Source organism: Dorea sp. Marseille-P4042 (genome assembly GCF_900290215.1).
Classification (GTDB): domain Bacteria; phylum Bacillota; class Clostridia; order Lachnospirales; family Lachnospiraceae; genus Dorea; species Dorea formicigenerans.
In genome coordinates this window covers 57,672-115,342 of the sequence record NZ_OLMI01000003.1, presented here as the reverse complement: position 1 = coordinate 115,342, position 57,671 = coordinate 57,672, and the positions used below count along the sequence as shown (strand labels likewise).

The following is a 57,671-nucleotide window of genomic DNA, read 5'->3' as shown; positions in this document are numbered from 1 at the left end:
CGGTCTATGCAAAATGGGAGAAGCAGAAAGTCAACTATACAGTCCGGCATTTGCTAGAAAAACTGCCAGATGCAGAAAAAGAAAAACCGGGTGGAGATAAAGAAGAGTATCCGGACACAGATAAACCGGTTGTGGAAGAAGATCCATATATCTTATATGAAGAGGAAGTCTTTGCGGCATATCCGGAAGATAAAGTGACGCCGGACGTGAAGCGTTACGAAGGCTTTACTTCACCGGAAACACAGACCGTGGCAGTAGATGGAAACGGCAACACAGTTATTGAATACAAGTATGCGAGAAATATCCATAAGCTGAAGCTGGTAGACCGCGGGGTCGATGAAAATAATATGGAAGGATTCGGAATGCCATTTGGTGCGGCAATTACAGAAGTAGCGATTCGGGATGGATATCGCTTTGAAGGCTGGTATACAGATAAAGATTTCAACAATCGATTCGATGGAACCATGCCGGACAAAGATCTGACGCTCTATGCAAAACAGACACCGATGATGAGCAGCTATACTGTCTATCATTATAAAGAATCTGTAGATGGATTTGATTTATTTGAGGAAGAAGTATTAAGCGGATTGACAGAATCAGAAGTGACTCCGCAGCCAAAACAGTATGAAGGCTTTACTTCACCGGAGGCTCAAACAGGACAGGTAAATGGCTGGGGCGGACCGGATATCCAGTATTACTATATGCGGAACAGCTACAATCTGACTTATGTCCTGAACAATGGAGAAGATAACAAGACTTCAAAAGTCCGCTATGAGGCAGATATTACAAATACTCCGTCGCAGACAGGCTATGCATTTGCAGGCTGGTACACGGACGAAGCACTGACACAGCCGTACGTACAGACAACCATGCCGGCGCATGACCTGACACTCTATGCAAAATGGGAAGCCGGAATGAAGACTTATCAGGTGAGACATTATCAACAGTCTATTGTCAATTCAGAGCAGTATGATCTGGCAGAGACTGAAACTGTCACAGCTAAAACAGGAGAACATCTGACATTGGCAGTAAAAGCGTATGAAGGATTTACAGCACCAAAGCCGGTTAGCTATGATGTGGTAGACGATGGAGAGGTTACATATGTAGATTACAAATATACGCGTGACCGCCATCAGGTGACGATCCATTACAATAACGGTAATGACAGCGAGACAAAAGAACTTGCATATGGTGAGAAATGGGAGGAAAAACCAGATTGTGCCGGTTATGCATTTGCAGGCTGGTATACAGACGCAGAGTTTAAAAAAGCATTTGACGGAGTGGTTCCGGCACGTGACATCACACTTTATGCAAAATGGGATGTGCAGAGTGTAAACTACACAGTCAAGCATTGTCTGCAAAATGCCAATGATGACGGATATTCGCTGGGAGCACAGGAGAACTTCAACGCTGATACGGATACGGTTGTCACACCAAAAGTAAAGAACTTTGATGGATTTACAGCACCGGAGAAACAGCAGGTGACAGTCGAAGGTGATGGAAGAACAACAGTCATTTACCGTTACACAAGAAATGTGCATACGCTGACGCTTAAGAACTACGATGGTAAGACAGATAAGACGGTAGAAGCAAGATATGAAATGTCCATACCGAAGCCGACAAGAGCCGGTTATGCATTTGCAGGCTGGTATACAGATGCAAAATGTACGAAAGAGTACAAAGCGAATATGCCGGATCAGGATCTGACACTCTATGCAAAATGGGAAGCAAACATCGTCAACTATGTAGTAGAACATTATCAGCAAAATGTACAAGGTGACGGTTATACGCTGAAAGAAAGCAGTCATGCACGGGCGGCTGTGGATAGCGAAGTGACACCAGAAGTCATGAAATATAAAGGCTTCGAGGAACCAAAGACAGAGAAAGTTACCATTTCCGGAGACGGACAGACGACAGTGAAGTACTACTATAAGAGAAAGGTACATACAGTCACATTTGACGCAGATTCCGGAACATTCGCTGCAGAAAAGGGCGAGGACGACAGTAAGATCGTCGTGACCGGACGCTATGGTGCGAATATTATAGTGCCGAAAGCGCCGGCAAGAACCGGACACCAGTTCCTTGGCTGGGACGAAGACGTTGAAATGACGATACCGGATAAAGACCTTACCTATAAGGCACAGTGGCTGAAGATGGAATACACACTTCAGTTCAAGACAGGCGGAGGAACAACGATTGAGCCAATCAAAGGAAATTATGGTGACAAGATAAATGCACCAGAAAATCCGACAAGAAAAGGATATATTTTCAAAAACTGGAGTGAGAATGGCAAGAAAGTCGATAACCTTCCGACGACTATGCCGGCAGAAAGTCATATTTACACAGCAATATGGGAGCGGAAGACATACCAGATTACTTATGACTTAAATGGCGGAAGCATGAAGTCCGGGGAGAAGAATCCGACGACTTACAACGTGGACACCACCGTATTTAAACTGAAAAATCCAGTCCGCGCCGGATATACATTTACAGGCTGGAGTGGAACCCAAATTACAGGAGTAAGTGACAATGTGTCTGTAAAACAGGGTTCTACAGATAACCGGACCTATAAGGCGAACTGGAGAGAGAATACCTATCAGATTACATTTATCTTAAGTGGTACAGAGGCGAAAGGCTCCATGGAAGCCAAGACGGTCAATTACACGGAAAATGTAACACTTCCAAAATGCGGATTTACATGCAAAGGCCATTCCTTTAAGCGATGGTACACCGTGGATAAGAAGGGCAAGAAGACATATTACTCTGACCGACAGAAGGTGTCGAAGCTGACCGATGTGAATGGAGGCGTTGTGACACTCTATCCGGAATGGGAGTCAAATGTGTACAATGTTACATTTGACTATGGTGACGGAAGAGCGAAGACAGTTAGAAAGATCAAATACGGTGATAAATACCAGTTTCCGTCAGATCCGACCCGTTATGGCTGGGAGTTCAAAGGCTGGAAAAAAGAAGGATCCAACACAGCATTTGACATGAGTACGAAAGAGCTGCAGCTTCAGGACGCAAAAAATATTACCTTATATGCAAGCTGGAAAGCAAACTATTATTATAATTATACACCATCAGATAGAAATCATACTTACCGGGTGACTGATGAACATGAACTTACAATATTTACATTTTATGTAGACGGAAATCAGACAAAAGTGCCGACGACCGGAGATACCGGACAGAATCCGGCAAGATATCATATGAATATGACGAATCTTTCCTATGACGCAGTACATCAGAATTATTCGCATATGACGGTAACGATTGTGTATCATACTAAAAAAGTCAAAGATGGTTATGGTGATCTGAGAATTTCTTACCACACAAGGTCTGATAATAAAGATCATACAAACTGGCAGGTTAGTACGATAGATCTGGACAAGAGAGATGATAAGGGGAACATAGTAGAATATACCCTCGATTCCGGAAGTAAAATTGATGTGGACAGTCTGACACTGGAATTTGATGCTCACGGAAAAAATGCAGATGAGTACGATCTTAGCAATCTAAATGTCAGGGTAAAATTTTGGTAGGGGGAAGAGCAGATGAGAGAAAAGGCAGGAAAAAATAAAATACTTATCATCATTATCATTTGTCTGTGTGCAGTCATCATTGCAGGATTAATTTATTTCCTGAAATGGAAAGGAGGTTCAGATTCGGCTTTTACGCCGGATCTGGATCCAAATGCGAAGACCCAGACGGCAGACGATACCGGGGAAAAGCCGACAGGAATCCGGATACCGGGCTATCCGTCCATTACGATCGAGGCAGACAAAAAAGACGTGCAGATGAACCTGATGAATCCGGAAGGAAATCCATGTTACTTTACATTTGAAATCGTGCTTAACGACACAGATGAGACGATTTACACATCGAAGATGGTGGAGCCGGGGAAAGCGATTACAGAGGTGACATTAGAGAAGGTACTTGCAGCGGGAGAATATCCGGCGACCATCAAGATTACGACAGCATCACTCGCCGATGGCTCGGCTATGAACGGGGCAAATGTAGAGACGACAATCATTGCACAGTAGGGAGGGAGAACGATGAAAAAGAGAAGTATAAGAACAGGAATTCTTTTTGCACTACTGACTCCGGTGCTGTTAATATGTGCAGAAAATCCAATCTATGCAGCCACCACCCAGACGGCGGGAAGCGCGACAGTCAGTTATCATGTGGACCCGGCTTACCAGGTGACGATTCCGGTAGATACAAGCATGCGGTTTAATGAGACAGAAACCTCTTACGGGAATATTGTAGTAGAGCAGGCGCAGATTGAGGATGGAAAATGTATCCAGGTGTCATTGCTATCTGATCTTAACTTAAAGAATTCCAACAATTCAAAGGCAGTGATTCCTTATCAGATTCTGGCGCAGGATGAGGCGGGAAGCCGGCCGTTTACATCAGCGCAGTATACAAAAGCCGGGGAAGAGACACCTCTTACTATCGCGATTAAAAAAGAAGACTGGAAGAAGGCGGCGGCCGGAGAGTACGCAGATACGGTGACATTTACGATATCATACGTGGACAAAAGTGAGTAAGGGGGCGTGTATATGAGGAAAAAGACAGAAAATTTGGATATCATTGTGGATAAAAAGACTGTCCGCATTACAACAGCAGTGTTTGTGACAGTGATGACTATGCTGGCTGCAATCGCAGCGATGTTTTTTACGACCATGTCCGTTCTGGCAGCAGATGCAGGAAGCTCATCGAATTCCCAGAGCATCATCCGTACAACCGTGCCGGACTCCCATAATATCCGTGTGGAAAAAAGTCACGCAGATGTAGTGATAGAAGGGGAAGAAGATCAGATAGAAGGCAACATAGATAACTTTGTTGTGGATCGTTTTGCCGAGCCGAAGATACGAATCACACCGGAAGAAGGATGGAAGGTTTCAAGGATTCTTCTGAACGGGGAAGACGTTACGGAACAGTTCCAGGACGGATATCTGACACTGGAAGAAGTCTGCGAGGATACGACACTGGTCATTGAGACAGCAGAAGATACCAGCGGCGGCGAAAGCAAAGACCCGGACAAAGATAAGGATAAAGGAACACCGGGCGGTGGAAACGGACAGGACTCGGGCAAGAAAACTCCGATGAATAAGCTGAAGAACCGGATGGCAGCAGTCACAGGAGATGAAGCAAGACCGATGCTTTATGTGCTGGCAGCAATTGCAGCGGTAGTTGTAATCAGTGTGACGGTTATAAGAAGAAAAAATAAATAACAAAAGGGCATATCGGTACAGATATCAAAAGATTTTATCCCCCCTCTCAGATGTCACGCATCTGGGAGGGGGAATTTTATAACCACATATGTATTAAATTAATTTCTATATCACCTGAAAAAATATGGAAAATAATATAGTTTTTTAGGTTTAACCTTAAAAACTGTTGAATACATAATGGAATTTAGGTAATATATAATATAGAAACATTAAACATGGAAAAAGGAGGCGTTCTATGATTTACAGACCAGATTATATGGATGCATTAAAAGCGTTTAAAGATAAACCTCTTGTAAAAATACTGACAGGTGTGCGGCGTTGTGGAAAATCTACAATTTTTCAAATGTTTAAAGAAGAACTTATAAGAGAGGGTGTCTCACAAGATTATATTATAGAGAAACGGTATACGGATATGGATATACCGGAGAGTATAACTGCAAAGCAGATGTATGAGGAATTGGCAGAAGATATAGGTGTGAAGGAACACTGTTATCTTCTGTTAGATGAAATACAAGAAGTACCAGGCTGGGAGAAGGCAATTAATAATTTATTAGAAGCCGGAAAGGCAGATATTTATATAACCGGTTCTAATTCCAAGTTAATGTCAAGTGAGATTTCGACCTATCTGACTGGACGTTATATACAAATTCCGGTTTTTACCTTATCTTATAAAGAGTATCTGGAATTTAAAAAAGAAAGTGATAAGTCAAAAACAGAGCTGCTGGAAGAGTATATTCGCTTTGGAGGATTTCCGATCATTGCACTTGGAGAATATGAATCGCAGCAGGCGTATCAGATAGTAAATGGAATTTATTACACGGTGGTTTCCCGCGATATTGTGAAACGCCATCGGATCAACAAACAGGATCTATTTGACAGAGTAGTAAAATATATTATTGAAAATGTAGGAAAAACATTTTCAGCAAACTCGATTTCCAATTTTTTGAAAAGTGAGCATCGGAAAATTTCTGTAGAAAGCGTTTACAATTATTTACGTTGGCTGGAACAGGCATTTATTATATATCCGTGTGCCCGTTATGACTTACAAGGGAAAAATATTTTAAAAACCCAGGAGAAGTATTATCTTTCCGATGTTTCTTTGAAGTATTCGCTTCTTGGTTACAATCGAAAAATGTTAGATGGGGTAATGGAAAATCTTGTTTTTCTTGAATTAAAACGACGCGGATATGAAGTATTTGTAGGAAAAAATGATACGAAAGAAATTGATTTTGTGGCGATCCGAAGAGAAGAAAAAATATATATTCAAGTGTGTGTGCAGATTCCACAGAATTCAGACAGAGAGGTGGGGAATTTGATGGCGATCCGAGATCATTATCCGAAATATGTGGTAACTTTAAATGAGATGGATAAGGGAATTGAAAATGGAATTAAGATTGTACATCTTTCCGAGTTTTTAGTGTCTGATTCTTTCTAATAAAAGCAGAACACATTTTCAAGCCGTTAGAAGCCATGAGATGGTGAAATCTTGTTTGAAAAGATTACGGAACATGTGGTAAAATAATAAAAACAGATAAGAATTACGAGAGGTAAAAGAGGGCGGAATTTTGGAATTTCGTCTTTTTATAAAAAACATGAACAAAAATTTTATCATTTATCTTTGTGTTATTAATATTATTACATTCCTGGCATTTGGCCAGGACAAATGGAAAGCGAAGAATGACGAGTGGCGAACTAGCGAGAAGACTCTTCTTGGGTTTGCCTGTATCGGTGGTTCTGTGGGAGCCTGGATCGGAATGCATGTATTCCACCATAAGACGAGGAAGAATGAATTCCGATACGGGATTCCGGCAATTTTTGCAGTGCAGGTGATTCTTACACTGATTCGATATTCAGGAATCTTGAGGTGATGAAATATACCATTACAAATGGAAAAAGTTATGGTATATTTTTTCGAAAAGATTCGCTTGTTATCAGGCGCTTACAGTGGTATGATAAGTCTAATATGTAAATATCATAGTAAATTTTATAAAAAAGAAGGGAACAAAAAACGTGACCTATAAAGAAGCAAGGGTATATTTGGACGAGATGTCGAAATACGGAAGTGTACTTGGCTTAGATACGATTCGAGGTCTGTTGCATGAGCTTGGTGATCCACAGGACGATCTTAAGTTCATACATATTGCAGGAACGAATGGCAAGGGCTCTGTGCTTGCGTACACTTCGACTATATTAAGTGAGGCTGGCTGCAGAACCGGGCGATATGTTTCTCCGACCGTTATGTCTTATCTGGAGAAGATCCAGGTGGACGGAACATGGATCTCGGAATCGGATTTTGCACAGAGTGTAGAGAAGATAAAGGAAGCGATTGCCAGTCTGAAAGCAAAGGGAGAACCACTCCCAACGCTATTTGAAGCAGAGACGGCAATGGCTTTTTTGTATTTTCGGAAAATGCATTGCGACATGGTCGTACTTGAGACCGGACTTGGCGGTGAGACGGACGCGACGAATATTGTGAAGAATACCATCTGTGCAGCATTTGCAACCATCAGCGTCGATCATCTTGGTGTGATTGGAGATACGCTGGAGGAGATCGCCCGGACGAAGTCGGGCATTATCAAACCTGGTTGTGCGGTAGTATCCGCGAGACAGACAGACGTTGTGAGAAATGTCCTGAAGAAAAAAGCAGAAGAGAAGAACTGCTCTTATGTAGAGGCGGAGCCAAAGAAAATGAAAATTCTGACGGACAGTTACGATGGAATCACATTTTCTTATAAAGAGTTTGAAAAGATGCATTCAAATCTTGCGGGGCAGTGCCAGAGAGAGAATCTTGCCACAGCGCTTGAGATTGTAAAGCAGTTAAGAACGCTTGGATATGAGATTCCGGACGAAGCAGTGCGGGACGGGCTTGCAAAAACCGTGTGGGAAGGCAGATTTACCTGCCTTAGAAAGAATCCGGTTTTTATCATAGACGGAGCGCATAATGAGGATGCTGCAATCAAACTGAGAACATCCATTGAGCGATACTTTAAAGGAAAGAAAATCCAGCTTATTATGGGAGTATTTCAGGATAAGGAGTATGAAAAGATTATAAGTATCCTGTGCCCGCTGGCAAAGAAGGTTTACACTGTAGAACTTCCGAACAAAGCCAGAAGCTTAAGTGCCGGGAAACTTGCGGACTGTGCCAGAAAATATTGCGAAGAAGCAGAAGCAAAAGACAGTATTCAGTCGGCGGTGGAATCAGCGACAGCAGCATGTGGTGCCGGAATGAATAATCAGGTAATCATCGCATGTGGTTCACTTTCTTATCTGGGAGAAGTGAAGCGGATTGTGGAAGAAAATAGAAAAATAGAAAAGAGCGAATAAAAATGATAGATCATGAAAAAGTAGAACAGGCAGTTCGGCTTTTATTAGAAGGAATAGGTGAAGATGTGAACCGGGAGGGGCTTATTGACACTCCGGACCGGATTGCAAGAATGTATGAAGAGATATACGGCGGCATGGAAGAAGATGCAGCAACACATTTGTCCAGGACATTTACAGTAGACAGCAGTGAGATGGTTGTGGAAAAAGATATTACATTTTACTCCACATGCGAACACCACCTGCTGCCATTTTACGGAAAAGTACATATCGGATATATCCCGGATGGAAAAGTCGTAGGACTGAGCAAGCTTGCAAGAACAGTAGAAGTATTTGCAAGAAGACTGCAGCTTCAGGAGCAGTTGACGGGACAGATTGCCGATGCGCTGATGGAGCATATGCAGGCAAAAGGCGCAATTGTGATGATCGAGGCGGAGCATATGTGCATGACTATGCGCGGAATCAAGAAGCCGGGAAGCCAGACAGTGACGCTGGCAAGACGTGGAGTCTTCGAGACAGACCCGGCACTGGAAGAACGATTTTTCCGCATGTTGGAGAGATAGCGATGCTGATGGAAAAGTATATAGAGATGCCGCGCCTCAATGCAGTCTGGAATCATCCACTTTATCAGAAGTATTACCGGGAAAATGAAAAAATGGAGCATGACCGTGAATTTTGTTGTCACCAGATCACACACCTTTTGGATGTAGCGCGGATTGCGTATATTAAGAATCTGGAAGCAGGTCTTGGCATTGATAAGGAGTTAATTTACACAGCAGCAATTTTACATGACATTGGAAAAGCTTTGCAGTACACGGACAAGATTCCTCACGAAATTGCAGGTGAGAAGATCGCAGGTGAGATTTTAGATACACTTTCGGAAAAGGATGCATTTTCAGAGACGGAACGGGCATGGATATTAGAAGCTGTGCGTGGACATCGCAGAAAATGTAACGGCATGTCGGAGGTTGCAAGACTATTTTATGAGTGTGACAAGCGTTCCAGAAATTGTTTTGTGTGTCCGGTAAAAGAGCAGTGTAATTGGAGCGAAGAAGAGAAGAATATGGAGATAAAGATATGATTATTGGCGGAAAGAAATTTGACGTAGAGCATGAAACTTATGTTATGGGAATCTTGAATGTAACACCGGATTCCTTTTCTGATGGTGGAAAATATAATGGCATGGATCAGGCAATGGAGCATGCAAGACAGATGGTCGAGGACGGCGCAGACATCATTGATGTAGGAGGCGAGTCTACAAGACCGGGACATATAATGATCACGGATGAGGAAGAAATTGCAAGAGTGACTCCGATCATTGAGAAACTGAAAAAAGAGTTTGATGTGCCAATCTCCATTGATACTTATAAAAGTAAGGTGGCAGAAGCAGCAGTTCAGGCAGGAGCAGATCTTGTGAATGATATCTGGGGATTGAAATACGACAAGAAGATTGCAGGTGTCATCGCAAAACATAACGTTGCCTGCTGCCTGATGCACAACCGTGACAATACAGAATATAGCAATTTCCTGGATGATTTTATGGAGGATATGCGGGAGTGTATACGTCTGGCAAAGGCAGCAGGGATTGCAGATGATAAGATTATTCTGGATCCGGGAGTTGGATTCGGAAAGACTTACGAGATGAATCTGGAGATTATTGACAAATTAGAAATCATGCAGAAGCTCAATTACCCAATCCTTCTTGGAACTTCCAGAAAATCTGTCATTGGTCTGACACTGGATCTGCCAGTCAATCAGCGGGAAGAAGGAACACTCGTGACGACGGTATACGGTGTTCAAAAAGGCAGTGCATTTGTGCGTGTCCATGATGTAAAGAAGAATAAGAGAGCCATTCAGATGACAAAAGCGCTTATGCGTGACCATGAGGTATAGAGGATGGAATTAGATCAGATTAAAATTGAAGGTCTGGAAATATTCGCAAATCACGGCGTATTTCCAGAAGAAAATGTACTGGGACAGAAGTTCATCGTGTCCGCAACACTTTATACAGACACAAGAAAAGCCGGAAAGACCGATGAGCTGACGGCATCGATCCATTACGGAGAAGTCAGTGCATTTATTACAGAATTTGTAAAATCACATACATACAAATTACTGGAGCGCGTGGCCGAAGAACTGGTAGAAGATATGCTTCAGAAGTTTGACGGGCTTGAAAAAGTAACACTGGAGATTCAGAAACCATGGGCACCGGTAGGACTTCCGCTTAAAACGGTCAGCGTTAGAATCACAAGAAGCTGGCACACGGCTTACATTGCCCTCGGATCTAACATGGGAGACAGCAGACAAATCCTGGACGATGCAGTGTCAGCAATTGACGCGCTTCCTGCAAGCAAAGTGGAAAAAGTCTCCGGATTTATTACAACCCCACCGTACGGTGTGACAGACCAGCCGGATTTTCTGAATGGCTGTCTGAGAATGAAAACTCTTTATTATCCGAAGGAACTCCTTAGAGAACTGAACCGGATTGAAAAGGAAGCCGGAAGAGAGCGGATCATTCACTGGGGACCAAGAACGCTGGATCTGGATATCATTTTCTATGACGATCTGATCAGTCAGGAGGATGACTTATGCATTCCCCATGTTGAAATGCATAAACGTTCTTTTGTACTGGAGCCTTTGGAGGAAATCGCACCATACAAACGGCACCCGGGAAATGGAAAGACCGTACGACAGATGTTGGAAGAGCTTACTATTTCATAAAAGTAAGAGAGAATACGGCCTATGAGAAAAGAAAGACCACGTGCAGACAGATAAAAACAGATAACCAGATAAGAAAAGAGGTGGCCTTATGAGTCTGACAGAGAACCATACAATAGCGGAATTATTGTATGAAAATGGAAAGTTAAGCGCAGAACTGGAAGCGGAACGATTTATGATCGAGCAGATTACAAGTCTTAGCAGTACAGAGCTGATCGACGATGGAATCAATACCGTGTTACGTGAAGTCGGTGAGTATACATGCGCAGACCGTGCCTATGTATTTGAAATTAATGAAGACTATACAACAACCAATACATATGAATGGTGCAAAGAAGGGGTGACACCACAGATTGATAATCTGAAAGGAATTCCTTTCGAGAGTATGCCAAACTGGATACATCTGTTCCTGCAGGGGGAAAATATCCTGATGGAGGAACTGGAGGATATCAAAGCGGAGATGCCCCAGGAATACGGACTTTTAAAGTTCCAGAATGTTCAGACGCTGATTGCCTTTCCCATTTCTATCCACGGAAAATTAATGGGTTTTGTGGGCGTGGATAATCCGGATATGAAGAAATCCAGACTGATCCGAAGGCTGCTTTCCCTGTTGGGCTATCATATCGGAGTAGTAGTTGATGCTTATAAGAAAGAATGTACAAAGCTTGAGATGGCATCTATCAAGTCCAGGCAGAAATACCGCAGGAATATAGAAGAAATCTTTTGCGGAGCACAGATTGGTATCTGGTCGATTATCAGGCAAGAGGGAAAAGAACCGGTGATGGAGGCCGATGCAAATATGCGTGAGCTTCTGGGGCTGACGAAAGGTACCACAAGTGAGGAATGTTACCGTATATGGAGAGACAATATTCCATCGGAATATACGGAAAAAGTGGACAACTGTGTGAAAGAAACTTTGGAAAAAGGATATGCTGACGTCATTTATCCGTGGCACCATCCGACTCGTGGAAAAATCTGGATCCGATGTGGAGGAGTGCGGCCGAAAGATTATGAGAGAATCGGAGTCTGCATACGTGGTTATCATCAGGATATTACTAAGAACATCGAGCGGGAAATGCGATTTCGAAGTCTAAAAGCTGCAACAAGTGAGATTTATTATGCAATCTATAATATAAATCTGAACACAGATTATATGGAGCAGATTTCTGAACCAAATAAAATGTACAAAATTGCAAATGACAGAGGAATTGCATCTGAAAAGCTGATGGAATTTTGTACATTTCAGATTCATGAAGATTATCAGGAAGAAATGCGAAAGTTCTTTGACTTGTCAACACTGGGGGAACGGTTAAAAGAGAAGAACTTTGTCAGCCGGGAATATCCGAATAAGCAGGGAATCTGGAGATGTGCATTATTTATCGCGCAGGAGAAAGTTCCGACAGAATCCGTAACAGAAGTGCTGTATGTGACGCAGATTATTGATGATTATAAGCAGAAAGAGCTGGCTTATCAGCAAGAGCTGGTTAAGGCATTGAAAGAGGCAAGAATTGCTAATGATGCCAAGGCAGAATTCCTTCGGAAAATGTCCCATGATATCCGGACTCCGATCAATGGCATCATGGGTATGCTGGATATTGAAGAGAAAAACTGGGATGCTCCAGAAAGATTGAAAGAATGCCATGAAAAAATGAAAGTGACAGCAGGTAATCTTTTGCAGCTTGTAAACGATGTGCTGGATATGAACAGATTGGAGACAAGCGGGCTGGAAGTAGAACATAAGCCATTTGATATCCGGGAAGTACTTAGAGGCTGTTGGACAGATCTGGAATCCCAGGCAGAGAAAATGGGACTGGAGCTGGAAAAGATCGGAGTGTCAGAAATTGAATGTCCACATGTAGTGGGAAGTCCGATGCATTTCCGTCAGATATTTGCAAATATCCTTAGTAATGCAGTAAAATATAATAAAATCCATGGTAAGATCACGCTTCGTGTAGATATGGTATCACGGACAGAAGATGATGTAGTGTATCGATTCTCTGTCTCAGATACTGGAATTGGCATGAGTGAAGAATTTCAGAAACATATTTTTGAAACATTTACACAGGAAGATACAGGAGCTCGTACCGTTTACCGAGGAACCGGTCTTGGTATGGCAATTTCAAAGAAGCTAGTGGATACTTTGGGTGGCACGATTAAGATAAAGAGTAAAAAGGATGTAGGAAGTACATTTATATTAGTTCTTCCATTTGCAATTGACAGGGGTTTTGAAAATGTAAGTGTACAGTCAGAGGCGGAGATGTCCAATGTGGAAGGTATGCACGTATTGCTTGTAGAAGACAATGAGCTGAATCTGGAAATTGCCCGGTATCTTCTGGAAGAATCAGGAGTACAGGTAACAGCTGCAAAAAATGGACAGGAGGCACTGGATATCTTTGAACAATCAGGGGAACAGGAGATTGACCTGATTCTGATGGATATTATGATGCCGGTCATGGACGGTCTTGAAGCGACCAGAAGAATCCGTACATGCACTCACCCACGGGGTGCAACTGTACCGATTATTGCAATTTCAGCAAATGCATTTGCTGACGATATTCAGAAAGCAAAAAATGCCGGTATGAATGAGCATCTGGCGAAGCCATTTGAAATGGAGAAGGTGCTTCGTGCGATTTCAAGGTATCACAAGGTGTAGAGTAAAAAAATATAATGGAAGGCTTTTGTACTCAACATCATCTTATGACATATAAAGAGGAGGAAAGAATGATGGATATCACATGTTTAGACGTAGAAGGAGTATTAGTACCGGAAATTTGGATTGCTTTTGCCAAGGCAAGTAATATTCCGGAACTTAAGAAGACAACAAGAGATGAGCCTGATTATGACAAACTTATGAAATGGCGTCTTGGTATTTTAAAGGAGCATGGTCTTGGATTGAAGGAAATTCAAGAGACAATCGCCAAGATCGATCCGCTTCCGGGAGCAAAAGAGTTTTTAGATGAGCTCCGTACATTTAGTCAGGTGATTCTTATCAGTGATACATTTACACAGTTTGCAACACCACTGATGGAGAAATTAGGATGGCCTACATTGTTCTGTAACACACTGGAGGTTGCGGAAGATGGAGAGATTACCGGATTCAAGATGCGTGTAGAACAGTCGAAACTCAGTACAGTCAAAGCACTGCAGTCTATCGGATTTGACACAATCGCAAGTGGAGATTCTTATAATGACCTTGGCATGATTCAGGCTAGTAAAGCTGGATTTTTATTTAGAAGTACCGATAAGATCAAAGCAGACTATCCACAGATCCCGGCATATGAAACATATGATGAACTGTTAAGTGCAATTAAAGAAGCAATGAAATAAATTTATAAAAAGACCAGCCGGGTATTCTTCATGATGAGCTTATTTTCTATAACTGCTGCGCCGCTTATTTCTGTGAGATTATACAAACTCACCGATAAATCGGTTCAAACAGTGTATAATCACACAGACTATGCTCGCAGCTATCACGAAAATAACTCAATTCATGAAGAATACCCGGTTGGTTTTATATATTATTTATCTTATTGCAATAAAAAAGATGCCAGGTTAATCTGCGTGATAAAAACACAGATTGCTGGCATCTTATAAAATCAATAAGTATAAATTAAATCCAGATTCTTAATGTATTGATTAATTTCTGTTTTTCCAGATCATTCATCTGAGCTACAAGATGCATAACTTCATTGTCCAGAGCGTTCTCTTTATAAGCAGGCTCCAGAGAACCAACAAGAGAATCCAGTGTTGTATTCATAAGCTTTGCATAGTAGATCAGGATACGAAGAGACATTGCTGTACGATTGTTCTCTACGTTGCTGATATATCCTGGTGTTACGTGCAGGGCATCTGCGACCTCTGCCTGTGTCAGATTCATCTCCTGGCGTAATTTCTTCACGCGGGAGCCAAGGTTTTCTTCAAAATTGCCGTCTTTTTGATTTTTATTCATAATGACCTCCATGATCAAATTTTTTCTTTTAAGTACAATAATAAGTATACTTAGAATTATACTATAAATAATCAAGAAGTGCAACGTTGGAGATTAGTTGTAATCTCATTTTTTGCACATTAAACCGAATGCCGAGGCATTCTTGAATAGGAAAATAAAACAAATTTCCGGGAAAAGAGGGAGTAATCACGCTTCATGGGTGCTTGCAGCAATCACGACACCGACCATAATCAGAAATGCCCCAATTGCTCCTTGCAGAGATAATTTCTCATGGAGAAAAATATAGGCAAAAATCATAGAAAATACTGGTTCCAGTGCGAAAAGCATGCTGGTATGTTCCGGAGATGTGTATTCTTGAGCAACTGGCTGAACGATAAATCCAAAAGCACTGCAGATGATCGCCAGACCAAGAATTGCGCCCCACTGCGCGCCACTGCCTGGAAGTGAGGGAGTCTCAAATAAAAATGTAAAGATCACACCATACAGACCGGTAAATCCAAGTTGCCAGATTCCAAGAAGAAAGCTGTCAGTTTCTTTTGTAAAATGATCCATCAGAATAATCTGGATGGTGTAGGAAAATGCACTGAGGATACATAAAATATCTCCAAGATTAATTGTAAAGGTGGAGAGAAATGTAAGCAGGCAGATTCCAAGTAAAGCCAAAAGGACTCCAAGAGTTGTACGTTTGGATGGCAGTTTGTGCTTTAAAAAACTGTGTACTACCGGTACGAATACAGACACAATACCAACCAGGAATCCAGCATTGGAAGCGGTCGTGTATTTCATTCCCGGAACAAGAAAAGCAAACACACCAAACAGAAGCAGTCCGAGAATACTTCCATATCCAAGAGTGCGAAGGTTCATCAGCTTCATTTTCGGCAAGAAAACCAGTGCAACGGTAATAAATGCAATGCAAAAACGCAGTGCTATAATGGAGAATGGTGGCATTCCTGTCAGCCCGATTTTCATCAGAAGATATGAACAGCCCCAGGTCATGGCTACGATGGCAATCAGAATATTGGCCTGTCCCTGTGATAGCCCTTTTTTCGTTGTTGTATTAGCAGTTGCAGATTTTGTTATAGTGTTTTTACGTTCCCCAGACATAATAGGCACTCCTTTAACAGTTGTATATCAGCCGGGAGATGACTCCCACCTCGCAGCAAGAATGCCGAGGCATTCTTGAATTGGTAAATCTCTCAATGAATGATAATACCGTTATTCTTATTGTACATGGTTTACGGAAATTTGAAAAGAGTAGATATGAAAGGAGTGTTCTAGACACAGCGAAGCCCCGCGGGTGCGTTCCCGGCGAGGCTTCGTGTGCTGTTATAGTTATATAAAGGAATGAGAGTAAGTGCTTTTCGCACTTCTATGAGGGGGTGATAGCTGATGTCTTTCTCAACTATCTGTCATTTAGTATAAGAGGAAAATGTGACGAAAGTATGTTGAAACTCTTAAACAAATCGAAAATTTATAAAAAACCACTTAAGAAATAATAAAGTTATGGTAGAATAGTACTTACGGAGGTGGAATATGAAAAAAAGAGTATTGTTACTGGGACTTGTAGTGCTTATGGTACTTACAGGCTGTGGGACAACAGAGAAAGAAACGAAGACAAAGGAAAAAGATCCAGACAAACTGGTATTAAATATAGAAGATAAAAAAGAAGACAATATACAAGAGGAACAGACAGATATGCAGGAACAGGCTTCACAGCCAGACGGACAATCACAGGCAGAAGAGGCGAATGAACAACAGCCGCAGAAAAATGGACATTTGATTGCGATTGATGCAGGACATCAGGCAAAGGGGAATAGCGAGAAAGAACCGGTCGGTCCAGGTTCTTCTGAAATGAAAGCAAAGGTGGCTTCCGGGACAAGTGGTAAGACATCAGGGCTTCAGGAATATGAACTGACATTGGCTGTTTCTATGAAGCTGAAAGAAGAATTGATGAACCGTGGGTATGATGTTTTGATGATACGAGAGACGAACGACGTAAATGTATCGAATGCAGAGCGTGCACAGATTGCAAACAATGCCAATGTCGATGCATTTATCCGTGTTCATGCCAATGGTTCAGATAGCAGCAGTGCCAATGGCATGATGACGATCTGTCAGACTGCTTCCAATCCATATAATGGAAATCTATATTCCCAAAGTCAGGCACTTTCTACAGATATTTTAGACCAGATGGTAGCAGCGACCGGAGCAAAAAGAGAGCGTGTCTGGGAGACAGATACCATGAGTGGAATCAACTGGGCACAGGTTCCGACGACCATTGTGGAGATGGGATATATGAGTAATCCGACGGAAGATCAGAAGATGGCGACAGACGAATATCAGTGGCAGATCGTAACCGGGATTGCCAATGGCGTGGATCAGTATTTTGGAATTGCGAGATAAAAACGGAAATACATCACAGTAATCCAGCTTTTTATCTCAGTCGAGAAGACTCCCACTTCAGGTGGTGAGTAGTAGCAAATTTGTCTCAGTGGGAGTCCAATCTCCGACTGAGATAAACGCTCCGCGAGGATGCGCAGTGATTCTGATAGGAATATGTCAGATTTGCTGACCAGAATCATGCGCCAAGTCTCATGGATGTTCGACTTGAACTAGATATAGAGGAGAGACAGAATGAATAACGCAGCATTATTTTTTGATGTGGATGGTACATTGATTGACGAACAGACGAAGATAGTGCCGGAAAGTACACTTCGTGCATTGAAGCAGGCGAGAGAAAACGGACATCTTGTGTTTATCAATACAGGTCGTACATCTTGTAATACATTGGATTCTATGAAGCACATACCGGTAGACGGATATGTGTGCGGTTGTGGAACGGAAATCATTTATCAGGGAAATGTGCTGATGCACAGTACACTGACCAAGGAGCAGTGCAGACGTTACATACAGGTGATTCAGGAGTGTCATATGGAAGGAGTTCTGGAAGCCAGTGATGATTTATATTTTCCCCAAAATAGTTCCCGTTTTCCGGAAATCGAAGATATTAGACAGCGCATGGGAAAAGCCTGGGGATTAGGCTGTAAGAAATATATTGAGGATGGCGGATTCATTTATGATAAAATGTTCTTACTCTCTGATCAGACAAGTGATGTAGTAAAATTCATAGAGGAAGTCCGTGACGATCTGGCAGTCATCGATCGGAGACATGGAAGTTATGAGTGTATTCAAAAGCAATATACAAAAGCGACCGGGATTGAGTATATGAGGAAATATCTTGGCTATGACATGGATCAGATATATGTATTTGGAGATAGCAGCAATGATCTGGCGATGTTCGAATACGCCACACATACAGTAGCGATGAAAGAGCATGATTCTGTATTGGATCCATATACAGAATATGTGACGGACAGTGTGATGAATGACGGAATTGAAAAAGCAATGAAACATTATCAATTAATATAGAAGGGACTGTATCATATGGGAGAACAACTGACAGAAAGTGATGTAAAGAAAATAAAGGAAGAAATTGAGTACCGAAAGATTGTTGTCCGTAAAAAAGAGCTGGAAGCAGTAAAAGAGGCAAGAGCACAGGGAGACTTGAGCGAGAACTTTGAGTATAAAGCAGCGAAGCAGGATAAGAACCGCAACGAAAGCCGTATCCGTTATCTAGAGAGAATGTTAAAAACTGCCAACATTGTGTCTGATGATTCAAAAGAAGACGAGATAGGAATTAATAATACCGTGGATCTTTATTTTGAAGATGATGAAGAAGTGGAGACATACCGGATTGTGACAAGTGTCCGAGGAAATTCCCTGGCAGGACTGATCAGCATCGAGTCACCGCTTGGAAAAGCAGTACTTGGACATAAAGTTGGTGACCGCGTGAAAATACCGGCAGGAGATGACGGATATTATGTGGTAGTAAAGAGGATTGATAAGACTACCGATGACAGTCATGATACGTTAAGAAAATATTAGTAAAAGTGAAAAAATATTTTTGAGAATATTGCAAAGGAAATATGTATATACTATAAGAGAAAAGTGTGCTATAATTAATAAACTTGTAAAATTTTGTCTATTATGTATAATATATATGAAATGAATAACGAACAACAGGGGGCTTGCGTATCAAGCAGGCTGAGATTGGGATGAATGCCCTGACCTGCAACCTGATTTGGATAATGCCAACGTAGGGAAAGAGATGCGTAAATGTTAGCAGGTATATCTTTTATTAGGTATATCTGCTATTTGTGTTAGCAATATAAAAATCAGCGAATGTTCACAACACAAAAAGGAGAGAGAATTATGCTAGGTACATGTTTACAGAACGTTAGAGAAAAAGGACCGCTTGTCCATAATATTACGAATTATGTTACGGTCAATGATGTAGCAAATGTGATTCTTGCGTGTGGTGCAAGCCCAATCATGTCAGATGAGCCGCAGGACGTGCAGGATATCACTGCAATTTGCGGAGGTCTGAACATCAATATTGGAACGCTGAATGTAAGAACGATTGAAGGAATGCTGGCGGCAGGGCATAAGGCAAATGAATTAAGTCATATGGTTCTGCTTGATCCGGTTGGTGCAGGAGCAAGTTCGCTTAGAACGAATACAGCTGTCAACTTGATGCAGGAAATAAAGTTTGACGTAATTCGTGGAAATATTTCCGAAATCAAGACATTAGCTGCAGGAAGCGGTACTACAAAGGGTGTTGACGCTGATGTAGCTGACGCAGTGACAGAAGAAAATCTGGACGAAGCAGTTGTATTTGCAAAAGCATTTTCTGAAAAATCCGGAAGTATAGTTGCAATTACAGGAGCAATTGATCTTGTCAGCGATGGCAGAAAATGTTACGTGATTCGTAATGGACGTCCGGAAATGGGAAGAATTACAGGAACAGGCTGCCAGTTATCCGGACTGATGACAGCATATCTTGTTGCAAATCCTGAGCAGAAGCTTGAGGCGGCAGCAGCGGCAGTTTGTACGATGGGACTTGCCGGTGAGATTGGATGGAGCTACATGCAGAAAGGTGACGGTAATTCTACCTACAGAAACAGAATTATTGATGCTATTTATAACATGACAAAAGAGCAGTTAGACGAAGGAGCAAAATATGAAGTGCGATAAAAAAGATTTGCTGCTATATGCAGTGACAGACAGAAGCTGGCTGAACGCAGAGACACTTTACAGTCAGGTTGAGAAGGCACTGGAAGGTGGAGCTACATTTGTACAGCTTCGTGAGAAACATCTCGATCACGATGCTTTTCTTCAGGAGGCAAAGGAAATCAAGGAATTGTGTGCAAAATATCAGGTACCGTTTGTGCTGGACGATGATGTGGAGCTTGCACTGGAAGTTGGCGCGGACGGAGTTCATGTAGGACAAAGTGATATGGAAGCAGGAGATGTCCGGGCAAAGCTTGGTGAAGATAAGATTGTCGGAGTTTCAGCACAGACAGTGGAGCAGGCACTTCTCGCTCAGGAGCGCGGAGCAGACTATCTTGGAGTCGGAGCCGTATTTCCGACCAGTTCCAAAGATGACGCAGTAGAAGTTGACCATGAGATGGTAAAAGCAATTTGTGAGGCTGTAGATATTCCAGTTATCGCAATTGGCGGCATCACAAAAGATAATGTGCAGGAGTTGTCAGGCTGTGGACTTTGTGGAATCGCAGTTATCAGCGCTATTTTCGCAAAACCGGATATTAAGAAAGCAACAGAAGAGCTGAAAGCAGCCACCGAGAAGATGGTGAAAGCATGTTAGAAAATAAATCTGACGTGGAGAAAAATGCATCAGAGCAGAAATGTTGTGGAAAAGTTCCTGTACAGAATATGGGTGGTGTTATCTTAGACATAGACGGGACAGTTCTGGATTCTATGTCCATCTGGCAGGACGCAGGAGTGAGATACCTTGCGAGTCAGCAGATTGAAGCGGAGCCTGGACTTGCCGAGAAGATTTATTATATGTCTATCCCGGAGGCTGCATTATATATGCGGACACGCTATGGGCTTGAACAATCTGTAGAAGAAATCAGTCAGGGAATCAAAGATGTAGTGAGAGATTTCTACTATTATGAGGCACCGTTAAAAGCCGGAGTAAAAGAATTTCTACAAAAAATGTCAGATAGAAAGATTCCGGTCGTGGCAGCGACAGCCAGTGATGAAGATCACCTGGAACATGCATTTACACGTCTTGGGGTAAGCCAGTATTTTAAACACACTTTTACATGCGCGCAGGCAGGAGCCGGAAAGCAGAGCCCGGCAGTCTATCATATGGCAGCTGGATTTTTAGGCAGGAATCCGGAAGAACTGTATGTTTTTGAAGATGCATTGTATGCAATCCAGACAGCAAAACTGGCAGGATATCATACGGTTGGCGTGTATGACGAAGAAAGTAAAGAAGATCAGGAAATGATTCGTGAAGAAGCAGACATTTATATGGAAAGCTTCAAAGAGGCAGATATATTTTTCAAATAGAGTAAAAAAGGAAAGGTAAAATAATGAAAACAGCAGTAACAATTGCCGGAAGTGATTCCAGTGGTGGAGCAGGGATTCAGGCAGACATTAAGACAATGATTGCAAATGGCGTTTATGCGATGAGTGCAATCACAGCGTTAACCGCACAGAATACGACAGGTGTGACGGGTATTATGGAAGTAACACCGGAATTTCTGGGTGAGGAATTAGATAACATTTTTACAGATATTTATCCGGACGCAGTGAAGATCGGAATGGTATCTTCCGGTGCGCTGATTGAGAAAATTGCAGATAAACTGAAAGAGTATCAAGCAAAAAATATCGTCGTTGACCCGGTTATGGTAGCGACAAGTGGAGCGAAGCTGATCAGTGAAGAGGCAATCGGAACTTTAAAGAAACGTCTTCTTCCAATTGCCAGTGTTCTGACACCGAATATTCCAGAAGCAGAAGTTCTGGCGGAAATGGAGATTCACTCAGCAGATGATATGATCGAGGCTGCAAAGAAAATTAGTGATACATACCACTGCGCAGTTCTCTGCAAGGGAGGACATAAGTTGAATGATGCAAATGACCTGCTTTATCGTGACGGTGATTATCGTTGGTTCAACGGAAAACGTATTGATAATCCGAATACACATGGAACCGGCTGCACACTTTCCAGTGCCATTGCATCGAACCTTGCAAAAGGATTTGATATGGACACATCCGTAGAGCGTGCAAAAGATTACATTTCCGGAGCACTGGCTGCGATGCTGGATCTCGGAAAAGGAAGCGGACCTATGGATCACGGATTTGCAATTACGGGAGAATATAAGAAAGAAGCATAAAGAGGGAAAGACATCATGGAAGAAAAAAGAACAGGTTTATTTGAAAATGGACTGATCTGGTTTGGAGCAGGCGTTTCTATTGCGGAGATTCTGACCGGAACTTATCTGGCACCACTTGGAATGGGGAAAGGACATCTTGCAATTATCGTAGGACATATCATCGGCTGCCTTATGTTATTCCTGGCAGGTGTAATCGGTGGTAAAGTCAGAAAAAGTGCAATGGAAACTGTAAAAATGAGTTTTGGACAGAAGGGAAGTATTCTGTTTGCAGTGTTAAATGTGCTGCAGCTTGTGGGCTGGACGGCGATTATGATTTATGATGGAGCACTGGCAGCAGATGGTGTCATGAATACCGGACGCTGGATCTGGTGCCTGGTCATCGGAGCGCTGATCATTCTGTGGATTGTTATTGGAATTACGAATCTTGGAAAAATAAACACGGTTGCTATGGCAGCATTATTTATCCTGACACTGATTCTTTGCAAAGTTATCTTCACAGGAAGCGGAGCTGGCGTACCATCGGATGACAGCATGACATTTGGCGCAGCAGTTGAACTTGCCGTTGCCATGCCATTATCCTGGCTTCCACTGATCAGTGATTATACAAGAGAAGCAAAAGAGCCGGTAAAAGCAACAGCAGTCAGCGCAATTACTTATGGTATTGTAAGCTGCTGGATGTATGTGATCGGAATGGGAGCAGCAATTATTACCGGAGAGTATGATATTGCACAGATCATGCTAAAAGCAGGTCTTGGAATCGCCGGACTTCTGATCATCGTATTTTCAACAGTTACAACAACATTTCTGGATGCATATTCCGCAGGAATTTCCAGTGAAACCGTTGTGAACAAATGGAATGGAAAACATGTGGCAATCGTGGTAACTGTGCTTGGAACGATTGCAGCAATTGTATACCCGATGGATAATATTACAGATTTTCTGTATCTCATCGGTTCCGTATTTGCACCGATGATTGCAATCCAGATTGCAGACTTCTTCCTGCTGAAACTGGATAAGAGTAATCAGGCAGTGCATGTACCGAATATGATTATCTGGGTGATAGGATTTATTGCGTATCGAATTCTGATGAATATCGATATGCCGGTAGGAAATACACTGCCTGATATGTTGATCACGATTATTCTGTGCCTCATTGTAGGGAAACTATTTTCGGTAAGCAAAAAGCGGTAAGCCGTTTTCTTCCGGTACCACCACTTTTCCTTGGATCAGTGGTCTTGCATACTGTATAAATGCTTCTGTGACATCACAGCCGTCTTCGGTGATCCAATCAGATGGTACGGCTTTTTCCATGTTACAGATTTCATTTACATCGGCAGTTTCGTAGGAGAGCTCGTAAGGAAGATCACCGTTTCGGATAAATGTGATCATCTTGCCTGTCTCTCCTTTTAATGCAGCCTGAACACCAACGATTCCGGCATTTTCAGATTCATTTAAATCTGTAGCTGACAGGTATTCGCTGGAGCAGCGCTGGCATACATTTAACTCAATGGAGCGGACTTTTACGCCGATTCGCTCTTTGACAAGATTTTCCAGATATTTTCCGGATCCGGTCAGCATTTTATGACCAAAGGTATCGGTTCCAATATCACCGGCAAGTTCGCAGACAAAGGTTCCATTTTTGTCATGAATTCCTTCAGAGATGCATACAACTAAGTTTGGGGTCGTTTCCAGCATTTCCTGTACTTTTTTAAGAAATGCTTCCTGGTCAAATGCAGTTTCCGGCAGATAAATAAGGCGTGGGTTATCACCATCATATTTGCGGGCAAGGGCACTGGCGGCAGTGAGCCAGCCGGAGTGACGCCCCATAATTTCTACAATAGTGACAGATTTTTTGTTGTCATAAACACTTGCATCAATAGCAACTTCGCGGACCATGGAAGCAACATATTTTGCAGCACTTCCAAATCCCGGAGTGTGATCTGTGTGGACCAGGTCATTATCTATGGTTTTCGGAACACCGATAAAGCGAATATCGCTGTTGATCTTTTTGGCATATCGGGATAATTTACTTACAGTATCCATGGAATCATTTCCCCCAATATAGAAGAAATAACCGATACCATGCGATGTAAACTTGTTGAATAACAATGGATAAACAGGATCATTTAAATCTTCGGGAAGCTTGTAACGGCATGATCCGAGGTAAGAGCCGGGTGTTGTGCGGAGTAAGGAGAGTTCGTTCGTTTCAATGAGCGAACGCATATCCATCATATGTCCGTTTAAAAATCCTTCAATTCCATTAATCATACCGTATATTTCGTCGATTTCCTCAGTGTGTCTCATGGCTTCAGTGACTACGCCATACAGACTTCCGTTAATGACCGCAGTCGGGCCGCCGGATTGTCCGACAATCAGATTCTTTTTCATATGTGTACCTTCCTTTTGTTGAAAAATTATCAATTTTATCTCTACTATATCGAATCATAGCATTTTTTACAAGAAGATTGCAAAAAGATATAAAAATTTTGGTTGGAAAAAGTGCACAGATGCTATATACTTAAAAAGATTCCTAAGGCTCTGCTTTGGGTAAGTAGTGACATAATAAGAAAGAAACTATAAATTCAAAAAGATGTGATATAAGGAGAAAGATGCATGAAATATATATCTTTTGCAATACCAAGTTACAATTCACAGGAATATATGTCTCACGCCATTGAGAGTATTCTTGTGGGCGGGGAAGATGTAGAGATTATAATTGTAAATGACGGATCTTCCGATGATACTTCTAAGATTGCACATGAGTATGAGGAAAAATATCCGACGATCATCAAGGCGGTGGATAAGGAGAATGGAGGTCACGGTGATGCTGTGAATTCAGGACTTACACATGCCACCGGAAAGTATTTTAAAGTTGTGGACAGTGATGACTGGGTAGATGCCGAGGCTCTTCGGAAGATTCTGGAATTTCTTAAGAAGCTGGAATCTGAAGATGAAGAGGTGGACATGCTCATTTCCAATTATGTTTATGAGAAAGTAGGGGCAACCCATAAGAAATGTATTCATTACCGTAATGTGCTTCCTCAGGATAAGATTTTCAAATGGGAAGAAATCGGACGGTTCCATCTGGATCAGTACATTCTGATGCATTCTGTTATTTATCGGACAGCGATGCTTAAGCTCAGCCAGTTAGAGCTTCCAAAACATACATTTTATGTAGATAATATTTATGTGTATTATCCGTTGCCATTTGTGCGAAAAGTGTATTACCTGGATGTGGATTTTTATCGTTATTATATTGGAAGAGAAGATCAGTCTGTCAATGAGAAAGTTATGATATCCAGACTGGATCAGCAGATTTTTGTTACAAAGGCAATGATTGATATGTACCAATTAAAAAATGTAAAATGCAAGAAACTGAGAAATTATATGATTAATTATCTCGCAATCATGATGACTGTTTCTTCCATTTTATGTATCCGATCTAAGAAAGCAGAAAACCTGGAGAAGAAAAAAGAACTGTGGATATATCTGAAACAGAAGGATTTCAAGACATTTATGAAGATCCGTTACGGAATACTTGGACAGACCATGAACATCCCGGGAAGACCCGGACGAAAGATATCCTCTCTTGCGTACAGTGTGGCAAGAAGAATTATAGGATTTAATTAGGAAAAAGTATGAGAATGACACAAAAACAAAACATATTAACAAAAACAGGTATTCTTGAAAGTGAACTGCAAAGAGAATAAGAGGGAATAATTGTACAGCCATGGAGCATACTACTTATAGAAGTAAGAAAGGAGTATGTACCATGGCTGTTGATTTTAGTAAAAGTAAGACAAGAGAAAATTTGATGCGGGCATTTGCAGGAGAGAGTCAGGCAAGGAATCGTTATACAATTGCGGCAAAGCAGGCGAGTCGTGATAATCTGTATTCCATTAGCCAGATTTTTTTATTCACTGCAGATCAGGAGCGGGCACACGCGGAAGTGTTTTATGAATTATTGAGAGGTCAGACAGAGCAGACGATTGAAATTTGTGGCGGGTATCCAGTAAATCTTGCAGAAAATGTGACAGATCTTCTGAAAAGTGCGGTGCATAATGAAATGCAGGAGTTTGAAGATGTTTATCCGGAATTTGCTAAAATTGCAAAAGAAGAAGGTTTTGATCAGGCATCAGGAGCATTTGACATGATCGCAAAGGTAGAAGCTGTGCATGGACGTCGCTTTGCATTGCTTGCAGAACTGCTTGGGAAAAATCAGTATTTTGAAAATCCAGATGGAGGGGAATGGATGTGTATGAATTGCGGACATATTCAAAAAGGGAAAATGGCACCGCCTGTATGTCCAAGTTGTCATTATGATCGAGGTTATTTTATTCCGGTAGAATTGGCACCATATTTGATGCCTGAGCTCATTTAAGGGAGTAGAAATGCAGAGTCAGAAATTAGAAAATCTCTTGAATCAGGCATTGAATGCCACGGAAAGTGAACGTGAACGATCTCAGGAATTGAATGTAGGATATAATCCTGTGGACCAGGTGTGGGAGTTGATTATCAAATATTCCGGTAATTTGGAGATAGTCCGACAGATTTCTGAGAGAGTTACAGAGCTGTTAAATGAATATGCTATTATTCATATACGTCAGTCACAGATACCGGATCTGGTGCAGATTGTAGAAGTAGAATATGTGGAAAAACCAAAACGATTATTTTTCCAGGTACGAAATGGGAAACGGGTGTCTTGTATCAATGAGGTACAGGACGCCCGTTTTTCGCTTACGGGACAGGGAGTGCTTGTGGCAGTCATAGATTCCGGGGTTGATTACACACTACCTGATTTTCGGAATGAAGACGGGACAACGAGAATCCGTTATCTGTGGGATCAGTCATTAAAGGCGGTGGAGGGGGAGCACGTGCCGAAAGGATATGGAATGGGAGTGGAGTATACAAAGGAAGAGATAGATGCTGCTTTTCCAGATTTTTATCATGTAATAACACCGAAAAATATAGTGACACAGGAAGCAATAACTATCCGTACGCGTGATATTTCAGGACACGGAACGGCGGTAGCCGCTATTGCGGCTGGAAATGGAAGAGGAAGCGGCGGTGTTTATGCAGGAGTTGCCCCTCAAAGCGAATTCATTGTAGTAAAACTTGGAAATCCTATGTCTGGGGGATTTCCAAGGACGACGGAGCTTATGCAGGGAATTGATTATGTTATACGCAAAGCACAAGAGCTGCGAATGCCGGTGGCTGTGAATATCAGCTTTGGCAATACATACGGAGCCAGAGACGGAACGTCATTATTAGAGCGATTTATTAATGACATTTCTAATATCTGGAAGAGTTGCATTTGTATCGGAACAGGAAATGAAGGGGCAACCGCAGGGCATACATCTGGGAGAGTATCAGAAAATGTCAGAGCAAATAGAGAACAGGAGATTGAGCTGGCAGTGCAGGAAAAACAGCCATCGTTAAATGTTCAGATTTGGAAAAGATATGTAGATCAGATAGATATTTCAATTGTATCGCCTACAGGTACACGTATCGGGCCAGTCAAGGAGCAGCTTGGAACACAGCGATTTACTGTCGATGCAACAGAAATACTTTTGTATTACGGGGAGCCAAGTCCATTTAGCACAAACCAGGAGATCTATCTGGATTTCCTCCCACGCGGGAGCTATATAAACAGCGGAGTGTGGACAATGGTTCTGACACCGAGAAAAATTGTGGATGGACATTATGAAATGTGGATCCCAGGCGAAGGAACATTGAATCCGGGAACCGGATTTCTCAGACCAGTAAGCAGCACGACACTTACAAATCCGGCAACTGCGATGCGGGCAATCACAGTAGGAGCATATGACAGCCTGACATTTTCCTATGCAGATTTTTCCGGGCGTGGACCACTGACCGGAGAAAGTGCAAGTGCAGTCAAACCAGATCTTGTGGCGCCGGGAGTAAATGTGAGCACGATATCTGTTGGAGGAAGCGTGATGCAATTCAGCGGAACGTCTTTTTCCACACCATTTGTGACGGGGAGTGCGGCACTTTTAATGGAGTGGGGAATTGTAAGAGGAAATGACAGCTATCTGTATGGGGAGAAGGTCAAGGCTTATCTGAGAAGAGGGGCGGAACCATTTCCGGGGATTGAAAAATATCCAAATGAAATGGTGGGATATGGGCGGCTCTGTCTTGCAGAGAGTATTCCGAAATGAAGATGATAGATGTTGTAATAAATGAAAAAATATGCTATAATACATACACAATGTGTAAATGGTGGGAGAAAAATGGAAATAAAAGAATTACGAGAAAGTACTGGAATGAACAGAAAGGAATTTTGTGAGTATTTCGGAATTCCTTACAGAACCGTAACAGAATGGGAAAGAGGAACAAGAAAAATGCCAGATTATGTTTTTAGATTATTAGCATATAGGATAAAAATGGGAAATTTTGCAGAAAAGGAAGAAGTGGATGAAGAATAGAATAATTAATGTACAAGATGTACCAATTTCAATTTCACAACAAGAACTGGATGATTATATTTGTATTACGGATATTGCAAAAGCTAAAACAGGAGAATCACGTAGCGCTGATGTTGTGAAAAACTGGCTACGAAATAGAAATACATTAGAATTTTTAGGAACGTGGGAAATGATTTATAGTCCTGATTTTAAAGTGGTCGAGTTCGACCACTTTAAATCTGAAGCGGGTTTACATACATTTGTATTAAGCGTTGCGGAATGGATTAATAAAACGAATGCTATAGGATTATATGTAAAGCGTGGAAAATATGGTGGCACATATGCACACAAAGATATTGCATTTGAATTTGCATCTGCAATCAGTCCGGTATTTAAACTATATCTGATAAAAGAATTTCAACGGTTAAAGGAAGAAGAAAACAATTCTGAACAAAAGGAATGGGATGCAAAACGGTTTTTAAGTAAAAATAATTATCTGATCCAGACGGATGCTGTAAAAAGATACTTGATTCCTCAAATGAATTACAGAGAAAACCTTCAATGGCTTGCATATGCGGAAGAAGCAGACATATTAAATGTAGCATTATTTGGATTTACGGCGAAAGCATGGAGAGAGGCAAATCCTGAACTTGCGAAGAAAAACAATGTCAGAGATTTTGCAACAATTAATGAATTAACAGTTCTATTCAATCTGGAATCACATAATGCACAGATGCTGCGTGAAGGAAAAGAAAAAGGAGAAAGATTCAAAATATTACAAGAGATTGCTGAATATCAGCTGAATGTCTTGAATGCAGCTGAAGAGATCAAAATGATGGAGAGTGATAAAGTAACTGCCAGAAGTATATAACATCCTCTATAGAGAAATATGCGGTTTTAAGCCATTTTCGTGGCAAAAAAGCCGCATATTTTTTTGCAGCAATGACTTGACATCCTCGGCGGCATTATGTACAGCACAAAGTATCCCTAAAATATGAAAAATGTGAAGTTTTTACAACTACTATCAGGGGGGAATGATATAATAAGTGTAGAGATTGTTAGTTGATGATATAGGAAGGAGGAATCAGGGATAAATTAGCGGATAATAGGATGATAAATAAAATCGAAAAATTACTTCAAGAGGCAAGAACACATGTTGCAGTTGAAGTGAATAATACTCTTCTAAGAACATACAAGGAAATTGGCAAATTGCTGGTTGAAGATATTGATTTGCATGAAAATGAAGAAAATTCAAGAATGCCTTGGCATTCTTGAATTCAATATACAAAAAGGATACAGCCTTTTCGTGTCTGTAGTTATGTTGAAAAATAAAGAATGTGAGGAAAAGAAAACTGGCAAACTTAAGATTAAAGAAACTGATATTGGAAGTTGTAGATAATCAGTTAAGAGAAAATGACCCGCCTGTGACGGGAGAATCTTACAACAGACTGATTGACGCAGGATATTCTGTGAGTGAAGCGAAAGAAAAAATAGGTGCGGTTGTAATAGAAGAAATTTATGATGTAATGAAAGAAAATCAGCCCTATGATGAAAAAAGATATGCGCAGGCGTTACGAAACATGGTGCAGCAGTGCATAGATTATGAAGATACACATGAAATTCTGACAGAATGGGACGAATGGGACAATTTAGTTCAGGAGGGCTATGAAGCTCAGTATGAACAGAATTATGAGAAAATGATTCCGTTATGGTGGAAAGCCTGGGGAATTTTTCAGAAATTCAATTGTAAAAGAGAAGAAAGTGTATCCAAACGATCTATGCCCTTGCGGAAGTGGGGAAAAACATAAAAAATGTTGTGGAAAAAACAGTAACGGAGATTTCAATATGCAAAGACAGTACATTTTTACAAAAAAACGGATTCTATCCGGAAAATACAGGAGAAGAAACAGAAGACGAGGAATCAGCAGAATTTTTATATGATATGGGAAATATAGAGAGTCCATCAAAACTTACAGTTTCAGGATATTTCCTTTATCTTGTATCTGATGCATTTTTCAAAGAATTGACCAGACTTCCGGAGCTGGAAATTGCAAGGGATAAGATAAAAGTAGCTCCGACACAGGAATGCATTGAACGGTTGCTTAATGCAACCCCATATGCAATCGGAACAGAATTTATTGATGAAAAGTGGATACGAAACAGATTTTCAGAATTGGAAACAATTTTTCAAGGTCAGATCAGAAACTATAAAGGTTCAGTGGCAATGTATCTGGCAGAGAGAAATCAAAGCCTGCATGTACCAGAGCGTATTTTCCTTCATCTTGTAGAAAGTAAAAATGATGATGCTCCATTTGCATTTATAGCAACCTATGCATCCAGGCAGTCAGATGGAAGCGTACAGCATATGCCGCTCCAATATGCGTTGACTGAATATAGAGACGACAGAGAAAAACTCCTTACTCTTTTATCGAGTTTAAATCGCGCGGCAGAAGTCTCTCCTTTGATCGCGGAATTAATGGAAAGTGGAGAAATGTTTCACACGCTGAAATTCACAGTGGATGATGCATATTCATTTTTAAAAGATATCGAGAAAATCGAAGAGACAGGAATTTTATGCAGAATACCTAATTGGTGGAGAAAGAAAAATTCCATGTTATCTGTCAATGTAAAACTGGGTGAAGAAAAACCATCCATGGTAGGCTTTGATGCACTTGTTTCTCTTCAGCCGTCATTAGAAGTAGATGGAGTCAGACTGACACAAAGTGAGATTGAGCAGTTGCTCAGACAGACGGAAGGACTGGCATTTTTAAAGGGAAAATGGATTGAAGTCAATCATGAAAAATTAAGAAAGCTTCTGGAAGAAATGGAGGATATTCCAGAGAGCTTATCTTTTAGAGATGCAGTTCAACTGGAAATGGGAAATGACAAAATCCTTCCAGATGTTGGAATTGTAGTTTCAAATGGAGCGTGGATGTCGAGAATGCTTCTTAATCTCAGGGAACCGAATCGAATTCGAAGTGTAGCTGTTCCGAAGACTTTGAAAGCAACACTCCGGCCATATCAAAAAAGCGGCTATAGCTGGTTGAACTATATGAATCGGCTAGGATTTGGAGCATGTCTCGCAGATGATATGGGACTTGGAAAGACAATTCAGGTTCTGACATATCTTGAAAAATTGAGAAAAACAGATAAAGAAGCAAAAGAGGAATTACCATTTTTAACAATTACAACATACGCAATGGCGGCAAAAATAGAACCATTGAAGGAAAAAGAATGGGATTGTCTGATTCTTGATGAGGCGCAGGCAATAAAAAATCCAACGACGAAGCAGACAAGAGAGATCAAAAAATGAAGAGTAAGATGCGGATTGCTATGACTGGTACACCGATTGAAAATGATCTTACGAACCTTTGGCCATTATTTGACTTCCTTAATCATGGTCTTTTAGGGGCTTCAAAAGAATTTCATGAGTTTTGCAAGGGATTAGAAGAGCATCCGGAAAAATATGCAAAATTGAAATCTATGATCAGTCCGTTTATGCTCAGACGAGTGAAGACTGACAAAAATATTATTTCTGATCTACCGGAAAAAGTGGAAATGTTAGATTATGCTGCCTTATCCAGAAAACAGACCGTATTGTATCGAAAAGCTGTATCGGATATGGAAAAACGTGTTCTTGAAGCAGAGGGGATTGAAAGAAGAGGAATTTATGAGAAACGTGAGCGAGTAATTGTGTTTACGCAGTTTAAGGAAATAACAGAATATCTTGCAGAATATCTGACGGGAATTTTTCATGCAAAAGGGTATGTGATCCATGGGGGTACACCTGTAAAACGCAGGACAGAAATAGTTGAAAAATTTCAAGGTGAAAGATATGTTCCGTTTATTGTGTTGTCTGTTAAGGCGGCAGGAACAGGACTGAATCTCACGAAAGCAAATCATGTGATACATTTTGACCGCTGGTGGAATCCGGCAGTTGAAAATCAGGCGACCGACCGTGCGTTCCGTATCGGACAGACAAAAGATGTAATGGTTCATAAGTTTGTAAGCAAAGGTACTATTGAAGAAAAAATAGATGCAATTATTAATTCAAAAAAGGAACTTGCTGAAAATGTTATAGGATCAGGTGGAGAAAAATGGATTACAGATCTTAATAATGAAGAGCTGTTCTCCTTGCTTCGGCTTGAAGAATAAAAAGAACAAAATATTGTATAAGCATATGAAACGAAAAAAGAGGGAAAATAAATGAAAAAATACTGGGATGAAAGTCAGCAGTTTGAACAGCCAAGTGGCGGACTGTTGAAAAAGAATGCCGGGGCAAGTATTGAAAAGCAACGGAAAAAAGGAAAAGAAGTTCATCCGATTATAGTCAAAGGCAGAAAGATTACGAAGACATGGTGGGGAAATGCATGGTGTGAGAATCTGGAAAGATATGCAGATTATGAGTCAAGGCTGGAACGCGGAAAACGTTATGTCCGAACGGGAACGGTTGTGGATCTTCAGATAAAGAAGGGAAAAATAGAAGCAAAAGTACAGGGGAGACGAAAAACCCCATACAAGGTAGAGATACGGATCAGTCCGCTCAATCAGGAACATTGTCAGAATATCATTGAACAATGCAGTGAAAAGATTGAGAGTATGGAAGAATTGCTGGCGGGAAATTTCCCGGTTGCCATGAAAGAATTATTTGCAGGTGAAAATGGACTTTTTCCGAAGCCAAGTGAAATTAGTTTCGGATGTAGTTGTCCTGACTGGGCATTGATGTGCAAGCATGTCGCAGCAGCGTTATATGGCGTCGGAGTGCGGCTGGATGAAAATCCGGCACTTTTCTTTGAACTGCGTGGAATTAATATGGGGAAATTTATAGATGTGGCACTGGAAAACAGAGTGGAAACCATGCTTGCTAATGCAAAAAAGCCAAGTAGCAGAATTATTGATGACAATGTAAATATCAATCAATTGTTTGGAGTTTTATAGCATCCAGGAGATGTAGGCAATCTCTAAAAGAAGTATAGATGGTAAGTTTAGAACAGAAGGGAAGCGACAGCATTTGTTAGAAAAATTACGAGAACTTGGAATCAGAGATGATTTGATTGATGAGATAAAAAAATTTCGTGAAAGTTATCCGGCAGAAAAATCTTATGAGGAAAGAATTCCAAAGCTGGAGCAGTTTTATTATGGGAAAGATGTGTGGGAGCAGGCAATTACAGCTATTCTATGCGGGCAGAATCTTCTGCTTGTCGGACATAAGGCGACAGGAAAGAATCTGTTTGCTGAGAATCTGGCCGGAGTTTTTATGCGGCCGCGATGGGATGTGTCTTTTCATGTGAATATGGATGCTGCTTCCCTCATAGGGATGGATACATTTCGCGGCGGTGAAGTGACTTTCCGGCCTGGTCCGGTATATACAGCGGCAAAAACAGGTGGTTTTACGGTATTGGATGAAATTAACATGGCAAAAAGTGAAGCTATGGCAGTGCTGCATGCAACATTGGATTTTCGTAGGACCATTGACGTTCCGGGGGATGAAAGAATAGAACTTCATCCTGCAACGCGGTTTATTGCAACCATGAATTATGGATATTCCGGCACAAAAGAACTGAATGAAGCATTGGTGTCACGTTTTGCCGTCATTCAGATGCCGATGATTGCCAAAGAAAGCCTGATAAAACTGATAAGAAAGAACTCTCCGGCAATCCGGGAAGATGCGGCAGAAGAGTTAGCAGCATTATTTTTAGATTTACAGAAAAAATGTGAAAATGCTGAGATTTCTTCTAAGGCACTGGATCTTCGAGGCCTTTTGGGAGCAATCGATCTGATGGAAAAAGGACTTGATATTCATACAGCGCTAGATATGGGAATTGCGAACAAATCGTTTGATCCATATGAGCAGACATTGATCCGGGATACGATTCAGGCAAGGATTTCAAGAAAAATCCAAAGAAAGGATGTTTTTCGCAAAAAATAATAAAATATGCAAATATTTACAAGGTGACAGGAATGGAAGAGCAGGAATTAATAGAAGCGAAAAGAGCACGTAATTTTATATGGACTGCAGCAGAAAAGTATGAATTTGAACCGATGTTTCTTGCCTTTTCCCCGGATGGAACAGCAGATATGTATTTGAACCTGATTATCGGACTGGCATATAAATGGTACGATCAGGAAAAAATAGACGTATTTTTTAATCAGTTAGGAGGAAAGAACCAGGAGTTATATGAAGGGCTTCTCTGGACTGGGCTGGAAAATGCATTGTATCAAAAAGAAGAGAAGAAAAGGACAGCACTTTTGGATTTGAGGAAAGAGTATGCCAGAGAAAGCCTGAGACGTTATCGGAAATATAAAGAGTATTCCAGAATTGATCAGATACGAAACGGACATTGCAGAGAAATTTTGGGACAGTCATCAGGGTTAAAAGAGGAAGATGAGCAGATTTTACATGCGTTTTCTTTTTCAGAAGATATGTCAACGGATCAAATTCTGGAACAGACAAGAGAAAATCTGTGGAAATATTTTGCGTATCGTCCGACTGAAAAGAAGAAAGGAAATTATTTTCTGCAGAAGGTATCCGGAGTATTTCAGTCTTTTGGAAAAGTAAGTGCTACTTATGTACGTGCCAGAAATTATGATGACCAAAATACATTTTTTGATGGGAAATCGGGAATAATGGAGCGAGGCAGACACTATATATTCCAGTTGTCGCTACAGAGAAATCCGGAAGAAACAAAAAGATATGTAGAGGCATGTTTTGGGAAGAGTATCTATTCGCAAGAATACCAGGAAAAAATAGAACAAAAATTGTGTGTGGGAAATCATAAAAATTGTCATCTTTTATTTACAAAAGGAAATTCAAGAGCAAGGGAGGATGGCCTGAAAGAGTCGGAGACAGAAAAAAACAGAAATAAGATCTATACCGGTGAAAATGAATTATCCAAGATAAAAGGAAAAAGAGAAAAAAAGGAAATTAGAGAATTTCAGGCAGAGACTGCCAGACAATATGAGAAGAATAAAAAACATTATGAACAGAATTATTCGATTTATCAGAATGCCATTCGAAGACTTACAGAAAAGCTAAAGATTTGTCTTGAGGAACAAGAAGAGAGATTTCCAGAGAAAGCAGCTCACGGAAAACTAAATCCACAGGAAGTGTGGAAAGCAGTCTATCTGGACGATCCAAGAGTATTTGAGAGAAAAGAAGAGGTAGAAATTCCTGGATTTTCTGTTGATATTCTCATAGATGCCTCTTCTTCGAGAAAGCAGATGCAGGAGCAGATTGCGGCACAGGCGTATATTTTATCCAAAAGTCTGAAACAATGTAAGATTCCGGTACAGATTTATTCTTATTGCAGTATCCGCGGCTATACGATATTGCACATTTTCCCTAATTGCAAAGAAGAGAGAGAGGATGAACTGTTCCGGTATGTTGCGGCGGGAAACAATCGCGATGGACTTGCACTTCGGGCGGCAGGACACTTGATGGAGAACGGCGAAAAAAGAAAAAGAATTTTACTCGTACTGACAGATGCAAGCCCACAGGATGATCAGGATAGTGGAGAAGGTGCTTTTTATAAAAATAAAGAATACACAGATCTGCTTGCAATTCAAGATACTGCAAAAGAAGTGCAGAATCTGAAACAAAAAGGAATTCAGGTGATCGGAATTTTTATGGGAAGTGCGCGCTCTGGAGAAGTAGCAGGAAAGATTTTTGGGCAAAATCTGATAAAGATTCGAAATATCAGTGATTTTTCACAGGCGGTCGGAAGAGTATTGCAGGAAATTGTTTTTTCATGAAAAGTATTTGCACAATATATTGAGATATAGTATGATAGTGCAGAGCGTTAAAGTGACAAAGAGCTCAGAAAGGATATTTCTGAAATGGTTGTATCGTTAATTGAAAGAATTTATGCATTATTGTGGGGAGATTTGATACATGTTCCATTGCCGGGTGGAGATAGTGTGGGAATCTCATTGCTGATTATATTATTGATTCCAACAGGGATTTATTTTTCAGTGCGGACAAAAGTATTACCTTTGCGTTTGTTCCCGGATATGATTCGGGCACTGATGTCAAAGAAGGAGAATAAAGACAGTCTGTCCACGTTTCAGACGTTGATCGTATCAACAGCGACGAGAGTCGGCATGGGAAATCTTGTCGGGGTTGTAGCTGCAATTTCTGCAGGAGGTGCAGGAGCGGTCTTTTGGATGTGGGTGACAGCCCTGATTGGCTCTTCAACAGCATTTGTAGAGGCAACGCTGGCACAGATTCACAAAGAAAAAGATCCACTTTACGGAGGATACCGTGGAGGTCCGGCTTACTATATTCATCACTATATGGAAGAAAAGACAGGAAAGAAGAAAAATCATACCTTGATTGCAGTCCTGTTTGCAATTTCCGGTCTGATCTGCTGGTGTGGAATCAGCCAGGTAATCAGTAATTCAGTTGCATCTTCTTTTGAAAATGCATTTCATATTCCACCGCTTTATACAACGATTGCCCTTGTTGCAGTTGCGGCAGTGATCGTCCTTCGTAAAAACGCGACGGTAAAAGTTCTGGACCTGATCGTGCCGATTATGGCTGTATGTTATTTCTTCATTACGATTTTTGTTATTCTCATAAATATGAAAAGTATTCCATGCGTATTTGGTCGAATCTTTGAGGAGGCATTTGGAATCAGACAGGTTGTATCTGGAGGATTTGGTGCAGTTCTTATGAACGGCGTAAAGAGAGGTCTGTTTTCAAATGAGGCGGGTTCTGGATCAGCACCATGTGCGGCAGCGGCAGCAGAATGTGATTTTCCGGTAAAAGCAGGACTTACACAGGCGCTGGGAGTATTTATTGACACCATTGTGATCTGTAGCTGTACTGCAATGATCATGCTGTTGGCACCGGAAAATGTAGTCGCCGGAAAGTCAGGAATGGATTTACTACAGTCAGCAATGAAATATCATCTTGGAGAATTTGGTGTAATCTTTATAGCACTTACATTATTTTTATTCAGTTTCTCGACATTTTTAGGAATACTCTTTTACGCAAGAAGTAATGTATCCTATCTCTTTGGCGATAAATGGTTTTGGCAGACTGCTTATAAAGTACTTGCACTTGTAATGCTGTTCATTGGTGGAATTGCAGCTTATACATTTGTTTGGGATCTGGGGGATGTAGGAATTGGTCTTATGACCATATTTAACACTGGAATTCTGTATCTCATGGGTGGTCAGGCATTAAAAGCATTGAAAGAATATGAAAGTAACAAAGAGAAAAAATAGAAATATTGAACGAAAAAAAGACAACACATGCGTCGTGTATGTGTTGCCTTTTTTGTATGCGTTTAGTGGAAATCTTTGAATTAATGTCGGCGAATATATTCTAGAAATTGTCGCTCAAGATTGGATTCCTGTTCGGCAGTATTCTCGTCAAGTTCATATTCTTTTTGCACATTATCAGAATCTTGTGCCACATCGGAATCTTGTGCCGCATCGGAATCTTGTGCCGCATCGGAATCTTGTGCCGCATCGGAATCTTGTGCCGCATCGGAATCTTGTGCTGCATCGGAATCTCGTGCCGCATCGGAATCTTGTGCCGCATCGGAATCTTGCGCAGGAACTTCTTCTTTTTCAAAAGTTTGATTTGGCTGAGGTGCTTGTTCTTGAGGCTTTACGCTTGCGCGCTGAAGTTCTAATCGTTCTTCAAGCTTTCGGCGATGTTTCTGTAATTTATCGAAGACTTCCGGATGTTCACGTAGAACACGGTCTCTTAAAATACGTCTTCGTTTTTCGATTAACTGAAGAACTAATGGTTGGTTTTCTGCCAGTGCCTGTGACAACTCATCGAGATGAAGCTCGATACGGCGAAGTAATTCGTCCTCATCAAAGGCACCAAGAGAATGCCAATTTTCAAGGTGGTCTACAAGACCGTTTTCAAGAATCTCTTCAATATCCTTTAATCCGTGAATATGATTTAAGATGTGGTGAACTTCATGTTCCATTTCCTCGACTACCTGATCACCATAAGCCCATGCAAATTCCTCCAGTGTATCTTCATCTTCTGCAGGAAGAAATGTCAGGTTTAGCTTTACGCTTTCTTTTTCAGAATCCGGGATATTCAGTTCATATGGGGCGTAAATATCTGCGTCGTGAAGAGCAGCCAGTATTGTCCGGCGGACATGTCCCTCGCGAATCAGATGTTCAACACCTAACTGACGCATTTGCTGGTTCAATTTTTCAGTATGTTCAGTGATATAAAAATGTATTCCAAGGTCTGTCAGACGCGAAGATAATTCCGCAAGGCGGTCTGCAGCAGTAATGTCGATGTTGTTGATTGCTCTTGCGTCAATGATTACGACTTGCGTATCTGGACTGACTGCATCTTCAAGATCTTCCTGAAGAATCTTTACATTTGCGAAAAACAGGTTTTCATTAAACTGGTACATGACAACACCTTTGATAGGATACGCATGTACATTTCTTATAAGGTCATAATATCCATCTTTTCCGGGAATCACACCAAGAAAAGAACGAGTTGGATTCGCAGATTTTGTGATAACAGCAAAGAATGAAAGTAATACACCGATGAGTACACCGTAAATTGTTCCTAAAAATAATACACTGATACAGGCTGCCATGAAAATGTAAAAATCCTGTTTGCTTAGTCGGAAGAGGCGGATACATAAATGAACCTCTACAACGTCCATAAGTGCGGATATCACAATTGCGGTCAGAACCGGAATCGGCAGGTATCCAATGAAGCCAGTGAAAAATAACAGTAGAATTGCCATAGTAATGCCTGCAGTAATGGAAACAACTTGAGAGTGCCCGCCATATTGTTCGTTCATAGATGTCCGGGAAATGCTCCCATTCACCGGGCAGGAACCTACAAATGCAGAGGCAACGTTACCGGCAGCACAGGCTAAGATTTCCTGGCGGTCATTCAGATTGTAACCATTACGGAAAGCAAAATTGTTTTCTGCAAGCAAAGTTTCAGCCATTACGACCAGTGAAATCATCAGTCCACGCCCAACAGCCTGAGTCAGATCTACCTGACTAAAGTCAGGAATGAAAAATGGCGGAAGTCCGGTTCCAACAGAATCAAGCAGTGCCACACCCTTTGCGTCAACATGGAAATACACAGTAGATACTACGCCTGCAGCCATGATAAGAATTGCAATTGGAAATTTTGGAATCCATTTTTTGCATATTCTTATAATAAGTAATGTACCAAGTCCTAATCCGAGAGAAAGCCCGTGGAAATCCTGACCGGCGGCATAAATATGTTCTGCAAGTTCGATGATTTCACCAGATCCTGCAGAGCTTCCCATAAGTTTCGGAATCTGCATGAAGATAATAGTTAAAGAGATTCCACTGATGAATCCGCCCATAACAGGGGTTGATATAAAGTTTACAATCCGATCGGCTTTTATAATGTAAAAGAAAAGAAGCCACAGACCAGTAAAAAGTGCCAAAATCGGTATATAATTCAACGCAGCTTCAGATCCGGGAACAATACCAAGAGAAAGCAGCGCACTGCCTGCAAGAGCAGCGGGAGCAGCATCTACACCAAAAATAAATTGTTTTGATGTAGAAAAAATTGCGAATAATAATATAGGAAGAATAGAACCATACAAGCCATAAGCCGGAGGAAGCCCGGCAATCTGTGCATATCCCATGGAAATGGGAATAGATACAGCGGCTATAATGATACCAGAGAAAATGTCCTGTTTTAAATAATCCTTTTTATATTTTTTTAATGTTGATAAAAGCTGTATTTTCATAAGTAAAAGAACCTCCGTCTAGCAATTATAACAGTAAGTAGACAAAAGAACAATATTGGAGACGTAGTGTTTTGTTAAAATGTAAGATCGGAAATTATGGCTCGAAGTGCATTCTTAAAACTGTAGTTATGATAGAAAGTAAAAAACTGAATTGTGCGAATTGCGCGAATAAAATAAAAAATAAAAATAATATTGACAATTAGAAAAGGACATGGTATATTGATTAAGCTGTTTCGAACGACAGAGATGATCGAAGCGGACAGCAAAAAAGAAAATAAAAAAGTTGTTGACAAGCGATTGTGAATGTGATAATATAAGTAAGCTGTCGCTGAGACGACAACAAAGAAAAAGATCCTTGATAATTAAATAATAGACAACAACCCTGAAGATTCTTTAAGAGAAAATTCAGAACGGACATTGAATGACAATGTCGACCTTAAAACAGTAAAAGGGATAAGAAAGCTAGTAGTTTTCTTGACCTGGAACGAACTTTGATTTTAAATCCGAGTCAAATCGGAATTAAGATTTTTAAACGAGAGTTTGATCCTGGCTCAGGATGAACGCTGGCGGCGTGCTTAACACATGCAAGTCGAGCGAAGCACTTAAGTTCGATTCTTCGGATGAAGACTTTTGTGACTGAGCGGCGGACGGGTGAGTAACGCGTGGGTAACCTGCCTCATACAGGGGGATAACAGTTAGAAATGGCTGCTAATACCGCATAAGACCACAGTACTGCATGGTACAGTGGTAAAAACTCCGGTGGTATGAGATGGACCCGCGTCTGATTAGGTAGTTGGTGAGGTAACGGCCCACCAAGCCGACGATCAGTAGCCGACCTGAGAGGGTGACCGGCCACATTGGGACTGAGACACGGCCCAGACTCCTACGGGAGGCAGCAGTGGGGAATATTGCACAATGGGCGAAAGCCTGATGCAGCGACGCCGCGTGAAGGATGAAGTATTTCGGTATGTAAACTTCTATCAGCAGGGAAGAAAATGACGGTACCTGACTAAGAAGCCCCGGCTAACTACGTGCCAGCAGCCGCGGTAATACGTAGGGGGCAAGCGTTATCCGGATTTACTGGGTGTAAAGGGAGCGTAGACGGCTGTGCAAGTCTGAAGTGAAAGGCATGGGCTCAACCTGTGGACTGCTTTGGAAACTGTGCAGCTAGAGTGTCGGAGAGGTAAGTGGAATTCCTAGTGTAGCGGTGAAATGCGTAGATATTAGGAGGAACACCAGTGGCGAAGGCGGCTTACTGGACGATGACTGACGTTGAGGCTCGAAAGCGTGGGGAGCAAACAGGATTAGATACCCTGGTAGTCCACGCCGTAAACGATGACTGCTAGGTGTCGGGTAGCAAAGCTATTCGGTGCCGCAGCTAACGCAATAAGCAGTCCACCTGGGGAGTACGTTCGCAAGAATGAAACTCAAAGGAATTGACGGGGACCCGCACAAGCGGTGGAGCATGTGGTTTAATTCGAAGCAACGCGAAGAACCTTACCTGATCTTGACATCCCGATGACCGCTTCGTAATGGAAGCTTTTCTTCGGAACATCGGTGACAGGTGGTGCATGGTTGTCGTCAGCTCGTGTCGTGAGATGTTGGGTTAAGTCCCGCAACGAGCGCAACCCTTATCTTCAGTAGCCAGCATTTAGGGTGGGCACTCTGGAGAGACTGCCAGGGATAACCTGGAGGAAGGTGGGGATGACGTCAAATCATCATGCCCCTTATGACCAGGGCTACACACGTGCTACAATGGCGTAAACAAAGGGAAGCAGAGCCGCGAGGCCGAGCAAATCTCAAAAATAACGTCTCAGTTCGGATTGTAGTCTGCAACTCGACTACATGAAGCTGGAATCGCTAGTAATCGCAGATCAGAATGCTGCGGTGAATACGTTCCCGGGTCTTGTACACACCGCCCGTCACACCATGGGAGTCAGTAACGCCCGAAGTCAGTGACCCAACCGAAAGGAGGGAGCTGCCGAAGGTGGGACCGATAACTGGGGTGAAGTCGTAACAAGGTAGCCGTATCGGAAGGTGCGGCTGGATCACCTCCTTTCTAAGGAAGATGGATAAAGTAGGCTGCAAAGCAGCCGAATCAATCCAACTAAAACGGAAGATGGATAAAGTAGGCTGCAAAGCAGCCGAATCAATCCAACTAAAACGGAAAAAGTAAGGGCTGTTGTCTGTTATTTAGTCATCAAGGACTGAGCGCGGAATTGGACGCGCGAAGGACATAATGACAAGTTATCAGTTCCGTAAAAAGAACGAATAACATTTCCGGTGGCGATGCGCTTAGGGGTAACACCCGTTCCCATCCCGAACACGATGGTTAAGACCTAAGCGGCCGATGGTACTTTACTGGAGACGGTACGGGAGAGTAGGTGGCTGCCGGATTGAAAAAATAAACTGGTTTTACCAGTGATCAGAGAGCTGAAGAGATTCAACTTCCTGATGGCTGATAAAACAGTCAAATGCTTACATTGCACCTCAAGAACTTCGTTCTTTCGGTCGCGTGCAGGCACGCTATGAAACAGAATATTTCACAGCTTATGAATGCAAGCATTCAACGCAGAAAATATTCGTTTCGCAATGTACCTTGAAAACCGCATATAAGAAATATAGATAAGATATTAAATATCTAATCAAGACATCCGAGGTAATTGTTATAAACAGAGTAATAATTACTACACAATTCGAAGAAAACGAATCCAAAAAATTGACCTAGAAGCCAACGCATGCAACGCTATGCATGTGTCGATGAAGAAAGCAACCCGTAGGCGGCGATGTCAAACCGGTTAGCTCACAAGCTTTGCTTGTTTCGCTATCCTTTGCTTCGCAAATGATTGCAGAACTTCAGACGGTTCCAGATGAATGCAAGCATTCCTCTGAGAACAGTCAGAACTTCCGCACCGCTTTCGACATCTATTGGTTATGCTAATAAGAGCGTATGGTGGATGCCTTGGCACTAAGAGCCGATGAAAGACGTGATAAGCTGCGAAAAGCTTCGGGGAGGAGCAAATATCCTATGATCCGGAGATCTCTGAATGGGGAAACCCACCTGAGCAAACCTCAGGTATCCTAACGCCAATACATAACGTTAGGAGGGGAACCCGGTGAACTGAAACATCTAAGTAGCCGGAGGAAGAGAAAACAACATGTGATTCTGGAAGTAGCGGCGAGCGAAACCGGAAGAGCCCAAACCGGAGTGCGTGCACTCCGGGGTTCGGACCGCGGAATTGATCCAAAAGACTTAACAGAACGGCCTGGGAAGGCCGGCCAGAGAGGGTGAAAGCCCCGTAAGTGAAAGGTCGATTGGCATGGCGGAATCCAGAGTAGGTCGAGACACGTGGAACCTTGACTGAATATGCGGGGACCACCCCGTAAGGCTAAATACTCCTTAGTGACCGATAGCGCATAGTACTGTGAAGGAAAGGTGAAAAGGACCCCGGGAGGGGAGTGAAAAAGAACCTGAAACCATATGTTTACAAGCTGTGGAACCACTTTAAATGTGGAACCGCGTACTTTTTGTAGAACGGTCCGGCGAGTTACGCTGGCTGGCGAGGTTAAGTCCTTAAGGGATGGAGCCGAAGGGAAACCAAGTCTGAATAGGGCGAAGAGTCAGTCGGAGTAGACCCGAAACCGGGTGACCTATCCATGTCCAGGATGAAGTTGCCGTAAAAGGCAATGGAGGTCCGAACCCACATCCGTTGAAAAGGGTGGGGATGAGGTGTGGATAGGGGAGAAATTCCAATCGAACCCGGAGATAGCTGGTTCTCCTCGAAATAGCTTTAGGGCTAGCCTCATACAAGTCTTGCGGAGGTAGAGCACTGAATTTCCTAGGGGGCGTCAAAGCTTACCGAAGAATATCAAACTCCGAATGCCGCGTAGATGGTGTATGGGAGTCAGACTGCACGAGATAAGTTGGGTAGTCAAAAGGGAAAGAGCCCAGACCTGCAGCTAAGGTCCCAAAATGTGTGTTAAGTGGAAAAGGATGTGGGATTTCGCAGACAACTAGGATGTTGGCTCAGAAGCAGCCATACATTCAAAGAGTGCGTAATAGCTCACTAGTCGAGAGGTCCTGCGCCGAAAATGTCCGGGGCTGAAACACACTGCCGAAGCTCAGGAATGTACTTGTACATTGGTAGAGGAGCATTGTATACGGGAAGAAGCAGTACCGATAAGGAGCTGTGGACTGTATAGAAGAGAGAATGCCGGAATGAGTAGCGAGAGGAAGGTGAGAATCCTTCCGGCCGAATATCTAAGGTTTCCAGAGTAAAGCTGATCTGCTCTGGGTAAGTCGGGGCCTAAGGCCAGGTCGAAAGACGTAACCGATGGACAACAGGTTGAAATTCCTGTACCGCGATATAACAGAACTGTGGGGACACGTGTGGAGAGCACAAGCCGGGAATGGAAAGCCCGGCGCAAGCGAGGTAGGAGTCGTACCGGCAAATCCGTACGGCAATCCGAAGACGTGATGCGTACCGAAATAAGAGTAGGGAAGAGTGTGAGCCATGCGTCAAGAAAAGCCGCTATTGTTTGTATCGCGCCCGTACCGTAAACCGACACAGGTGGATGAGGAGAGAATCCTAAGGCCGACGGGAGAAGCATTGTTAAGGAACTCGGCAAAATGACTCCGTAACTTCGGGAGAAGGAGTGCCACTGAGAGGTGGCCGCAGAGAATTGGCCCAAGCAACTGTTTAGCAAAAACACAGGTCTATGCAAAACCGAAAGGTGAAGTATATGGGCTGACGCCTGCCCGGTGCTGGAAGGTTAAGGGGAGAGGTTAGCGCAAGCGAAGCTTTGAACTTAAGCCCCAGTAAACGGCGGCCGTAACTATAACGGTCCTAAGGTAGCGAAATTCCTTGTCGGGTAAGTTCCGACCCGCACGAAAGGCGTAATGATTTGGGCACTGTCTCAACAATGCACCCGGTGAAATTGAAATACCAGTGAAGATGCTGGTTACCTGCGCCAGGACGGAAAGACCCCATGGAGCTTTACTCCAGCTTGATACTGGGATTCGGTATTGCATGTACAGGATAGGTGGGAGGCTTTGAAGCGGTGACGCCAGTTGCCGTGGAGCTGTTGTTGGGATACCACCCTTGCAGTACTGGGTTTCTAACCAGCGGCCTTAAACAGGCCGGGGGACAATGTCAGGTGGGGAGTTTGACTGGGGCGGTCGCCTCCGAAAGGGTATCGGAGGCGCTCAAAGGTTCCCTCAGAATGGTCGGAAACCATTCGAAGAGTGCAAAGGCAGAAGGGAGCTTGACTGCGACACCGACGGGTGGAGCAGGTACGAAAGTAGGACTTAGTGATCCGGTGGTATAAAGTGGGATTGCCATCGCTCAACGGATAAAAGCTACCCTGGGGATAACAGGCTTATCACTCCCAAGAGTTCACATCGACGGAGTGGTTTGGCACCTCGATGTCGGCTCATCGCATCCTGGGGCTGAAGTAGGTCCCAAGGGTTGGGCTGTTCGCCCATTAAAGCGGTACGCGAGCTGGGTTCAGAACGTCGTGAGACAGTTCGGTCCCTATCCGGCGTGGGCGTAGGATATTTGAGAGGAGCTGTCCTTAGTACGAGAGGACCGGGATGGACTGGCCGCTGGTTGATCTGTTGTTCCGCCAGGAGCATAGCAGAGTAGCCAAGCCGGGACGGGATAAACGCTGAAGGCATCTAAGCGTGAAGCCCCCCTCAAGATGAGATATCCCAACGAAAGTTGTAAGACCCCTTGAAGACGACGAGGTAGATAGGACAGAGGTGGAAGTGTGGTAACACATGGAGCTGACTGTTACTAATAGGTCGAGGGCATAACCAAAAGCAAGAGCACAAAAGTGCGAAGCACAGGTGGATAGGTAAAGATGTAAAAAGTTTCTTATATGCAGTTTTGAAGGTATATATTTATATAAGAAGTGATTGGCATGAACCAGTCACTTTTTTGTGTATATAGAAAATTGCATTTCTTATTACACAAAATCCTCCGGCAGGATTGCAGAGGTGCGCAGTAGAAGTATGTCATGCAATTGCATGACGCGCACCTCGCAGCAAGAATGCCGAGGCATTCTTGAATTATTTTTTTTGGCATACATCTAAAAATTCTTGTACGATAGGAGAAAGTTTCTTTTCTTTTTTCCAGATTAATACAATTTGTGTTATAAGAGTAGGTTCATCAATCTCTTAAATTCGAAGTCCTGTACACAATGACTGCATTGATTTGGGGAAAATGGCAGTTGCGAGTCCATCTTTAGCCCAGAGCAAAGCGCTTTTTGCGTCATCGCAGAGACAGAATATTTCAGGATCAAGATTTTTTGCATGAAATGTATCAAGAATTAATCGTTCATATCTGCGATAAAGAATCAATGGAAGTTTTGACAGGTCGTTTAGCTGTATTATTTTTGAAGAAAGCATTTTGCTATTTGAATTTGTAGCAGTATTATTTGTGACAGGGACAGCATTAGAAGATTGGTGATTTGCTGAAAAGTTTGACACAGCAATCATTGGCTCAGAACATAAAGTAAAAGAGTTTACTTTGTTTAACTGAAGCGGGGTACGTGCAACGGAGATATCGATAATTCCATCCATAAGATAACTATATAATGTATAGGTACTTCCGTCCCTTACTTCGAAGTTTACGTCAGGATATTTTTTTGCAAATGTAGAGATAAATGGCATCATTACAGCAGTTGTTGTTGAGGTCATTCCGATACGAAGAACTCGCTTTTTTCCGGCTTTTGTAACTTCAAGCTTTGCAGAATCTGCATAATCAAGCAAATTTCCGGCGCGCTCGTATAAGACTTCGCCGGCATTTGTCAGAATAACTCCTTTGCTTGTCCGCTCAAAAAGTTGTACGCCCAGTTCTTCTTCTAATTGGTGAATCTGATAGCTGAGAGGAGGCTGTGACATATTTAAATGTCTGGCTGCTTCATTAAAGCTATGTGTATCTGCAATTTGTCTAAAGTATTCTAATTGTCTAAGTTCCATAATCCATCTCCATTTCTTGAAAGCTTCCAAAACGTATGTAACACTATGTTATAATGAAGGTATTACAAATGCAATATAAAAAATATATTACAAAGCAATAAAAGGAATATTATGCATATTACTGAATGTGCGTTATAATAGGCATAGATTCGTGAAACAGGAAGAGAGAGGAAAATAGAGACATGAAAAGTTTGGCAGTTTATCTCAAAGAGTACAAAAAAGAAAGTATTCTGGCACCGCTTTTTAAGCTTCTGGAGGTTGTTTTTGACCTTTTAGTTCCGGTAGTTGTGGCACAGATTATTGATGTCGGTGTCGCACAGGATAACCGAAGTTATGTGGTTCAGATGTTTTTTGTATTGATCTTAATGGCGGGAGTCGGACTTGCCTGCAGTTTCACCGCACAGTTTTTTGCTGCGAAGGCAAGCTGTGGATTTGCGGCAAAATTAAGACAGGCAATGTTTGATCATATTCAGTCATTGTCATTTACAGAATTAGATACCATGGGAACTGATACCTTGATCACACGTTTGACAGATGATGTGAATCAGGTTCAGAATGGATTGAATCTGGGTCTGAGACTTCTGCTTCGAAGTCCATTTGTCGTACTTGGCTCCATGGTCATGGCATTTACAATCAATGTAAAATGTGCATGGATATTTGTGATTGCGATTCCGGTATTGTTCGTTGTTGTATTTTCCATTATGCTGGTCAGCATTCCATTATTTAAGAAAGTGCAAAATGGACTGGACCAGGTGACAGGACTGACAAGAGAAAATTTAACAGGTGTCCGTGTGATCCGTGCATTTTGCAGGGAAGAGCAATCTGTAGAAGAATTTGAAGACAGCAGCCGGGAACTGACGAGATTGAATCTTTTTGTCGGAAGGATTTCAGCACTTTTAAATCCAGTGACTTATGTGCTGATTAATATTGCAACAGTTATTTTGATTGACCGCGCTGGTATTCAGGTTAATATGGGAAATATGCAGCAAGGTGAAGTGGTTGCTCTTTACAACTATATGCTTCAGATAATTGTTGAATTGATCAAATTAGCATCACTGATCATTACATTGAACAAATCAATGGCGTGCGCAGACCGTGTGGCAGGAATTTTGGCAGTGAAGTCCAGTATGATATATGTAAACGATGAGATGCGTCAGAAAGAGAAAAAGCAGAATCATACACCTGCAGTTAAATTTGATCATGTCACATTTACTTATGCGGGCGCGGGAGCACCGAGTCTTAAGGATATCAGTTTCCAGGCGATGCCGGGAGAAACGATTGGTATTATCGGAGGAACCGGAAGTGGTAAATCAACACTGGTATCTTTGATCCCAAGATTCTACGATCCGCAGGACGGACAGGTCTATATGGACGGAGAAAATGTTACAGAATACACAAGAAAATCTATCGGTGAGAAAGTCGGAATTGTTCAGCAGAGAAGTGTACTGTTCCAGGGAAGTATCCGTGACAATCTGAAATGGGGTGACGAGAACGCCACAGATGAGGACATCTGGAAAGCAATTGAAATTGCCCAGGCAAAAGAAGTGGTTGAAGGAAAGCCTGGAAAGCTGGATTTCCAGTTGGAGCAGAATGGACGTAATCTGTCTGGTGGACAGAAACAGAGGCTTACCATTGCAAGAGCCTTAGTTAAGAAACCGGAGATATTAATTTTAGATGATAGTGCGAGTGCTCTTGATTTTGCAACAGATGCAGCGCTTCGAAAAGCAATCCATGGTCTGGAAGGCAAGATGACAACATTTCTTGTATCTCAGCGTGTAGCTGGAATTAAGCAGGCAGATAAAATACTTGTTCTTGGAAATGGAGAATTGGCTGGACAGGGAACGCATGAAGAATTGATGAAAAATTGTGAAGTTTACCAGGAAATTTATTATTCACAATTCCCGGAAGAAAAATTAAGAGAAAAAATAAATTATGATGAGAAAGGAGAGGCATAGAAGATGAAGAAGATTTTGAAATTCATTGGAAAATATAAAATATTTCTTTTGCTGAGCGTGTTACTTGCAACCGTTTCAGTAATATTACAATTATATGTGCCGATCCTGTTCGGAGATGCCATTGATCAGATTGTTGCAGAGCATCAGGTTCAATTTGATGCCATGTGGATATTATTAAGAGAAATTCTTGTATTAGTTGCAATATCAGCGCTGGCAGCATGGATCATGAACATGATCAATAATCATATGACTTATCATATTGTACAGGATATCCGTTCCCAGGCAATCCGTCATATTCAGCGGTTACCCCTGTCTTATCTGGACCGTCACAGTTCTGGAGATATTGTAAGCCGGATCATCGCAGATACAGATATTTTGTCTGATGGAATCTTACTTGGATTTACCCAGTTGTTTTCCGGAATTGTAACGATTGTTGTAACTTTGATTTTTATGTTTTCCAAGAATTTCTGGATCACACTTCTGGTCATTGTGTTGACACCAATGAGTTTCTTAATTGCTAGATTTATTTCTTCCAGATCATTTGAAATGTTTCATAAGCAAAGTGAGACTCGAGGAAATCAGACGGCACTCATTGATGAAATGATTGGAAACCAAAAAGTAGTCAAAGCATTCGGATATGAAGAAAAAGCGTCAGAGCGATTTGCACAGATCAATGCAGATTTACAAAAATACAGTCAGAAAGCAGTTTTCTACAGCAGTCTGACAAACCCGTCTACGCGTTTCGTAAATAATGTTATCTATGCAGGTGTTGCTCTTGTAGGGGCATTTATGATACCAGGCGGAGCTCTGACAGTTGGAGGTCTGTCCGTGTTGTTATCTTATGCGAACCAGTATATGAAACCGTTCAATGACATTAGTTCTGTCATTACAGAGATGCAAAATGCGCTGGCGTGTGCGAACCGTATTTTTGACCTTCTGGAGGAAGAGGAAGAATCCCCAGACGTGGAAGGAACAATCAACGAAGTGAAAGGAAATGTGTCCATCAGCCATGTAGACTTCAGTTATGATAAGAATCACCGCCTGATTGAAGATTTTAATCTGGAAGTAGATCCCGGCATGCGGATTGCCATTGTAGGACCGACCGGCTGTGGGAAAACGACATTTATCAATCTGCTGATGCGCTTTTATGATGTGGATCAAGGAAACATTAAAATTGACGGCAAGTCAATTGACGGACTCAGCCGCCATGCACTTCGCAGTTCCTATGGAATGGTGCTACAGGAGACTTGGATCAAAGATGGAACAGTCCGGGAAAATATCGCATTTGGAAAACCAGATGCCACAGATGAAGACATTATACGTGCGGCAAAAGAAGCACATAGCTGGGAATTTATCGAGCGTCTTCCAAAAGGATTGGATACAGTGCTTCATGAAGACAGTATCAGCCAGGGGCAGAAGCAACTTCTATGTATTACAAGAGTTATGCTCTGCCTGCCGCCAATGCTGATACTTGATGAGGCCACATCAAGTATTGATACAAGAACAGAGCAGCAGATTCAGGAAGCATTTGACAAATTAATGAAGGGACGTACAAGCTTTATCGTAGCACACCGGCTTTCTACAATCCGGAATGCATCCCTTATTCTTGTTATGAAAGACGGAAAAATCATCGAGCAGGGAACACACGAAGAACTGCTGACACAAGGAGGATTTTATAATAAGTTGTATAACAGTCAGTTCCAGGCTGTGTAATAAAATTTGTTGTTATAATATAGTGAATTATCCGAGGCAGGATTTCAGATATGTATAAATATCGATATCTGCTGCGTCGCTTTAGAACAAGATTCAGAAAGTAAATTGAAAAAAATTGAGTTATCAAAGATTCGGAGGAAGTGTCAGTGACGGATTTTGTAGGTGATGCTAAGTAAAAAATATTATTTAATAACTTGAGAGTTAGTTAAATTATAGTAGTGAGCAACATTACAGATTTAGATGGAGACAGAGATTCTCAGATAATTATGAAAATGCCGTTATATCTGCGAGCATAGCTTACATGATTATGTACTGTTTGAACCTGCTTGCAGGTGAGTTTACATAATCATGTGAATATAAGTGGCGCAGCAGATAGCGGCATTTTTATATATCTGGAATTCTGTCTCCATATGGATTTGTTTTGCATACTGCTATGATTTTGTGTATGTTGACGCAGATATGGCAAAAAAAGGTGTAGATTGTGTAAAGATTATACAATCGTTCTATGCCATGATGGAAGATAGGATAGAGAAAATTTTAGTATATCAATAGAAAAAAGTGAAAGAGATGCTAAAGACATCTTGAAAGTGCATGTTAGAAGGCCTGTTGAGGGATAAAATTATAAGAAGTGGGAGGTATATTATGACAAGGCTAGTATTTGAGACGAAGTGTATGAAAGTTGCAGAACTGGGAGAGGAGTCTTCGGTACCGGATCTTTTTGGGGAACTGACAACTCAGAATTCGCTTGTGTTTGATCTGGACGAGGATGATGAGATTTATGAAGGATATGGCAAAGTAAATAGTGCGTTTCCATATCGTCAGCTTAATGGATATACAAGAGAGCTGCATGAGAAAGATGTAAAGACGGCGGTTCTGGAAAACGAGTATTTGAAGGCAGTATTTCTTACGGAATATGGTGGAAGATTGTGGGAGCTGTGGGATAAGAAAACAGGAAAGAATCTTCTTTACACGAATGATGTGCTCAGATTTAGCAACCTTGCTATTAGAAATGCATGGTTTTCTGGAGGTGTCGAGTGGAATCTTGGAATTATCGGTCATAATCCATTGACAACGGAGCCGCTTTATGTAGCAAAGACGCAGACAGATGAAGGTGATCCGGTACTTCGTATGTATGAATATGAACGAATCCGGGGAGTTATCTGGCAGATGGATTTCTGGCTGGAGGAGGCTTGCCCGTATCTGAACTGCAGAATGAGAATTGTTAATGACAGCAATCAGGTTATTCCGATGTACTGGTGGAGTAACATGGCAGTACCGGAGTATGAAGGGGGACGCCTTGTCGTACCGGCAAAGGAAGCATTTACAGCGGTAGGGACGAATGGTTTTAAAGTAGAGATTCCGTTTGTTAATGGAATTGATGTAACAGATTATAAGAAGATTCCGACCAGTATAGATTATTTCTTCCATATTCCGAAAGAAGAACCAAAATATATTGCCAATATTGCGCCAGATGGATATGGACTTTTACAATTTTCAACACCAAGATTACAGGGAAGGAAGCTATTTTCATGGGGAAATATTGATGCTTCCGACCGCTGGCAGGAATTTTTGACGGAAGATGCAGGACGTTATGTGGAGATCCAGGCAGGACTTGGAAAGACACAGTATGGCTGTATTCCGATGGCACCACACACTGCATGGGAATGGATGGAACGCTACGGAGCAGTGGATCTTGGTGCAGGTGCATGTGAACAGTCCCATGAATGGCGTTATGAGAAGGTGACAGAGGAACTGAAGGCAAATCAGGAGATTGAGAAACTTAAGAAACGTCTGGAAGAGACAAAAGGACTTGCAAAGAAGCAGGCAAAGCTAGTCCAGGCAGGAAGCGGATATGGAACATTTGCACCAAAAACAAAAAGAACTGGTCATCTGGAATTTGTGAATCAGTCAGAAACATTAAAGAAGTGGAAACATTTCTTTGAGACAGGCATTCTACACATGCCAAATCCAGAAGATGAGCCGGACGAGTTCTGGAATGGAGAGAAATTCCTGACATATCTGGAAGAGAAAACAGTCAGAAAAGATGCACCGAATGCCGCGAACTGGTATGCACATTATCAGCTTGGTATCAGCTATCTAATTGCAGGAAGAAATGAAGATGCAAGAGACGAATTTGCAAGATCTGTTGATCTTGCATCCAATGCATGGGCGTATCATGGACTGGCGTGTCTGTATCTGAAATCGGATCCTGAGAAGGCAAAACAGTTTATTATGGAAGGAATGGCGCTTCAAAGAGAGAGACTATCTTATCAGAAGGAAGGGTTTAAGATTCTGGAAAAATGTGGGGCTTACAAGGAAATTGATGAAGAATATAAAAAACAGACCACAGAAAATCAGAAGAACGGACGAATTCAATATTATTATGTGGCAGCACTTGAAAAATTAGAAAGAAATGAAGAGGCGTATCATTTGCTGAATGACGGCGATGGAATGGATGTGTCAGATATCCGGGAAGGTGACAGCGATATCCAGTCAATCTGGGAGAGGCTTCATGAAAAAGTGTACGGGGAAAAAGGGCATTTGCCACACTACTATAATTTTAAAGTGAATTAAAAAAAGTGTCTATAAAAATGGAGGAAATGTTATGAGAGTGTACAGAGCAAAAGATTACAAGGATATGAGCAGAAAAGCAGCCAATATAATTTCTGCGCAGATCATTTTGAAACCAAACAGTGTACTTGGACTGGCAACTGGCTCTACGCCAATAGGAACTTACAGTCAGCTGGTAGACTGGTACAAAAAAGGAGACTTGGATTTTTCAGAGGTGACAAGTGTCAATCTGGACGAATATAAAGGACTGCCGGGAAGCAATGAACAGAGCTATTATTACTTTATGCATCAGCATCTGTTCGATCAGGTGAATATTCAGGAGAGACACACACATTTGCCCAATGGAATGGAACCAGACAGTAAAAAAGAATGTGAACGTTATGAGGAACTGATCAGAAGCCTTGGAGGCGTAGATCTTCAGCTTCTTGGAATGGGACATAACGGACATATTGGATTTAATGAGCCAGAACAGGCATTTGAGACGGGGACACATTGTGTGGACCTTCAGGAGAGTACTATTGAGGCAAATAAAAGATTTTTTGCTTCGGAGGCGGATGTTCCAAGACAGGCATATACCATGGGGATAAAGACAATTATGCAGGCAAAGAAGATTCTTGTTGTAGTAAGTGGGGAAGACAAAGCAGAGATTGTAAAGAAAGCATTTTTCGGACCAGTGATTCCAGGTGTGCCGGCATCAATCCTTCAGATGCATAATGATGTTATTTTGGTGGGAGATGAAGCAGCATTATCTCTGATATAAAGAATCAGGGATAAAATAATCAGATGAAAATCGATAATAGGTCTTAATAATTTGTGTAATGTAGAATAAATAACAAGATTGTGAAAATATTAATTTATACAATGTGTACAAAAAACAGCCCGTTATTTTGCTGAAAACAGCATTTTAGAGCAGATTGTGCAAATTAATGAAACTTTAGGATAAAGATTATTGTGCAAAATTGTGACATAATGAATCCAACAAGAAAAGAGTAATTGCAAAATTACTAAAAACGATTTACCAAAATGGTATAGGAGGAAAAAGAATGAAAAAGAAAGTAATCAGTGCACTTTTATGTGCGGCAATGGTTGCGACCATGTTAGTTGGATGTGGCGGAAGTTCCAACGATTCCAAGTCATCTGGAGGAGATGGCAAGAAACTTGTATACTGGGCTATGTGGAGTAAAGATGAGCCACAGGCGAAAGTAATCCAGGATGCGATTGCAAAGTATACAGAAGATACAGGTGTAGAAGTAGACGTTCAGTTCAAGGGACGTTCCGGACAGCGTGAAGGTCTTCAGCCTGCACTCGATGCAAAGCAGACCATCGACCTGTTCGATGAAGATGTAAACCGTGTAAACGGATCTTGGGGAAAATATCTGTTAGATCTCGAGGATGTGGCAAAAGATTACGAGTCAGAGCACGGAAACGAGACATTATTCAAAATTGCACGTGCAGCATATGAGGATGGAACACTTCATTCAATCCCATATCAGCCATCAATCTTCGGATTCTTTTACAATAAGACATTATTTGATAAAGCTGGTATCAAAGAAGTTCCTACAACATGGGATGAGTTAGATGCAGTATGCGCTAAATTAAAAGACGCTGGTATTACACCAATCACAGCAGACGATGCTTATATGACATCATTTATCGGATATCATCTTGCAAGATATATTGGACAGGATGGAGTAAAATCTCTTGTAACCGGAGAAGAAGTAAATGGTCAGAACGTAACATGGGATGATGAGAGAGTTCTTGCAGCAGCTCAGAGCTTTGCAGATTTCGCTAAAAAAGGTTACTTCTCAAAGAACATTGCGACAAATGTATATCCGGCAGGACAGAATCAGGAATTTGCTCCTGGAGATGCAGCAATCGTTATCTGCGGATCATGGCTTCCAAATGAAGCAAAAGATTCTGTAGCTGAGGATCTTGAGTGGGGATATTTCAACTATCCATCAGTTCCGAACGGAACAGATGACAATACAGCTAACAACATTGCTAATCAGGTATTTGCAATTAATAAAGATTCCAAGATGGCTGACGAAGCATTTGAGCTGATTACTTATATCACAACAGGTGATTATGACAAAGAGATGACAAAAGAAGCTCTTTGTATCCCAACTGACAAAGCAAATTCTGATGCATGGCCAACAGAGCTTGCAGAAGTAAAAGCTGGATTTGATGCAACAACAACATACTATGACTGGGCAGCAGGCGCAGAGAGCAACAATGACCTGACTGGTACAGTAAAGACAAGCGCACTTGAGCTCGCAGCTGGTAAATTAGATGCAGCAGGATTCATTTCTGCAATGAAAAAAGCAGCAGGAAAATAAGTCATTTGAGATAATCAAATAAGATGCATATTATAATATGGTGGCGGGGCGGTTATGGCATCGCCGCCATATTTCTTTTAAGAAAACGGTCGCAGGACATCTGAAAAAAGAATGAGGCAGATGGCTGAGATTATGCGAGAAGGAGGAAATGAGATGAAAAATAATAAGAAAATGATCGTAGGCTTCCTGGCGCCGGCAGTTATCATCTTCCTCATTGTTTTTTTATACCCGATCGTCCGGACGATTATGATGAGTTTCTTCAAAATTGATTCCGTTACAGACACAACAGATTTGTGGACATTTGTAGGTATACAGAACTATGAGAAATTATTTGCAACTGCAATTTTTAGAAAGTCTATGCTGAACCTGTTTAAAATCTGGGCAATCGGTGGAGCAATTGTACTTTCTGTTTCTCTGCTGTTTGGAGTTATCCTGACAAGTGGAATCCGTGGTAAGAAATTCTTTCGTGCGGTAATCTATCTTCCGAACCTTGTAAGTGCGGTAGCTCTTGCAACTATGTGGTTACAGTATGTATATAGTTCTAAGTTCGGATTACTAAAATCTATTCTTGATGCGGTCGGTATGCATAAACTGGCAGAGACAGCATGGCTGGATACAGGTCACAAATTCGGAGCATTGTTATTTGCATATTGCTTTGGAATGATTGGATATCACATGCTGATCTGGATGAGTGGAATTGAGAGAATCAGTCCGGAGCTATATGAAGCGGCAACCATTGATGGTGCCAACAGGCCACAGCAATTCCAGCATATGACACTTCCTTTATTAAAAGGAGTATTTAAGACGAACATTACGATGTGGTCAGTAAGTACAGCGGCATTCTTTGTGTGGTCTCAGATGTTCTCAACCGTAACAGCAGATGAGGCAACTATTGTCCCGGTACAGTACATGTACATGCAGACATTTGGAGCCGGAAATGCAGTTACAGAAAGAAATGCAGGATATGGAGCAGCGATCGGTATTATCTTGTGCATCTGTATTGTAGTTATTTTTACAATCTGTAATAAACTGATTAAAGAGGATGACTTAGAATTTTAGAAAGGAGGAGACGCAAGATGGAAAAAGAGAAAAAAATAAAAGTGAAAAAGAAAATTGACTGGAAACATGAAATGGCGCTCGCTCCTGGATATATTATAGTAATTTTATGGGTGGCATTTACATTCATGTTACTTGGATGGATCATAGCAGCCAGTCTTTCTACTACAACAGATATCTTTGCAGGAAAAGCATTGAAATTCCCGTCGGGACTACACTTTGAAAATTATGTGCAGGCATGGGGAAGTGGCGGAGTTGCAACATTCTTTACAAACTCCCTCCTTTATGCAGTAGTATCTTGTGTATTGCTGATCCTGATCTGTGCGCCGGCAGCATATGTCCTTGCGAGATATACATTTATCGGGAATAAAATTATCCAGACAAGTTTAGTGTCTGCGATGGGTATTCCAA

At 41.8% G+C, this 57,671-nt stretch carries 45 protein-coding genes, 3 rRNA genes and 1 pseudogene (2 of these 49 cut by a window edge); 44 read left to right on the top strand and 5 right to left on the bottom strand.

The window, feature by feature from the left end; all coding sequences use genetic code 11:
• The 13 genes from C7E02_RS13960 to thrH form a co-directional block, all read left to right on the top strand.
• A protein-coding gene (locus C7E02_RS13960) for an InlB B-repeat-containing protein (protein ID WP_105309897.1) crosses the window boundary here: on the top strand, positions 1-3,545 show its 3' portion. The gene continues 4,660 nt to the left of window position 1, outside the view; only the last 3,545 of its 8,205 coding nucleotides appear in the window; the start codon falls outside the window, past its left edge; its stop codon occupies positions 3,543-3,545.
• Between the two features lie 12 nt (positions 3,546-3,557).
• Positions 3,558-4,046 (top strand): hypothetical protein, encoded by a 489-nt coding sequence (locus C7E02_RS19240; protein ID WP_158683053.1) that lies wholly within the window; start codon positions 3,558-3,560, stop codon positions 4,044-4,046.
• Positions 4,047-4,058: 12 nt separating this feature from the next.
• Positions 4,059-4,553 (top strand): hypothetical protein, encoded by a 495-nt coding sequence (locus tag C7E02_RS13945; RefSeq protein WP_105309895.1) that lies wholly within the window; start codon positions 4,059-4,061, stop codon positions 4,551-4,553.
• Positions 4,554-4,565: 12 nt separating this feature from the next.
• Positions 4,566-5,240: a hypothetical protein gene (locus C7E02_RS13940; protein WP_105309894.1), complete on the top strand. Its 675-nt coding sequence runs from the start codon at positions 4,566-4,568 to the stop codon at positions 5,238-5,240.
• 235 nt (positions 5,241-5,475) lie between these two features.
• A complete protein-coding gene (locus C7E02_RS13935) occupies positions 5,476-6,675 on the top strand; it encodes an ATP-binding protein (protein WP_105309893.1) in 1,200 nt (399 codons plus the stop codon).
• A gap of 130 nt (positions 6,676-6,805) precedes the next feature.
• Positions 6,806-7,108, top strand: a complete 303-nt coding sequence (locus tag C7E02_RS13930; protein WP_005339981.1) for a DUF1294 domain-containing protein — start codon at positions 6,806-6,808, stop codon at positions 7,106-7,108.
• A 142-nt stretch (positions 7,109-7,250) separates the two neighbouring features.
• Positions 7,251-8,564, top strand: coding sequence for a bifunctional folylpolyglutamate synthase/dihydrofolate synthase (locus C7E02_RS13925; RefSeq protein ID WP_105309892.1), 1,314 nt, complete (start codon positions 7,251-7,253; stop codon positions 8,562-8,564).
• Between the two features lie 2 nt (positions 8,565-8,566).
• The gene (gene folE, locus C7E02_RS13920) at positions 8,567-9,124 is read left to right on the top strand and encodes a GTP cyclohydrolase I FolE (protein WP_005339985.1); all 558 of its coding nucleotides are present in this window, start codon (positions 8,567-8,569) and stop codon (positions 9,122-9,124) included.
• 2 nt (positions 9,125-9,126) lie between these two features.
• On the top strand, positions 9,127-9,642 hold the full coding sequence (locus C7E02_RS13915) for an HD domain-containing protein (protein WP_105309891.1): 516 nt from the start codon (positions 9,127-9,129) through the stop codon (positions 9,640-9,642).
• A complete protein-coding gene (gene folP / locus C7E02_RS13910; RefSeq protein WP_005339988.1) occupies positions 9,639-10,454 on the top strand; it encodes a dihydropteroate synthase in 816 nt (271 codons plus the stop codon). The genes C7E02_RS13915 and folP overlap by 4 nt, the downstream gene beginning before the upstream one ends.
• Before the next feature lie 3 nt (positions 10,455-10,457).
• Positions 10,458-11,282: a 2-amino-4-hydroxy-6-hydroxymethyldihydropteridine diphosphokinase gene (folK, locus tag C7E02_RS13905; RefSeq protein WP_005339990.1), complete on the top strand. Its 825-nt coding sequence runs from the start codon at positions 10,458-10,460 to the stop codon at positions 11,280-11,282.
• Positions 11,283-11,370: 88 nt separating this feature from the next.
• The gene (locus tag C7E02_RS13900; protein ID WP_005339992.1) at positions 11,371-13,932 is read left to right on the top strand and encodes a response regulator; all 2,562 of its coding nucleotides are present in this window, start codon (positions 11,371-11,373) and stop codon (positions 13,930-13,932) included.
• Between the two features lie 71 nt (positions 13,933-14,003).
• Entirely contained in the window at positions 14,004-14,606 is a 603-nt protein-coding gene (gene thrH, locus C7E02_RS13895; RefSeq protein ID WP_005339994.1) for a bifunctional phosphoserine phosphatase/homoserine phosphotransferase ThrH, read from the top strand.
• A 283-nt stretch (positions 14,607-14,889) separates the two neighbouring features.
• On the opposite strand, the gene C7E02_RS13890 is transcribed toward thrH, so the two are convergent.
• Positions 14,890-15,228, bottom strand: coding sequence for a helix-turn-helix domain-containing protein (locus C7E02_RS13890; protein WP_005339999.1), 339 nt, complete (start codon positions 15,226-15,228; stop codon positions 14,890-14,892).
• 186 nt (positions 15,229-15,414) lie between these two features.
• Entirely contained in the window at positions 15,415-16,332 is a 918-nt protein-coding gene (locus C7E02_RS13885) for a DMT family transporter (protein WP_005340002.1), read from the bottom strand.
• Positions 16,333-16,761: 429 nt separating this feature from the next.
• Here C7E02_RS13885 and C7E02_RS13880 point away from each other — a divergent pair, with 429 nt between their 5' ends.
• The 8 genes from C7E02_RS13880 to cytX all read left to right on the top strand — a co-directional run bounded on the left by C7E02_RS13880 (position 16,762) and on the right by cytX (position 23,684).
• Positions 16,762-17,631 (top strand): N-acetylmuramoyl-L-alanine amidase family protein, encoded by an 870-nt coding sequence (locus C7E02_RS13880; protein ID WP_005340004.1) that lies wholly within the window; start codon positions 16,762-16,764, stop codon positions 17,629-17,631.
• Between the two features lie 231 nt (positions 17,632-17,862).
• The gene (locus C7E02_RS13875) at positions 17,863-18,657 is read left to right on the top strand and encodes a Cof-type HAD-IIB family hydrolase (RefSeq protein WP_005340006.1); all 795 of its coding nucleotides are present in this window, start codon (positions 17,863-17,865) and stop codon (positions 18,655-18,657) included.
• A gap of 15 nt (positions 18,658-18,672) precedes the next feature.
• Entirely contained in the window at positions 18,673-19,173 is a 501-nt protein-coding gene (locus tag C7E02_RS13870; protein ID WP_005333729.1) for a GreA/GreB family elongation factor, read from the top strand.
• Positions 19,174-19,500: 327 nt separating this feature from the next.
• Entirely contained in the window at positions 19,501-20,322 is an 822-nt protein-coding gene (thiM, locus tag C7E02_RS13865; protein ID WP_005340009.1) for a hydroxyethylthiazole kinase, read from the top strand.
• Positions 20,309-20,953, top strand: coding sequence for a thiamine phosphate synthase (thiE, locus tag C7E02_RS13860; protein ID WP_022278659.1), 645 nt, complete (start codon positions 20,309-20,311; stop codon positions 20,951-20,953). Before thiM ends, thiE begins: the two co-directional genes overlap by 14 nt.
• Positions 20,947-21,666: an HAD family hydrolase gene (locus C7E02_RS13855; protein ID WP_105309890.1), complete on the top strand. Its 720-nt coding sequence runs from the start codon at positions 20,947-20,949 to the stop codon at positions 21,664-21,666. Before thiE ends, C7E02_RS13855 begins: the two co-directional genes overlap by 7 nt.
• A gap of 23 nt (positions 21,667-21,689) precedes the next feature.
• Complete coding sequence (thiD, locus tag C7E02_RS13850) at positions 21,690-22,493, top strand: bifunctional hydroxymethylpyrimidine kinase/phosphomethylpyrimidine kinase (RefSeq protein WP_029731133.1); 804 nt, start codon at positions 21,690-21,692, stop codon at positions 22,491-22,493.
• 15 nt (positions 22,494-22,508) lie between these two features.
• Positions 22,509-23,684, top strand: coding sequence for a putative hydroxymethylpyrimidine transporter CytX (gene cytX / locus C7E02_RS13845; protein WP_105309889.1), 1,176 nt, complete (start codon positions 22,509-22,511; stop codon positions 23,682-23,684).
• Here the strand turns inward: cytX and C7E02_RS13840 are convergent.
• Positions 23,658-24,881 carry a 6-phosphofructokinase gene (locus C7E02_RS13840; protein ID WP_105309888.1) on the bottom strand — a complete coding sequence of 408 codons (1,224 nt, stop codon included), beginning with the start codon at positions 24,879-24,881 and terminating at the stop codon, positions 23,658-23,660. The two genes, cytX and C7E02_RS13840, sit on opposite strands and share 27 nt — an antisense overlap.
• 225 nt (positions 24,882-25,106) lie before the next feature.
• Between C7E02_RS13840 and C7E02_RS13835 the strand changes: the two genes are divergently transcribed.
• The 13 genes and pseudogenes from C7E02_RS13835 (at position 25,107) to C7E02_RS13775 (ending at position 38,146) form a co-directional block, all read left to right on the top strand.
• Positions 25,107-26,123 carry a glycosyltransferase family 2 protein gene (locus tag C7E02_RS13835; RefSeq protein WP_005340026.1) on the top strand — a complete coding sequence of 339 codons (1,017 nt, stop codon included), beginning with the start codon at positions 25,107-25,109 and terminating at the stop codon, positions 26,121-26,123.
• Between the two features lie 142 nt (positions 26,124-26,265).
• Positions 26,266-26,874, top strand: a complete 609-nt coding sequence (gene rbr / locus C7E02_RS13830) for a rubrerythrin (protein WP_005340028.1) — start codon at positions 26,266-26,268, stop codon at positions 26,872-26,874.
• A gap of 10 nt (positions 26,875-26,884) precedes the next feature.
• A complete protein-coding gene (locus C7E02_RS13825; RefSeq protein WP_005340029.1) occupies positions 26,885-28,672 on the top strand; it encodes a S8 family peptidase in 1,788 nt (595 codons plus the stop codon).
• A gap of 72 nt (positions 28,673-28,744) precedes the next feature.
• Positions 28,745-28,939: a helix-turn-helix domain-containing protein gene (locus tag C7E02_RS13820; protein WP_005340033.1), complete on the top strand. Its 195-nt coding sequence runs from the start codon at positions 28,745-28,747 to the stop codon at positions 28,937-28,939.
• Complete coding sequence (locus C7E02_RS13815; protein WP_105309887.1) at positions 28,929-29,789, top strand: KilA-N domain-containing protein; 861 nt, start codon at positions 28,929-28,931, stop codon at positions 29,787-29,789. Before C7E02_RS13820 ends, C7E02_RS13815 begins: the two co-directional genes overlap by 11 nt.
• Positions 29,790-30,028: 239 nt before the next feature.
• The gene (locus C7E02_RS19235; protein WP_155961784.1) at positions 30,029-30,193 is read left to right on the top strand and encodes a hypothetical protein; all 165 of its coding nucleotides are present in this window, start codon (positions 30,029-30,031) and stop codon (positions 30,191-30,193) included.
• 465 nt (positions 30,194-30,658) lie between these two features.
• Positions 30,659-30,748: pseudogene (locus tag C7E02_RS20700) on the top strand (SEC-C metal-binding domain-containing protein); the annotation flags it as partial.
• Positions 30,749-30,860: 112 nt separating this feature from the next.
• On the top strand, positions 30,861-32,231 hold the full coding sequence (locus tag C7E02_RS20295) for an SNF2 helicase-associated domain-containing protein (protein ID WP_330406810.1): 1,371 nt from the start codon (positions 30,861-30,863) through the stop codon (positions 32,229-32,231).
• Positions 32,228-33,073, top strand: a complete 846-nt coding sequence (locus C7E02_RS13795; protein ID WP_105309886.1) for a DEAD/DEAH box helicase — start codon at positions 32,228-32,230, stop codon at positions 33,071-33,073. Before C7E02_RS20295 ends, C7E02_RS13795 begins: the two co-directional genes overlap by 4 nt.
• A 51-nt stretch (positions 33,074-33,124) precedes the next feature.
• The gene (locus tag C7E02_RS13790) at positions 33,125-33,856 is read left to right on the top strand and encodes an SWIM zinc finger family protein (protein ID WP_022278775.1); all 732 of its coding nucleotides are present in this window, start codon (positions 33,125-33,127) and stop codon (positions 33,854-33,856) included.
• A 73-nt stretch (positions 33,857-33,929) separates the two neighbouring features.
• Positions 33,930-34,847, top strand: coding sequence for an AAA family ATPase (locus C7E02_RS13785; protein WP_105309885.1), 918 nt, complete (start codon positions 33,930-33,932; stop codon positions 34,845-34,847).
• A 32-nt stretch (positions 34,848-34,879) separates the two neighbouring features.
• Entirely contained in the window at positions 34,880-36,670 is a 1,791-nt protein-coding gene (locus tag C7E02_RS13780; protein ID WP_105309884.1) for a hypothetical protein, read from the top strand.
• Between the two features lie 84 nt (positions 36,671-36,754).
• On the top strand, positions 36,755-38,146 hold the full coding sequence (locus C7E02_RS13775; protein ID WP_105309883.1) for an alanine/glycine:cation symporter family protein: 1,392 nt from the start codon (positions 36,755-36,757) through the stop codon (positions 38,144-38,146).
• Between the two features lie 80 nt (positions 38,147-38,226).
• Here the strand turns inward: C7E02_RS13775 and C7E02_RS13770 are convergent, their stop codons facing one another.
• The gene (locus tag C7E02_RS13770; protein WP_105309882.1) at positions 38,227-40,647 is read right to left on the bottom strand and encodes a SulP family inorganic anion transporter; all 2,421 of its coding nucleotides are present in this window, start codon (positions 40,645-40,647) and stop codon (positions 38,227-38,229) included.
• A 528-nt stretch (positions 40,648-41,175) separates the two neighbouring features.
• On the opposite strand from C7E02_RS13770, the gene C7E02_RS13760 reads away from it, so the two are divergent.
• The 3 genes from C7E02_RS13760 (at position 41,176) to C7E02_RS13750 (ending at position 46,466) form a co-directional block, all read left to right on the top strand.
• Positions 41,176-42,706: ribosomal RNA gene (locus C7E02_RS13760) — 16S ribosomal RNA — on the top strand.
• A 220-nt stretch (positions 42,707-42,926) separates the two neighbouring features.
• Positions 42,927-43,044, top strand: a 5S ribosomal RNA gene (rrf, locus tag C7E02_RS13755).
• A 533-nt stretch (positions 43,045-43,577) separates the two neighbouring features.
• A 23S ribosomal RNA gene (locus C7E02_RS13750) occupies positions 43,578-46,466 on the top strand.
• The 16S, 23S and 5S rRNA genes sit together here, the layout of an rRNA operon.
• A gap of 359 nt (positions 46,467-46,825) precedes the next feature.
• Here the strand turns inward: C7E02_RS13750 and C7E02_RS13740 are convergent.
• The gene (locus C7E02_RS13740; RefSeq protein ID WP_242978886.1) at positions 46,826-47,629 is read right to left on the bottom strand and encodes a LysR family transcriptional regulator; all 804 of its coding nucleotides are present in this window, start codon (positions 47,627-47,629) and stop codon (positions 46,826-46,828) included.
• Positions 47,630-47,811: 182 nt separating this feature from the next.
• On the opposite strand from C7E02_RS13740, the gene C7E02_RS13735 reads away from it, so the two are divergent.
• The 7 genes from C7E02_RS13735 to C7E02_RS13700 all read left to right on the top strand — a co-directional run.
• The gene (locus C7E02_RS13735; protein WP_105309880.1) at positions 47,812-49,584 is read left to right on the top strand and encodes an ABC transporter ATP-binding protein; all 1,773 of its coding nucleotides are present in this window, start codon (positions 47,812-47,814) and stop codon (positions 49,582-49,584) included.
• A gap of 3 nt (positions 49,585-49,587) precedes the next feature.
• The gene (locus C7E02_RS13730; protein WP_105309879.1) at positions 49,588-51,297 is read left to right on the top strand and encodes an ABC transporter ATP-binding protein; all 1,710 of its coding nucleotides are present in this window, start codon (positions 49,588-49,590) and stop codon (positions 51,295-51,297) included.
• A 642-nt stretch (positions 51,298-51,939) separates the two neighbouring features.
• Positions 51,940-53,871 (top strand): DUF5107 domain-containing protein, encoded by a 1,932-nt coding sequence (locus C7E02_RS13720; RefSeq protein WP_105309878.1) that lies wholly within the window; start codon positions 51,940-51,942, stop codon positions 53,869-53,871.
• A 31-nt stretch (positions 53,872-53,902) separates the two neighbouring features.
• Positions 53,903-54,628: a glucosamine-6-phosphate deaminase gene (gene nagB, locus C7E02_RS13715; RefSeq protein WP_005336862.1), complete on the top strand. Its 726-nt coding sequence runs from the start codon at positions 53,903-53,905 to the stop codon at positions 54,626-54,628.
• 283 nt (positions 54,629-54,911) lie between these two features.
• Entirely contained in the window at positions 54,912-56,204 is a 1,293-nt protein-coding gene (locus C7E02_RS13710) for an ABC transporter substrate-binding protein (RefSeq protein WP_105309877.1), read from the top strand.
• Positions 56,205-56,357: 153 nt separating this feature from the next.
• Positions 56,358-57,263, top strand: a complete 906-nt coding sequence (locus tag C7E02_RS13705; protein WP_022279409.1) for a carbohydrate ABC transporter permease — start codon at positions 56,358-56,360, stop codon at positions 57,261-57,263.
• Positions 57,264-57,280: 17 nt separating this feature from the next.
• Positions 57,281-57,671, top strand: partial view of a carbohydrate ABC transporter permease gene (locus tag C7E02_RS13700; protein WP_005336868.1) — the beginning only. It continues 494 nt past the right edge of the window; 391 of the gene's 885 nt are visible here — the first part of the coding sequence; its start codon is at positions 57,281-57,283; its stop codon lies off the right edge, out of view.

Excerpts from the sequence above, each read along its gene's own strand:
- C7E02_RS19240 (WP_158683053.1), top strand. The coding sequence starts at position 3,558 with ATGAGAGAAAAGGCAGGAAAAAATAAAATACTTATCATCATTATCATT.
- C7E02_RS13945 (WP_105309895.1), top strand. The coding sequence starts at position 4,059 with ATGAAAAAGAGAAGTATAAGAACAGGAATTCTTTTTGCACTACTGACT.
- C7E02_RS13940 (WP_105309894.1), top strand. The coding sequence starts at position 4,566 with ATGAGGAAAAAGACAGAAAATTTGGATATCATTGTGGATAAAAAGACT.
- C7E02_RS13935 (WP_105309893.1), top strand. The coding sequence starts at position 5,476 with ATGATTTACAGACCAGATTATATGGATGCATTAAAAGCGTTTAAAGAT.
- folE (WP_005339985.1), top strand. The coding sequence starts at position 8,567 with ATGATAGATCATGAAAAAGTAGAACAGGCAGTTCGGCTTTTATTAGAA.
- C7E02_RS13915 (WP_105309891.1), top strand. The coding sequence starts at position 9,127 with ATGCTGATGGAAAAGTATATAGAGATGCCGCGCCTCAATGCAGTCTGG.
- folP (WP_005339988.1), top strand. The coding sequence starts at position 9,639 with ATGATTATTGGCGGAAAGAAATTTGACGTAGAGCATGAAACTTATGTT.
- folK (WP_005339990.1), top strand. The coding sequence starts at position 10,458 with ATGGAATTAGATCAGATTAAAATTGAAGGTCTGGAAATATTCGCAAAT.
- C7E02_RS13900 (WP_005339992.1), top strand. The coding sequence starts at position 11,371 with ATGAGTCTGACAGAGAACCATACAATAGCGGAATTATTGTATGAAAAT.
- thrH (WP_005339994.1), top strand. The coding sequence starts at position 14,004 with ATGGATATCACATGTTTAGACGTAGAAGGAGTATTAGTACCGGAAATT.
- C7E02_RS13890 (WP_005339999.1), bottom strand. The coding sequence starts at position 15,228 with ATGAATAAAAATCAAAAAGACGGCAATTTTGAAGAAAACCTTGGCTCC.
- C7E02_RS13885 (WP_005340002.1), bottom strand. The coding sequence starts at position 16,332 with ATGTCTGGGGAACGTAAAAACACTATAACAAAATCTGCAACTGCTAAT.
- C7E02_RS13880 (WP_005340004.1), top strand. The coding sequence starts at position 16,762 with ATGAAAAAAAGAGTATTGTTACTGGGACTTGTAGTGCTTATGGTACTT.
- C7E02_RS13875 (WP_005340006.1), top strand. The coding sequence starts at position 17,863 with ATGAATAACGCAGCATTATTTTTTGATGTGGATGGTACATTGATTGAC.
- C7E02_RS13870 (WP_005333729.1), top strand. The coding sequence starts at position 18,673 with ATGGGAGAACAACTGACAGAAAGTGATGTAAAGAAAATAAAGGAAGAA.
- thiM (WP_005340009.1), top strand. The coding sequence starts at position 19,501 with ATGCTAGGTACATGTTTACAGAACGTTAGAGAAAAAGGACCGCTTGTC.
- thiE (WP_022278659.1), top strand. The coding sequence starts at position 20,309 with ATGAAGTGCGATAAAAAAGATTTGCTGCTATATGCAGTGACAGACAGA.
- C7E02_RS13855 (WP_105309890.1), top strand. The coding sequence starts at position 20,947 with ATGTTAGAAAATAAATCTGACGTGGAGAAAAATGCATCAGAGCAGAAA.
- thiD (WP_029731133.1), top strand. The coding sequence starts at position 21,690 with ATGAAAACAGCAGTAACAATTGCCGGAAGTGATTCCAGTGGTGGAGCA.
- cytX (WP_105309889.1), top strand. The coding sequence starts at position 22,509 with ATGGAAGAAAAAAGAACAGGTTTATTTGAAAATGGACTGATCTGGTTT.
- C7E02_RS13840 (WP_105309888.1), bottom strand. The coding sequence starts at position 24,881 with ATGAAAAAGAATCTGATTGTCGGACAATCCGGCGGCCCGACTGCGGTC.
- C7E02_RS13835 (WP_005340026.1), top strand. The coding sequence starts at position 25,107 with ATGAAATATATATCTTTTGCAATACCAAGTTACAATTCACAGGAATAT.
- rbr (WP_005340028.1), top strand. The coding sequence starts at position 26,266 with ATGGCTGTTGATTTTAGTAAAAGTAAGACAAGAGAAAATTTGATGCGG.
- C7E02_RS13825 (WP_005340029.1), top strand. The coding sequence starts at position 26,885 with ATGCAGAGTCAGAAATTAGAAAATCTCTTGAATCAGGCATTGAATGCC.
- C7E02_RS13820 (WP_005340033.1), top strand. The coding sequence starts at position 28,745 with ATGGAAATAAAAGAATTACGAGAAAGTACTGGAATGAACAGAAAGGAA.
- C7E02_RS13815 (WP_105309887.1), top strand. The coding sequence starts at position 28,929 with ATGAAGAATAGAATAATTAATGTACAAGATGTACCAATTTCAATTTCA.
- C7E02_RS19235 (WP_155961784.1), top strand. The coding sequence starts at position 30,029 with ATGATAAATAAAATCGAAAAATTACTTCAAGAGGCAAGAACACATGTT.
- C7E02_RS20295 (WP_330406810.1), top strand. The coding sequence starts at position 30,861 with ATGGGAAATATAGAGAGTCCATCAAAACTTACAGTTTCAGGATATTTC.
- C7E02_RS13795 (WP_105309886.1), top strand. The coding sequence starts at position 32,228 with ATGAAGAGTAAGATGCGGATTGCTATGACTGGTACACCGATTGAAAAT.
- C7E02_RS13790 (WP_022278775.1), top strand. The coding sequence starts at position 33,125 with ATGAAAAAATACTGGGATGAAAGTCAGCAGTTTGAACAGCCAAGTGGC.
- C7E02_RS13780 (WP_105309884.1), top strand. The coding sequence starts at position 34,880 with ATGGAAGAGCAGGAATTAATAGAAGCGAAAAGAGCACGTAATTTTATA.
- C7E02_RS13775 (WP_105309883.1), top strand. The coding sequence starts at position 36,755 with ATGGTTGTATCGTTAATTGAAAGAATTTATGCATTATTGTGGGGAGAT.
- C7E02_RS13770 (WP_105309882.1), bottom strand. The coding sequence starts at position 40,647 with ATGAAAATACAGCTTTTATCAACATTAAAAAAATATAAAAAGGATTAT.
- C7E02_RS13740 (WP_242978886.1), bottom strand. The coding sequence starts at position 47,629 with ATGGAACTTAGACAATTAGAATACTTTAGACAAATTGCAGATACACAT.
- C7E02_RS13735 (WP_105309880.1), top strand. The coding sequence starts at position 47,812 with ATGAAAAGTTTGGCAGTTTATCTCAAAGAGTACAAAAAAGAAAGTATT.
- C7E02_RS13730 (WP_105309879.1), top strand. The coding sequence starts at position 49,588 with ATGAAGAAGATTTTGAAATTCATTGGAAAATATAAAATATTTCTTTTG.
- C7E02_RS13720 (WP_105309878.1), top strand. The coding sequence starts at position 51,940 with ATGACAAGGCTAGTATTTGAGACGAAGTGTATGAAAGTTGCAGAACTG.
- nagB (WP_005336862.1), top strand. The coding sequence starts at position 53,903 with ATGAGAGTGTACAGAGCAAAAGATTACAAGGATATGAGCAGAAAAGCA.
- C7E02_RS13710 (WP_105309877.1), top strand. The coding sequence starts at position 54,912 with ATGAAAAAGAAAGTAATCAGTGCACTTTTATGTGCGGCAATGGTTGCG.
- C7E02_RS13705 (WP_022279409.1), top strand. The coding sequence starts at position 56,358 with ATGAAAAATAATAAGAAAATGATCGTAGGCTTCCTGGCGCCGGCAGTT.